The sequence below is a fragment of the Thalassobacillus devorans MSP14 genome, assembly GCF_000496835.1.
GTDB lineage: Bacteria > Bacillota > Bacilli > Bacillales > Halobacillaceae > Thalassobacillus > Thalassobacillus devorans_B.
The window spans coordinates 883,681-941,351 of sequence record NZ_KI543236.1 but is presented as its reverse complement, the minus strand read 5'-3'; the positions used below and the strand labels follow the sequence as shown (position 1 = coordinate 941,351).

Annotated in this window: 55 protein-coding genes (2 of these 55 only partly in view); 15 read left to right on the top strand and 40 right to left on the bottom strand. The window is 43.7% G+C overall.

Going from position 1 to position 57,671, the window contains the following annotated elements:
* From ctaD to glsA, 7 genes are all read right to left on the bottom strand, one after another.
* Positions 1–1,628: the 5' portion of a cytochrome c oxidase subunit I gene (ctaD, locus tag P855_RS0105650; RefSeq protein WP_028782648.1), read on the bottom strand. It extends 232 nt beyond the left edge of the window; only the first 1,628 of its 1,860 coding nucleotides appear in the window; its start codon is at positions 1,626–1,628; its stop codon lies off the left edge, out of view.
* A gap of 52 nt (positions 1,629–1,680) precedes the next feature.
* On the bottom strand, positions 1,681–2,724 hold the full coding sequence (gene coxB / locus P855_RS0105645; RefSeq protein ID WP_028782647.1) for a cytochrome c oxidase subunit II: 1,044 nt from the start codon (positions 2,722–2,724) through the stop codon (positions 1,681–1,683).
* An 81-nt stretch (positions 2,725–2,805) separates the two neighbouring features.
* Positions 2,806–3,738, bottom strand: a complete 933-nt coding sequence (gene cyoE / locus P855_RS0105640) for a heme o synthase (protein ID WP_028782646.1) — start codon at positions 3,736–3,738, stop codon at positions 2,806–2,808.
* 499 nt (positions 3,739–4,237) lie between these two features.
* Positions 4,238–7,681, bottom strand: a complete 3,444-nt coding sequence (pyc, locus tag P855_RS0105635) for a pyruvate carboxylase (RefSeq protein ID WP_028782645.1) — start codon at positions 7,679–7,681, stop codon at positions 4,238–4,240.
* Complete coding sequence (gene ftsW / locus P855_RS0105630; RefSeq protein WP_028782644.1) at positions 7,678–8,877, bottom strand: putative lipid II flippase FtsW; 1,200 nt, start codon at positions 8,875–8,877, stop codon at positions 7,678–7,680. The genes pyc and ftsW overlap by 4 nt, the downstream gene beginning before the upstream one ends.
* 153 nt (positions 8,878–9,030) lie before the next feature.
* Complete coding sequence (locus P855_RS0105625) at positions 9,031–9,312, bottom strand: YlaN family protein (protein ID WP_028782643.1); 282 nt, start codon at positions 9,310–9,312, stop codon at positions 9,031–9,033.
* Positions 9,313–10,081: 769 nt separating this feature from the next.
* On the bottom strand, positions 10,082–11,014 hold the full coding sequence (gene glsA, locus P855_RS0105620; protein ID WP_028782642.1) for a glutaminase A: 933 nt from the start codon (positions 11,012–11,014) through the stop codon (positions 10,082–10,084).
* 86 nt (positions 11,015–11,100) lie between these two features.
* Between glsA and P855_RS0105615 the strand changes: the two genes are divergently transcribed.
* Positions 11,101–11,589, top strand: a complete 489-nt coding sequence (locus P855_RS0105615; protein WP_028782641.1) for a hypothetical protein — start codon at positions 11,101–11,103, stop codon at positions 11,587–11,589.
* Between the two features lie 72 nt (positions 11,590–11,661).
* Here the strand turns inward: P855_RS0105615 and P855_RS0105610 are convergent, their stop codons facing one another.
* On the bottom strand, positions 11,662–12,984 hold the full coding sequence (locus P855_RS0105610) for a PhoH family protein (RefSeq protein WP_028782640.1): 1,323 nt from the start codon (positions 12,982–12,984) through the stop codon (positions 11,662–11,664).
* A gap of 119 nt (positions 12,985–13,103) precedes the next feature.
* Between P855_RS0105610 and P855_RS0105605 the strand changes: the two genes are divergently transcribed.
* Positions 13,104–13,715: a YhcN/YlaJ family sporulation lipoprotein gene (locus tag P855_RS0105605; protein ID WP_028782639.1), complete on the top strand. Its 612-nt coding sequence runs from the start codon at positions 13,104–13,106 to the stop codon at positions 13,713–13,715.
* Between the two features lie 14 nt (positions 13,716–13,729).
* On the opposite strand, the gene P855_RS0105600 is transcribed toward P855_RS0105605, so the two are convergent.
* Together P855_RS0105600 and P855_RS0105595 are read right to left on the bottom strand one after the other, a co-directional pair.
* Positions 13,730–14,011 (bottom strand): hypothetical protein, encoded by a 282-nt coding sequence (locus P855_RS0105600; RefSeq protein ID WP_028782638.1) that lies wholly within the window; start codon positions 14,009–14,011, stop codon positions 13,730–13,732.
* A 74-nt stretch (positions 14,012–14,085) separates the two neighbouring features.
* On the bottom strand, positions 14,086–14,538 hold the full coding sequence (locus P855_RS0105595) for a pyridoxamine 5'-phosphate oxidase family protein (protein WP_028782637.1): 453 nt from the start codon (positions 14,536–14,538) through the stop codon (positions 14,086–14,088).
* 132 nt (positions 14,539–14,670) lie between these two features.
* On the opposite strand from P855_RS0105595, the gene P855_RS21740 reads away from it, so the two are divergent.
* On the top strand, positions 14,671–14,874 hold the full coding sequence (locus P855_RS21740) for a YlaI family protein (protein ID WP_084315629.1): 204 nt from the start codon (positions 14,671–14,673) through the stop codon (positions 14,872–14,874).
* A 152-nt stretch (positions 14,875–15,026) separates the two neighbouring features.
* Here P855_RS21740 and P855_RS0105590 read toward each other — a convergent pair whose 3' ends face one another.
* Both P855_RS0105590 and P855_RS0105585 read right to left on the bottom strand, forming a co-directional pair.
* The gene (locus tag P855_RS0105590) at positions 15,027–15,311 is read right to left on the bottom strand and encodes a hypothetical protein (protein ID WP_028782636.1); all 285 of its coding nucleotides are present in this window, start codon (positions 15,309–15,311) and stop codon (positions 15,027–15,029) included.
* A gap of 18 nt (positions 15,312–15,329) precedes the next feature.
* Complete coding sequence (locus P855_RS0105585) at positions 15,330–15,707, bottom strand: YlaH-like family protein (RefSeq protein ID WP_028782635.1); 378 nt, start codon at positions 15,705–15,707, stop codon at positions 15,330–15,332.
* 153 nt (positions 15,708–15,860) lie between these two features.
* On the opposite strand from P855_RS0105585, the gene P855_RS22245 reads away from it, so the two are divergent.
* Positions 15,861–16,031, top strand: a complete 171-nt coding sequence (locus P855_RS22245) for a DUF5325 family protein (protein WP_161628812.1) — start codon at positions 15,861–15,863, stop codon at positions 16,029–16,031.
* Positions 16,032–16,199: 168 nt separating this feature from the next.
* Here P855_RS22245 and P855_RS0105575 read toward each other — a convergent pair whose 3' ends face one another.
* Entirely contained in the window at positions 16,200–17,006 is an 807-nt protein-coding gene (locus P855_RS0105575) for an inositol monophosphatase family protein (RefSeq protein ID WP_028782634.1), read from the bottom strand.
* A 147-nt stretch (positions 17,007–17,153) separates the two neighbouring features.
* Positions 17,154–17,342: a hypothetical protein gene (locus P855_RS0105570; protein ID WP_028782633.1), complete on the bottom strand. Its 189-nt coding sequence runs from the start codon at positions 17,340–17,342 to the stop codon at positions 17,154–17,156.
* A gap of 191 nt (positions 17,343–17,533) precedes the next feature.
* On the opposite strand from P855_RS0105570, the gene P855_RS0105565 reads away from it, so the two are divergent.
* Positions 17,534–18,166: a YktB family protein gene (locus P855_RS0105565; RefSeq protein ID WP_028782632.1), complete on the top strand. Its 633-nt coding sequence runs from the start codon at positions 17,534–17,536 to the stop codon at positions 18,164–18,166.
* A 91-nt stretch (positions 18,167–18,257) separates the two neighbouring features.
* Here the strand turns inward: P855_RS0105565 and P855_RS0105560 are convergent, their stop codons facing one another.
* Together P855_RS0105560 and P855_RS0105555 are read right to left on the bottom strand one after the other, a co-directional pair.
* On the bottom strand, positions 18,258–18,527 hold the full coding sequence (locus P855_RS0105560) for a UPF0223 family protein (RefSeq protein ID WP_028782631.1): 270 nt from the start codon (positions 18,525–18,527) through the stop codon (positions 18,258–18,260).
* Between the two features lie 18 nt (positions 18,528–18,545).
* Positions 18,546–19,505: an NAD(P)H-dependent flavin oxidoreductase gene (locus P855_RS0105555; RefSeq protein ID WP_028782630.1), complete on the bottom strand. Its 960-nt coding sequence runs from the start codon at positions 19,503–19,505 to the stop codon at positions 18,546–18,548.
* A gap of 144 nt (positions 19,506–19,649) precedes the next feature.
* Between P855_RS0105555 and P855_RS0105550 the strand changes: the two genes are divergently transcribed.
* Positions 19,650–21,119 (top strand): aminotransferase class I/II-fold pyridoxal phosphate-dependent enzyme, encoded by a 1,470-nt coding sequence (locus tag P855_RS0105550; protein ID WP_028782629.1) that lies wholly within the window; start codon positions 19,650–19,652, stop codon positions 21,117–21,119.
* Positions 21,120–21,187: 68 nt separating this feature from the next.
* On the opposite strand, the gene P855_RS21735 is transcribed toward P855_RS0105550, so the two are convergent.
* Together P855_RS21735 and P855_RS0105545 are read right to left on the bottom strand one after the other, a co-directional pair.
* Positions 21,188–21,301, bottom strand: a complete 114-nt coding sequence (locus P855_RS21735; protein ID WP_084315628.1) for a GapA-binding peptide SR1P — start codon at positions 21,299–21,301, stop codon at positions 21,188–21,190.
* Between the two features lie 156 nt (positions 21,302–21,457).
* Positions 21,458–21,757, bottom strand: a complete 300-nt coding sequence (locus P855_RS0105545; RefSeq protein ID WP_028782628.1) for a DUF3055 domain-containing protein — start codon at positions 21,755–21,757, stop codon at positions 21,458–21,460.
* 137 nt (positions 21,758–21,894) lie between these two features.
* On the opposite strand from P855_RS0105545, the gene P855_RS0105540 reads away from it, so the two are divergent.
* On the top strand, positions 21,895–22,326 hold the full coding sequence (locus P855_RS0105540; protein WP_028782627.1) for a DUF1885 family protein: 432 nt from the start codon (positions 21,895–21,897) through the stop codon (positions 22,324–22,326).
* 174 nt (positions 22,327–22,500) lie between these two features.
* On the opposite strand, the gene P855_RS0105535 is transcribed toward P855_RS0105540, so the two are convergent.
* The gene (locus P855_RS0105535) at positions 22,501–23,373 is read right to left on the bottom strand and encodes a polysaccharide deacetylase family protein (RefSeq protein ID WP_028782626.1); all 873 of its coding nucleotides are present in this window, start codon (positions 23,371–23,373) and stop codon (positions 22,501–22,503) included.
* Between the two features lie 149 nt (positions 23,374–23,522).
* On the opposite strand from P855_RS0105535, the gene P855_RS20565 reads away from it, so the two are divergent.
* The 3 genes from P855_RS20565 (at position 23,523) to P855_RS0105520 (ending at position 26,739) form a co-directional block, all read left to right on the top strand.
* Positions 23,523–24,608 carry an FUSC family protein gene (locus P855_RS20565; RefSeq protein ID WP_051353100.1) on the top strand — a complete coding sequence of 362 codons (1,086 nt, stop codon included), beginning with the start codon at positions 23,523–23,525 and terminating at the stop codon, positions 24,606–24,608.
* A gap of 43 nt (positions 24,609–24,651) precedes the next feature.
* Positions 24,652–26,178 (top strand): glycine betaine uptake BCCT transporter, encoded by a 1,527-nt coding sequence (locus tag P855_RS0105525; RefSeq protein ID WP_028782625.1) that lies wholly within the window; start codon positions 24,652–24,654, stop codon positions 26,176–26,178.
* A 198-nt stretch (positions 26,179–26,376) separates the two neighbouring features.
* Positions 26,377–26,739, top strand: a complete 363-nt coding sequence (locus tag P855_RS0105520) for a hypothetical protein (RefSeq protein ID WP_028782624.1) — start codon at positions 26,377–26,379, stop codon at positions 26,737–26,739.
* Between the two features lie 811 nt (positions 26,740–27,550).
* Here the strand turns inward: P855_RS0105520 and lpdA are convergent.
* From lpdA to P855_RS0105495, 5 genes are all read right to left on the bottom strand, one after another.
* Positions 27,551–28,957: a dihydrolipoyl dehydrogenase gene (lpdA, locus tag P855_RS0105515; protein WP_028782623.1), complete on the bottom strand. Its 1,407-nt coding sequence runs from the start codon at positions 28,955–28,957 to the stop codon at positions 27,551–27,553.
* Between the two features lie 3 nt (positions 28,958–28,960).
* A complete protein-coding gene (locus P855_RS0105510; RefSeq protein WP_028782622.1) occupies positions 28,961–30,274 on the bottom strand; it encodes a dihydrolipoamide acetyltransferase family protein in 1,314 nt (437 codons plus the stop codon).
* Between the two features lie 29 nt (positions 30,275–30,303).
* Positions 30,304–31,281 carry an alpha-ketoacid dehydrogenase subunit beta gene (locus tag P855_RS0105505; protein ID WP_028782621.1) on the bottom strand — a complete coding sequence of 326 codons (978 nt, stop codon included), beginning with the start codon at positions 31,279–31,281 and terminating at the stop codon, positions 30,304–30,306.
* 3 nt (positions 31,282–31,284) lie between these two features.
* The gene (pdhA, locus tag P855_RS0105500) at positions 31,285–32,367 is read right to left on the bottom strand and encodes a pyruvate dehydrogenase (acetyl-transferring) E1 component subunit alpha (RefSeq protein WP_028782620.1); all 1,083 of its coding nucleotides are present in this window, start codon (positions 32,365–32,367) and stop codon (positions 31,285–31,287) included.
* Positions 32,368–32,791: 424 nt separating this feature from the next.
* The gene (locus P855_RS0105495; protein WP_028782619.1) at positions 32,792–33,541 is read right to left on the bottom strand and encodes a YkyA family protein; all 750 of its coding nucleotides are present in this window, start codon (positions 33,539–33,541) and stop codon (positions 32,792–32,794) included.
* Between the two features lie 196 nt (positions 33,542–33,737).
* On the opposite strand from P855_RS0105495, the gene def reads away from it, so the two are divergent.
* A complete protein-coding gene (gene def / locus P855_RS0105490; RefSeq protein ID WP_028782618.1) occupies positions 33,738–34,292 on the top strand; it encodes a peptide deformylase in 555 nt (184 codons plus the stop codon).
* Positions 34,293–34,383: 91 nt separating this feature from the next.
* On the opposite strand, the gene P855_RS0105485 is transcribed toward def, so the two are convergent.
* The gene (locus tag P855_RS0105485) at positions 34,384–35,163 is read right to left on the bottom strand and encodes a Cof-type HAD-IIB family hydrolase (protein ID WP_028782617.1); all 780 of its coding nucleotides are present in this window, start codon (positions 35,161–35,163) and stop codon (positions 34,384–34,386) included.
* Between the two features lie 482 nt (positions 35,164–35,645).
* On the opposite strand from P855_RS0105485, the gene P855_RS0105475 reads away from it, so the two are divergent.
* Together P855_RS0105475 and rnjA are read left to right on the top strand one after the other, a co-directional pair.
* Positions 35,646–35,858 (top strand): DNA-dependent RNA polymerase subunit epsilon, encoded by a 213-nt coding sequence (locus P855_RS0105475; RefSeq protein ID WP_028782616.1) that lies wholly within the window; start codon positions 35,646–35,648, stop codon positions 35,856–35,858.
* Between the two features lie 2 nt (positions 35,859–35,860).
* Complete coding sequence (gene rnjA, locus P855_RS0105470) at positions 35,861–37,528, top strand: ribonuclease J1 (protein ID WP_028782615.1); 1,668 nt, start codon at positions 35,861–35,863, stop codon at positions 37,526–37,528.
* 460 nt (positions 37,529–37,988) lie between these two features.
* On the opposite strand, the gene P855_RS0105465 is transcribed toward rnjA, so the two are convergent.
* From P855_RS0105465 to P855_RS0105430, 8 genes are all read right to left on the bottom strand, one after another.
* Positions 37,989–39,710: a pyruvate oxidase gene (locus P855_RS0105465; protein WP_028782614.1), complete on the bottom strand. Its 1,722-nt coding sequence runs from the start codon at positions 39,708–39,710 to the stop codon at positions 37,989–37,991.
* Positions 39,711–39,898: 188 nt separating this feature from the next.
* The gene (locus P855_RS0105460; RefSeq protein WP_028782613.1) at positions 39,899–40,567 is read right to left on the bottom strand and encodes a potassium channel family protein; all 669 of its coding nucleotides are present in this window, start codon (positions 40,565–40,567) and stop codon (positions 39,899–39,901) included.
* Positions 40,568–40,675: 108 nt separating this feature from the next.
* Positions 40,676–41,689 carry a cytochrome d ubiquinol oxidase subunit II gene (locus P855_RS0105455; protein ID WP_028782612.1) on the bottom strand — a complete coding sequence of 338 codons (1,014 nt, stop codon included), beginning with the start codon at positions 41,687–41,689 and terminating at the stop codon, positions 40,676–40,678.
* Complete coding sequence (locus P855_RS0105450) at positions 41,689–43,044, bottom strand: cytochrome ubiquinol oxidase subunit I (RefSeq protein WP_028782611.1); 1,356 nt, start codon at positions 43,042–43,044, stop codon at positions 41,689–41,691. The genes P855_RS0105455 and P855_RS0105450 overlap by 1 nt, the downstream gene beginning before the upstream one ends.
* A gap of 318 nt (positions 43,045–43,362) precedes the next feature.
* The gene (locus tag P855_RS0105445) at positions 43,363–45,207 is read right to left on the bottom strand and encodes an ABC transporter ATP-binding protein (RefSeq protein ID WP_028782610.1); all 1,845 of its coding nucleotides are present in this window, start codon (positions 45,205–45,207) and stop codon (positions 43,363–43,365) included.
* 22 nt (positions 45,208–45,229) lie between these two features.
* The gene (locus P855_RS0105440) at positions 45,230–46,984 is read right to left on the bottom strand and encodes an ABC transporter ATP-binding protein (protein ID WP_028782609.1); all 1,755 of its coding nucleotides are present in this window, start codon (positions 46,982–46,984) and stop codon (positions 45,230–45,232) included.
* Positions 46,985–47,183: 199 nt separating this feature from the next.
* Complete coding sequence (locus P855_RS0105435; RefSeq protein WP_028782608.1) at positions 47,184–47,633, bottom strand: redoxin domain-containing protein; 450 nt, start codon at positions 47,631–47,633, stop codon at positions 47,184–47,186.
* An 85-nt stretch (positions 47,634–47,718) separates the two neighbouring features.
* Complete coding sequence (locus P855_RS0105430) at positions 47,719–48,261, bottom strand: peroxiredoxin (protein WP_028782607.1); 543 nt, start codon at positions 48,259–48,261, stop codon at positions 47,719–47,721.
* A 325-nt stretch (positions 48,262–48,586) separates the two neighbouring features.
* On the opposite strand from P855_RS0105430, the gene P855_RS0105425 reads away from it, so the two are divergent.
* Entirely contained in the window at positions 48,587–49,441 is an 855-nt protein-coding gene (locus P855_RS0105425; RefSeq protein WP_028782606.1) for a mechanosensitive ion channel family protein, read from the top strand.
* Between the two features lie 102 nt (positions 49,442–49,543).
* Here the strand turns inward: P855_RS0105425 and P855_RS0105420 are convergent, their stop codons facing one another.
* From P855_RS0105420 to cbpB, 6 genes are all read right to left on the bottom strand, one after another.
* The gene (locus tag P855_RS0105420) at positions 49,544–50,827 is read right to left on the bottom strand and encodes a hemolysin family protein (RefSeq protein WP_028782605.1); all 1,284 of its coding nucleotides are present in this window, start codon (positions 50,825–50,827) and stop codon (positions 49,544–49,546) included.
* A 49-nt stretch (positions 50,828–50,876) separates the two neighbouring features.
* Positions 50,877–51,119 carry a YkuS family protein gene (locus tag P855_RS0105415; protein WP_028782604.1) on the bottom strand — a complete coding sequence of 81 codons (243 nt, stop codon included), beginning with the start codon at positions 51,117–51,119 and terminating at the stop codon, positions 50,877–50,879.
* Positions 51,120–51,200: 81 nt separating this feature from the next.
* Positions 51,201–52,319, bottom strand: coding sequence for an N-acetyldiaminopimelate deacetylase (locus P855_RS0105410; protein WP_028782603.1), 1,119 nt, complete (start codon positions 52,317–52,319; stop codon positions 51,201–51,203).
* 664 nt (positions 52,320–52,983) lie between these two features.
* Positions 52,984–53,703 (bottom strand): 2,3,4,5-tetrahydropyridine-2,6-dicarboxylate N-acetyltransferase, encoded by a 720-nt coding sequence (dapD, locus tag P855_RS0105405; RefSeq protein ID WP_028782602.1) that lies wholly within the window; start codon positions 53,701–53,703, stop codon positions 52,984–52,986.
* A 93-nt stretch (positions 53,704–53,796) separates the two neighbouring features.
* Positions 53,797–55,299: an MDR family MFS transporter gene (locus P855_RS0105400; protein WP_028782601.1), complete on the bottom strand. Its 1,503-nt coding sequence runs from the start codon at positions 55,297–55,299 to the stop codon at positions 53,797–53,799.
* An 80-nt stretch (positions 55,300–55,379) separates the two neighbouring features.
* Positions 55,380–55,847 (bottom strand): cyclic-di-AMP-binding protein CbpB, encoded by a 468-nt coding sequence (cbpB, locus tag P855_RS0105395; protein WP_028782600.1) that lies wholly within the window; start codon positions 55,845–55,847, stop codon positions 55,380–55,382.
* A 460-nt stretch (positions 55,848–56,307) separates the two neighbouring features.
* Between cbpB and trhA the strand changes: the two genes are divergently transcribed.
* Positions 56,308–56,943, top strand: a complete 636-nt coding sequence (trhA, locus tag P855_RS0105390) for a PAQR family membrane homeostasis protein TrhA (protein ID WP_028782599.1) — start codon at positions 56,308–56,310, stop codon at positions 56,941–56,943.
* Positions 56,944–57,415: 472 nt separating this feature from the next.
* On the opposite strand, the gene fadH is transcribed toward trhA, so the two are convergent.
* Positions 57,416–57,671, bottom strand: the 3' portion of a protein-coding gene (fadH, locus tag P855_RS0105380; protein WP_028782597.1) for a 2,4-dienoyl-CoA reductase. 512 nt of this gene lie beyond the right edge of the window; the window shows 256 of its 768 coding nt (coding positions 513–768); its start codon lies off the right edge, out of view; the stop codon is at positions 57,416–57,418.

The window sequence follows — 57,671 nt, the reverse complement described above, 5'->3', positions numbered from 1 at the left end:
GGCTCAGCTGGAGTCATTCCCTTCTTACCTTCTGATTTTTCGATCCATAGTGCATCTAATCCACGTACCAAAGGTGTCTGCTTAAAGTTATAGAACGGCGGTGGTGATGCAATAGACCATTCAAGCGTACGGCCGTCAAATGGATCGGCAGATGCTTTCGGCTCTTTAACTGCTGTGTAGATGACATTCCAAAGGAAAATGATGACCCCAAGGGCCATGAAGAAAGCACCGATCGTACTGATCAGGTTACCAGTAGCAAGACCCTGACCTTCAAGGAACTTCCAGTAACGTCGAGGCATTCCCATCAGACCAAGGAAGTGCTGAATGAAGAATGTCAAATGGAAACCGATGAAAAATGGCCAGAACGCCCATTTTCCCAGTTTTTCGTTCAACACTTTACCGAACATCTTCGGCCACCAATAATGGAGAGCGGCAAAAATACCGAATACGACACCACCGACAATTACGTAGTGGAAGTGAGCTACAACAAAGTAAGTATCATGATATTGATAGTCGGCTGCTGCTACAGCAAGCATGACACCAGTCATACCGCCGATCGTGAACGTCGGAATGAATGCAACCGACCAAAGCATAGCGGAGGTCATTTTAATCGATCCGCCCCACATCGTGAATAACCAGTTGAATATCTTAATGCCTGTCGGTACAGCAATCGCCATAGTGGTAACTGCGAAAATCGAGTTGGCTACTGGCCCCATACCTGTTGTGAACATGTGGTGCGCCCACACCATGAAACCTAAGAAACCAATCAATACGGTCGCGAAAACCATCGCAGAGTAACCGAAAAGGCGTTTTTTTGAAAAAGTAGCGAAAACTTCACTAAAGACACCAAATACAGGAAGAATCAGAATATATACTTCCGGGTGTCCAAAAATCCAGAATAAGTGCTCCCAGATAATGACGTTACCACCTGCTGCAACATCAAAGAAAACAGAACCGAACATGCGGTCGAACATCATCAGGAACAAACCGACAGTCAATGCCGGAAATGCAAATAAAATCAATGTACTTGTTACAAATATCGTCCAGGTGAACAATGGCATACGCATGTAACTCATACCGGGTGCACGCATATTGACGATCGTTACCAGGAAGTTGATACCACCAATTAAGGTTCCGGCACCAGAAATCTGTAAGCCTATGACGTAGAAGTCTACCCCATGGCCAGGAGATGTAGTGGATAATGGAGCATATGCTGTCCACCCAGCATCAGGTGCGCCACCCATAAACCAGGAAAAGTTAAGAATGACACCCCCGAAAAAGAACAACCAAAAACCTAAAGAGTTAAGAAACGGGAATGCTACGTCACGGGCACCAATTTGTAATGGTACGACGGCATTCATTAAAGCGAATAATAATGGCATGGCTGCCAGAAAGATCATAGTTGTACCATGCATCGTAATCATTTCATTGTAAAGACCGGCACTGATGAATTCGTTGTCCGGTTTCATCAGTTGGATCCGGATAATCATTGCTTCTAAACCGCCCATTAGGAAAAACAAGCCGCCCGAGACCAAGTATAAATGTGCGATTTTCTTATGGTCGACGGTAGTCAGGTAATCCCAGATAAAAGCGCCGAAGCCTTTCTTTTGCGCTACTGCAGTACTCACGCTTTTAACCTCCCTCTAAACTTCTTTCCTATCTCATCATTCATTTATTTATTTATTTTGCGTCTTCAGGTGTTATTTCTGATGGCTTCAATTGCATCAGGTATTCAGCAACCTTGCCAGCTTCTTCTTTGTTGACCAGGTTTGGCGGCATAGAGTTACCAGGTTTATGTTCATTCGGATTCAAAATCCAATCCACGATGTTTTCTTTTGTAGGCTCTAAAATACCGGCAACTTTGGAACGATCACCAAAATTGGTCAAGTTAGGACCTACGCCTTTAGGCTGTGCACCGATTGCATGACAACTCATGCAGTTGTTTTGGAAGATTTTCTGTCCTTCTTGAGCAACTGTTGTTTCCGGCTTAGCCTCTGGGTCCGCATTCTTCATGTCCTTCACCCATTGCTCATACTCTTCCGGGCTTACTACAACGACACGGAAATCCATCAGTGAATGGGATGGACCGCACAATTCAGCACATTGTCCCCAGTAAACGCCTTCTTCATTTGCTTCAAGATACATCGTGTTTTCATTATCTCCTGGGTTGGTATCGATTTTACCTGCAATCGATGGTACCCAGAAGGAATGGATGACGTCAGCAGACTTCATCGTTAAGTATACGCGTTTCCCTTTAGGGATATAAAGATCCTGACTGGTAGAAATCTCCTCACCAGCATAGTCAAACTGCCACCAGAACTGAGCTGAAGTTACATCGATTCTGATATCAGCTTTATCTGAAGATGTTTCAGCCAAATCGAAGACAGCCTGAACTGTTGGTACCGCTAACACTAACAATAGGATAATCGGAATGACTGTCCAGATAATTTCAAGAACTTTGTTACCTTCTGTTTGTTTGGGGATATAATCCTCCTGGCCCTTTTTCCGACGGTAACGAATCAGAACAAAAGTATAAATGGCCATTACGACGATGAATACAAAGATCATGATTGCGATACTAAGAATCATCAAATCGTATAACAGTTCCGCTCCATACCCTGCAGGTTTAAGCGCGCTTAATTTTTCAACTCCGCAGCCTGACAGGATTAAGGAGAGCGATCCGAGCATGAACAGAGCACGGAATTTTCCCATCCATCCTTTCATGAATACTACCTCTCTTTCTCTTTTTAGCTTTACTTTTATTTAATAACCGGATGAAGGCGGTTAAACCTGCATCCGATTATATTAATATGGTAATGTGACGATGACCATCAATGGGAAGATAATTGTCAAATATAACAAGGAATAAAGGAACATCCATGTCGCCCATTTGATATCGTCCTTCATTTTAAAACCTGCGATTGCTAGTACTAACCAGCCTGCAGTCAGCAAACTGCTTACTATCATGAAAATGGAACCTAAAGAAGCTAGATAGATTGGCAAAGGCAATAGACAAGCCACGTAGACAACCATCTGACGCTTGGTGATCCCGAAACCGTGAACTACTGGTAGCATCGGAATATTGGCTGCTTTATATTCTTCCTTTTTCTTCATAGCCAATGCCAGGAAGTGTGGGGGCTGCCATATGAACATGATCAGAAACAGGATAAGAGCTTCTAAGCGAAGACCAGGTTCAATTGCTGCCCAGCCAATGAGCGGAGGAACCGCACCGGAGAAACTGCCGATCACCGTGTTAATTGTATATCTTCTTTTAGACCACATCGTGTAAAGGTACACATATACAAACCATCCGAAGGCACCAAGAAGCGCTGCTTCGATTGTAGTAAATAACAATAGTAGAAAGCCGAGGGCGGAAACTACGATCCCCATATTCCTTATGTGAGACAGGGAGATAGTTCCTGTTACGGTCGGGCGGGTTTTCGTCCTGGTCATAATTGGATCAATATCCCGGTCATACCAGTTGTTGAGGATACAGCCGCCCGCTATGATCGCAGCAGATCCGGCCATCGTAAGCAAAAATGTCGCCCAATGAGCTGTGAAGGATGACCCGGTAAAGTAGATGGCCAGCCAAAAACCAGCGAATGTCGTAATCAAATTGGAATTGATGATCCCGATTTTGATCAGACTCATGATATCAGCCCAAAGTGATGATTTGCTGACAGTCGAATGGTTAATGACTTGAGACGATGAAGCTTCGACTGTTCTTGTATTATTCATCAGTTTATCTTCCTCCTTCTACCTCCCTCATAAAACAATTGTTCGACATTTATGGAAGCTGTGTTTTTTCGGGTGGTATATCAAAAAGGTCTATATAGGCTAATCAGCCTTTACATAGCCCGTGGGGCATCAACGCCATTGTATCATGGAATTTATTTTCAATCTATTTAATCACGCTTTTTTATACGAAATGTGACAAATTTGTGAAAACAGCCTCCATAATAAAATAAAAGGCAGGTAAGCTTTCCCACCTTCTACCTTATTCCGCTGAAAACCCTTATGCAACAGGGGTTTTACGAATTTATCACAATAATTATCCCCTATATATTTCTAGCAAACAACAGCCTCATTTGCAAGTGTTTTTTACATTTCAATGCTGTTAATACTACAAATTGAACAAAATTGTAACAAACATGTTTCCTCTTTTTTACTTTCAGTTTTATTTCCATAGTTGAGGCTGGCCATTGAATATGCAGCGGCCAGCCCTTATTGTTACCAATTATTCAAATTCAATCAATAAATCCCCTACGTGGATAGCACCATTATTTTTGACATAGATATCTTTGATCTGCCCGGCGAATGGTGCCTGGACAGTCGTTTCCATCTTCATTGCCTCGGTTATCATCAAATGGTCGCCTTTTTCAACCTTTTCCCCTTTTTCAGCAAGGACTTTAATGACCGTTCCGGGCATACTTGCTCCGATATGCTTTTCATTGGTTTTATCAGCTTTAGGCCGTTCCTCGACTGCTGCTTTGATGCTGTGATCTTTAACGACCACTTCACGTGGCTGTCCGTTCAGTTCAAAGTAGACAGTCCGTGTCCCATCAGCCTGGGCTTCGCCGATGGAAACCAGCTTCACAATCAATGTCTTACCCTGTTCGATCTCCACCTCGATTTCTTCTCCCAGACGCATACCATAGAAGAATGTTGGTGTATCCAGTACGGACATGTCACCGTATTGCTCATAAAAGCGATGATGATCCATGAATACCTTAGGGTAAAGGGCATAAGTGATCATATCAAAACTGGTCACTTGACGGTCGAGTGAATGGAACAGCGTATCCCGCAGTTCCTTGAAATCTACTGGAGGCAATAATTCACCAGGGCGTACCTCAATCGGTTTTCTGCCTTTCAGCACGATGCGCTGAAGTTCGGAAGGAAAACCTTGATAGGGCTGCCCCAGATATCCTTCGAAGAACTCCACGACTGAGTCAGGAAATGCCAGTGAATCTCCCTGGTCGTAGACATCGTCTTCGGTCAAGTCATTCTGTACCATGAAAAGGGCCATATCTCCGACAACCTTGGAGGAAGGTGTAACTTTGACAATGTCTCCAAACATATCGTTAACTCTCCGATACATCTTCTTGACTTCATCCCAGCGATCGCCAAGGCCCACTGCTTTAGCCTGCTGCTGCAGGTTACTGTATTGGCCGCCTGGCATTTCATGCTCGTACACTTCCGTATGCGGGGACATCATGCCACTTTCAAAATCGAAATAATATTTGCGGATATCTTCCCAGTAATGTCCTAACTCCTCATATGCTTTGATGTCGACATTCGGCTTACGGTCATTGCTCTCCAGTGCATAATAGAGACTGTTTGCGCTCGGCTGAGAGGTTAAGCCTGCCATGGAGCCTGTGGCTACATCAACAACATCCACTCCAGCCTCCACTGCACGGGCATAGGTGAAAATACCATTGCCGCTCGTATCATGGGTATGAAGGTGGATCGGTATATCGATCGAGTCCTTTAAGCTGGAGACAAGTTGATAAGCAGCCTCCGGTTTCAACAGTCCTGCCATATCTTTGATACCAAGGATATGGGCTCCGGCATTTTGTAATTCCTTCGCCATACGAACGTAATAGTCTAAATCATATTTCGGTCTTGAGGAATCCAAAATATCTCCAGTATAACAAAGAGCTGCTTCTGCCACTTTTTCATTTTCACGGACAGAATCGATTGCAAGCTTCATTCCATCGATCCAGTTGAGACTGTCAAAGATCCGGAAGACATCAATACCAGCTGTTGCACTCTTTTCCACAAACTCCCGAATCAGGTTGTCCGGGTAATTTTTATATCCGACTGCATTGCTGGCCCGTAAAAGCATCTGGAACAATACATTCGGCATTTTTTCCCGCAGTTTCAATAAACGCTGCCATGGATCTTCTTTCAGGAATCGGGATGCCACGTCAAAGGTAGCTCCTCCCCACATTTCAACGGAAAACAAGTCAGGCAACAGACGCGCGGTCGGTTCTGCAATCATATCCAAATCCTTGGTGCGGACCCTTGTAGCCAGTAAAGACTGATGGGCATCCCGGAATGTGGTGTCTGTCAGCAATACCTCTTTTTGGTCTTTCAGCCAGTTTGCCAATCCTTCCGGGCCCTGATGATCCAAAACCTGTTTGGTACCCTCAGGTATTGGCTCTGAATATCTGACTTTTGGAATCCTAGGTTTTTCAAATACTGGTTTCTTTTTATTTTCGACTCCTTCAAAACCGTTGACAGTCTTGTCCGCGATATAATTAAGCATTTTCGTACCACGGTCTTTCCGCTTTGGAAACACGAACAATTCAGGGGAACGATCGATGAATGTCGTATTATATTCTCCCGACAGGAATTGGTTATGCTGGATGACATTCTCCAGGAAAGGAATATTCGTTTTGATTCCTCTTATTCTGAACTCTCTCAGATTACGCACCATCTTTTTAGCTGCCTGATCAAAGGTAAGCGCCCAAGTGGAAACCTTAACAAGTAAAGAGTCATAGTATGGAGAAATGACAGCACCCTGGAAGCCGTTTCCTGCATCCAGCCGGACACCGAAACCGCCACCGGAGCGGTATGCCATGATTTTACCTGTATCTGGCATGAAGTTATTCAATGGATCCTCTGTAGTCACTCGGGACTGAATCGCATACCCATGGGTGCGGATTTCTGATTGTTCAGGAATACCTACATAGTCCTCATGCAGCGAATAACCTTCTGCTATTTTGAGCTGGGTCTGTACAATGTCAACCCCGGTAATCAATTCCGTAATGGTATGCTCTACCTGAACCCGTGGATTGACTTCAATAAAGAAATATTCGTTATCTGTGACAAGAAATTCCACAGTCCCGGCGTTGATATAGTCTACGTTCTTCATCAATTTCACTGCAGCGTCACAGATTTCTTCCCGTAACTGGTCCGTCAGAGACACGCTTGGTGCTACTTCGACTACTTTTTGATGGCGACGCTGGACAGAGCAGTCCCGTTCATATAAATGGACGATATTTTTATCGATATCACCCAAAATCTGAACTTCGATATGCTTCGGTTCCTCTATCAACCGTTCAACATAGACATCATCATTTCCAAAAGCGGCCTTTGCTTCTGATTTGGCACGGTCGTAGGCTTCATGGACATTATCAGGATTACGTACGATCCGCATACCGCGGCCGCCTCCTCCTAATGCTGCTTTAATGATGATCGGATAGCCATGTTTCTCGCCGAATTCTTTTACTTCATCAAAGCTTGAAACCGGGCCGTCACTCCCTGGAATGACAGGAATACCGGCTTGTACCGCCTGATCACGTGCTTTGACTTTATCCCCGAACATATTTAAGTGTTCACTGCTTGGCCCAATGAAAATGATGCCTTCTTCTTCACAGCGACGAGCAAAGTCAATGTTTTCTGACAAGAATCCATACCCGGGGTGAATGGCATCTACCCCGACATTTTTGGCTATTTCAATGATGCCCTCAATGTCTAAATACGCATCAATCGGCTTTTTGCCCTCACCGACAAGATATGCTTCATCCGCTTTGTAACGGTGGAACGCACCGGTATCTTCTTTCGAATAAACAGCCACAGTACGAATATTCAATTCGGTACAGGCACGAAAAACCCGGATAGCGATTTCCCCGCGATTAGCTACTAAAACTTTGTTGATTTTCTTGGTTTCAGTCATGACCTCACTCCTTGTCGTTCTAGTTGATTGCTGGTGTTTTGATTACTTTCATTCACTGGTAATGGCTGCCGGGCTGTAGTGTTCTGCTCTTCTTTTACCCTGACTGTAAGTGCGACATTATTCAATATACCGACTGAAATCATCATGATTACCAGCGAGGAACCTCCATAGCTGACAAAAGGCAGGGGGACACCAGTGATGGGGAGCATCCCTGACATGGCCCCCAGGTTGATGAATGCCTGGATGCCAATCATTGCGGAAATACCCAGGGCGAGCAGTGCCCCAAAAGTATCCTTGCACCGTCTGGATATGTACAACCCCCGTAACACCAATCCGCCTATTAATCCCACAACAATGATTACACCGATAAACCCTAATTCCTCTGCGATGACGGCCATAATAAAGTCAGTATGTGGTTCAGGGAGGTAGCCAAGTTTTTGAACTCCCTGCCCCAGCCCTTCCCCGAAAAGGCCTCCTGTGCCGATTGCTACATAGGATTGGATCAGGTGGTAGCCATCTCCATCCGGCGTTTCGAATGGGCTGAAGGCACCCGAAAATCTCGCCAGGCGTTCTTCCGTTACCATCTGAGGGGCAGCCACAAGGATGAATGCAAATGTAACACCGACCAAAAGAGCGATATGTTTCCCTTTGATACCGGAGCTTGCGATAACGAAACTGGCAATCAATCCGATAATCGCCGCTGTCCCAATGTCAGGCTGAAGAAGAATAAGACCGAGGATCAAGCTTGTCAAAATCAACGGGGGAATTACAGCCCTGCCAAACTCACCAATATACTGCTGTTTCTTGGCATAAACGGAAGACAAGTATATGATCAGGCCTATTTTTACAAATTCAGCCGGCTGGAAGCTCATCACTCCCAGGTCATACCAGGAAACAGAATTGTTAACATTTTTCCCGAATAAGAACAGCCCCCCTAACAGGGCAATCATCGCTAAGACAATTATTTTGGTCATTCTTTGCAGATGGCGATATGGAAATATGGTAAAAAACATCATGACCATGAGTCCCATTGTCCCCCACATCAGCTGCTTCTTCAAAAAGTGGTAACTTGAAGTGTCCAGTACTACCGGGGCATAAACCATGCTGGCACTGTAAATCATTACAGCGCCAAAGCCCGTCAGCAGAATAGGAATAATAAATAAGGTAAAGTCGATATTTTTCAATTTTTGTCGCATCATGTTTCATCCCTCTATAATATTTTACTAGATTCGTCGTAAAAATCCTTCTTTACACCATAAGTAATTTTATATTTGTTCTTTCGCAGTGACTGTGAATGATATAAAAAAACCCAAATTACAACATTAGCTGTCGCAATTTGAGCTTATATATCAAGATTTCTGTGCAGCTTCATGTAATACATTCAACTGTTGTTCCAAGTTATCCAGCAAGGCTTTGCCTTCTTCCTCGGTAACCAGGTTAAGGCGTACCGCGAAATCGATTTCACGGGATAACCCGAACATTTGTGTATCTAAAACCTCTTCATATAGCGGACACTGTGGCATGGTCAAATTATCCATTTGAACCTTGATTAACTTTAAGATCTTATCTGCATCAGCCTTGAGAAGGGCATAGGCTTTTTCGCGATGATCCACAGCCAGATCAGATAACATCAACATCCCCTCCAATAACAGACTTCTATTTAATATATTATCGTCTGTCCCGATAAATTGCAACATAAGATATATTTTCACCATTACAACATACAATTACTATTCTGTAATAAATGAGTCAAGGGGAAAATTTACGGGGAGTCTCGTTTTTACCACCTCATGCTTTTAGTTTGATGGCGCTTATAAAAGTGCTGTTGTCTTATACAATGGCTTATTCACCTATTTGGCCGAATTGTGGAAGACTCGATTTCGAGATATTGATGGAGGTAAGGGGCTGCGGGAAACGATTCGCTTTCCGTGGGCGTGTGCTGAGTCTCCTCAGGCTTCGCCTTGCGGGGCCTCATCTATCACTCAGCTCCCACAGGAGTCTCACCGTTTCCCTACGCCCCCTTGCCGTGGGAAGTTCTCAAAATCAGCCGAAGAAAACTGTCCTATGATTGAAGATTTTAATGCCTCTCATCCTTTGTAAAATGCCTCAGGATGAAGATTTCAGCTACATTCTTTCTCTTTGTGAAGGGTCCGTTTAATACAAAACTGGCTGGATGGGGAGGGAAACGGCGAGACTCCCGCGGGAGAAGGGTCTAGGCAAGATCCCGCAGGGCTTTAGCCCGAGGAAGCTTGCCAGGTCCCCCGCAGGAAAGCGAGTTGTTTCCCGGACCATTCCATTCCGCTCATGGTAACGGCCCCAACCATCTCGAAACTGAGTCTTCAGCTATTGGGAGCTATTACTGAAAATCAATAGAACTAAAGGCAATTTGGTCAGCCAAGTTTAAAAAATGGATAAATCATAACGGTTGGCGAGAAGTTCCAGAAGTTTCAGTCCGACAACGCTGTTCCCTTTCTCATCAAGGGCTGCCCCGTAGACGGCAATGCCGCCATAGCCATTAACCGCTCCGACTACAGCTCCTGATACGCCGCTTTTTGCAGGTATACCTACGCGTATGGCAAAGGAACCGGATGCATCATACATGCCACATGTCACCATAAAAGTTTTACATATACGCGCTAAGTGTCTTGGGAGAATCTGTCTCCCCGAGTCGAGATCTTTTCCTTCATTAGCAAATATAGCGCCAATACGTGCCAGGTGCTGGATGTTGACCTCGATAGCACATTGCTTCGTATAAGCGTCCAATGTGTCCTCTACACTGCCTTCGATTACCCCGTGCTGCTTCATGTAATAACTGAGCGACCGGTTCAGGTAAGCGGTTTTGAACTCGGATTCGGCAACTTCTTCGTTGTACCGGATCGACTGATCGTCCGTCATTTCATGAATAAAGCTGAGTAGCCTGCCCACCTTCTCATCCGGGGTAGCTCCATGGATCATATTGGTTACAGCCAGGGCTCCGGCATTGATCATAGGGTTTAATGGCTTAGATGGGGCATGCTGCTCCAGACGATAGATGGAATGGAAAGGGTCTCCTGTCGGTTCCATCCCGACTCGGTCGAAAACAAAGTCTTCCCCATTATCCATCAGTGCCAGTGCAAGCGAGATTACCTTTGAAATACTTTGGAGTGTGAAACAACATTCCAGGTTGCCTGCGCTGATACACTCCCCGTCCAGATCATATACCGCTACAGCTAGCTCCTCTGGATCCTGTTTGGCAAGCGCTGGGATATAATCAGCCACTTTCCCGTCATGCGCGAGCGGCCTTACGTTTTCTAACCAATCTTCCAGTGTTTCTTTCGTCAAGTTTTTTGCCACTTAAATGACCTCCTTCGGGTGCAATGATTGCGATTTTTTGCTATTCTGAATTATGGTGATTATTTTATTGAAAGGTGGCCCTTGCCATGATTGTTCAAATAGCAGGAAATGTAAAATACCCAATTACCCTTGATCCGACCGTGTGGATCTTTGATGACCGCAAAGTAACCTATGATGAAGCTTTCGGGACCGGCGAAAAGGAACAGGAAGAAGAGGATGAACTCCAGAAGGCTTCCATGCGGTGGGACCGGGAGATTTATCAACAAAAGATCGATCCGCCAGTTAATAGAAGTATTTCCCGTTTTGAGAGAGAAAAAATCCTAAAAGAGACATATTTAATGGATTTAAAACCTTTTATCTCTACAAGCGAGCCTGCCAATGACCTAAGCGGCGTGACATTAGAAACGACTCATGGTGATGTGGAAGTGACTGTGGAACAGATGCGTCAGGCACTTGCGTTATTTTCAGTAGAAGGCCGCCCTTTGAAAGAGGATGGTCCGCTTCATCTATATTGGGAAGATGCCAGTAATAAAGATGAACCGATCAAAGGCGTTAAAAAAATCATTTTCCGTTAACTACGTAATGCGAAAAAGCTGGCTGGGCAGGTATGCTGGACATCCTCCCAGTCAGCTTTTTTTTGCAGCACTTTACAAATAGTCGGCTGCAAGTTGGGCCAGCGGCGAACGTTCTCCTTTGATAAGCTTCACATGCCCGCTCAACGTATGGTGTTTGAATTTTTCAACTACGTGCATGAGACCATTGTTATATTCATCCAGATAAGGATGATCGATTTGCTGGGTGTCCCCCAAAAGTACGATCTTGCTGCCTTCCCCAATCCTCGTCAGAATCGTCTTCACTTCATGTCTGGTGAGGTTCTGTGCCTCATCAATCAATATCAGCTGATCCGGTATGCTTCTCCCGCGGATATAAGTAAGGGCTTCGACCTGGATAGAGCCAAGCCCTGACAGGATACCATCCAATTCTCCCGGCTTTTTAACGTTGAACAAATGTTCCAGGTTGTCATAAATCGGTTGAACCCACGGTCTCAGCTTTTCATCTTTCTCTCCCGGCAAATAGCCAAGGTCTTTACCAAGCGGTACAATCGGGCGCGCAACGAGCATCTTTTTATAAAGTCCGAGGTCTTCGATTTGCATCAACCCGGCTGCAAGTGCCAGTAAGGTTTTTCCTGTCCCCGCTTTCCCTGTCAATGTCACCAGTGGGATATCCCTTCTTAACAGCAATTCAAGTGCCATCACCTGCTGGGCATTCCTCGGTTTAATCCCCCATACATGTTCATTTGAAAATTTACAAGGTTTCAACACTCCGTTGTGATCGACAATCCCCATCGCTGACTGGGAAGGGTTCGCTCGGTTTTTGATAATAAAAAATTGGTTAGGATAATAGGAAAGCGTCAATTCCTGAATCGCCAGTTGACTTTCCTTATAAAAACGATCCAGCGTTTCCTTACTTGCATACAGTTCTACGAAACCTGCATAAATTTCATCTTTGTGGATCGCCCGCTCATTCAAATAGTCTTCCGCTGGAATGCCCATAGCGTCCGCTTTCACCCGCATCAGCATATCCTTTGACACTAAGATAACCTGCTTTCCATTTTTCTTTTGTTTTTCTTCTTCGTGGAGGTTGTGGGCAACCGCGAGTATCCGGTTATCATTCGTTTTTTCTACAAATATTTCTTCCATCTTCTGATACGAGCGGTGATTCAGTTCAATTTTTAGTTTACCCCCATTACGAAGCAGAATCCCTTTATGCAATTCGCCTTTTCCGCGCAGCCGGTCGATGATGCGGGACACCTGCCTTGCGTTACGCCCAATTTCTTCCATGATTCTTTTTTTCGTGTCCACTTCTTCTAAAACCACAGCTGGTATGATCACTTCATTATCTTCAAAGGTATAAATCGAGTTTGGATCCTGCAGCAGTACGTTGGTATCCAGGACATAGATTTTTTCCAAAAGGTACGCCTCCTATATTAGGATGAATGGTTCCAAGGGTTCTTACCTCATTTATATGTTTGGATGCATAAGGATAGACGACCTGACAAACCCTAGTAAAAAAAGTAGGTGAACTTACGATGCAAAAACCCATCCTTACTACATTATTATTAACCGCTTTACTGGTGATTTCCGGATGTCAAAGTGAAGATCCAGAGACGCTGCACCAGGAAGGAGAAGGTTCCGAACCATTATTGGTAAAAGATTCCGATCCAATGGAAAAGAAAGAAAAAACAAACCAGCAAGCTGCAGAGCACCTGGCTAAATTGGCAACAGAAGTCCCGAATGTACATGACGCTACGGCAATCGTGCTTGGACCTTATGTGGTTGTCGGTATTGATGTAGATAAAGAACTTGACCGATCACGCGTCGGAACGATCAAATACTCTGTCGGTGAATCCTTGAAACACGATCCATTCGGTAAACGGGCGGTAGTCGTCGCTGATGCTGATGGGGCCGAGAGAATCCGTCAATTGAGCAACAAGCTTCGAGAAGGCCATCCAATCCAGGCAGTCACAGAAGAGTTAAGTGCTATTGTCGGGCGTTACATGCCAGAAATGCCGATCGATGATGACCGCGCGGATGAACCTGATCCAAATAAAGAGTCTGTTCCGGAACAAGAGGAACAAAAACTCAATGAAGTAGAAGAGGAACAATCCAACGAACACCTTAACCGAAAAAAGAACAGCTAAATCCTTTTCAGGATTTAGCTGTTTGCTTTTTCAAGTATTTCCCGTTCTTTTTCCGTCAGTTCATTATAATACTGAACTCCAAACTGGGAGCCTTCAGATACCATTTTAGTATTTTCATGATTGTCTTCCTGCGGATTACCAGCAGCTTCTACCGGTAAATCGCTTCCTTCGGATTTCGAGAAAAGCGACTGTGCTTTTCCTTTCCATTGTCCGCGACGTTCTTCATCTTTCAGCATATAAGCTAAAGTGCCAGCGCCTAGTGCACCAACCGTTGAAAAAATCCATCTTTTCTTCAAAAGAAATCATCCTTTCTTGGTCTTCTGTAGATACCCTTCCCTTATTGAAATCATTTGAAACAGCATTTTTTTGGTTATTGCTGTAAAGCTGTCATCACTTGGCGGTCTAACTTGGCTGCCGCCTCTTTATCATAGGTTTTATCATAATCAGGGCCTTTAGAAATTTTTGCTCCATAAAACATGACATCCCTTACCTCTTCAATGGCCACTTCAATTTTAGCAAGTTTCAACGGAATTTCATCGATTCGTTCAGTAAGAATAAGCGCCCTCCCTTTGATTGAATACGTTGATTCGGCATCAATCAATGTCAGTACGACATTAGGAGAGGTGTTTATGTTCCTGACAATGACTGATCGATTATCAACCGCGAACAATAGTGACTGCCTGTCTTTCGCATATACCCAGCTGATGGCATTCACCATGGGTGATTGATTTTCCTGACTATACGTTGACAACAGCATAAAAGTTTCCTTTTGCAGCAGTTCAAATTGGGTATCATTCAGCAGGTGCTCTACCTGGTTCGCCATACGGACTCCTCCTTTGCAAAATACAAGAACTCTGAACCATAGTGGAATGGAAGCAATAAGAAAAATGCGTCATGTCATAGATTATGTTATACTTTTTCTATTATAGTTATCAAGATTATCTGAGGTGAAACTATGCGTGTCCAATGCGTAATATGTGATGAAATAAACAGCATCGACAGTAATTGTCTGCAAGCGAAGCGGCTGAGAAACCGCCGTCTTACTACCTACATGTGTCCAAGCTGTCATGAACGTATTGGGGAAAAGACGAAAAAAAGACTGGCAACCGGTGATTTCCGCATCTACAAAGAGCGCAAAAGTGAAAAATATTTATCTTGACCCCATACGAAGAACAAAGAGGCTGACCTATTAATCAAGGTCAGCCTTTTGTTATACGTAAAGAAAGTTCACCTTAGTTAATGGGTTAGTATAAGAAAAGACTAAGGCTATCCCCATAAATACTTGGCGACAAGCCAGGTTTTTCTATATTCTCATGAATAGTTTTTGAACTTATGAGGTTCGTCCTTGATTTGAACAAGCATCAATTCAATCAGCTCGGAAGGAAAGCGAAGCTTACGCACTTCTTCTGAGGTGTGGCATGTGACCTGGTATAACTCATCTTCACGATTGATCTCGATTTCTTTCACCTGATGATCACTTTGCAGCATCTCATAAAAGAAATCTGCGGTTTCATTTGCAGAAGTATCATCCGGACGATGATCTGCCACTACCTTGATCGTTAACCAGTTATATACAGCATCTTGCAATGAGCGCATACGCTTCACCTCTCCTTATTATGATGAACTCTCGTTTCTGGACTCCCGTTCCCTGTGGAGACGGATACGATAGATCCCCAATACAATAGCGGATGCCAGCAGACTTTCAGCAATTGGCAAGTTCAATCCTAAAATAAGCGTTAAAAAGAAAGTACCGACTACTAAGACGCCATAGACGATGATATTCTGTAATAATGGCAGTTTTCTGGCGAAACCAAGTTTGAAGGTAATAATAGCAAGAGCGACGACTGTCAAATACAATAAAAAGAAGCCACGGAATAACAAGGCCACTTCATCTTCATTATTCATATTCACTTCTGCACCCAGCCCTTGGAAGAACATATCTGCAATTGGCCAAAGATCATTGGGTACGTTCAACATATTTTCCTCGTTCATGATGTTCCCCCTTGTTCTCTCTTGTCTCCATGATACTAAACAATAAGCAATGGCGCTACAGGAAAATCTCAGGATTTCATTGTTGATTCAACCATTTTCAATAAAGGAAATGTCCGCTATACTGGTTAGGTACATATAAAAGAGGTGATTGGAATGAATAAAATAGACTGGAAAAGGATGTTCGTCGCTTTTTTAGCTATCCTTTGTTTCGTTTTTGTAGGATTTGCATTAGGATTGAGGAACTTTTGGCTGGCAGGATTTTTTCTGCTTCTCGGCTTTGCTATTATGGGATTTGGGATTGCAGGAAAAAGAAAACGATCGTGAAATTTCATGGTGCTGTCGCTTTTTGCGGCAGCTTTTTTATTATTTTCAGAGGAGAGCGAGCAGGAAAAAAACTTTTGTAATGCGAACATTTTCTCACGAAAAACACAAAAAAGCTTGTAGAAACAAAGTCTCTCTACAAGCTTTTTCTAGTTACAAGCACGGATGTCACTATATTTTTAATTCCACATATTCACTGACGATTTCCTGATGGATGTCCCTGTGGGAAGTCAGAATCGAATTTTTCTCCAGCATATTGACCGGCTGACCATCTGCCTGTGTAGTGATACCTCCGACTTCTTCCACTATGACAATCCCCGCTGCGATATCCCACGGCATCAGGCTCATCGTCAAATATCCATCAATGATCCCTTCGGCGACAAAAGCAAATTCCAGAGCAGCGGAACCAAAGGAACGGGTGCCTCTTACTTTTTCCACCAATCGATGGATCCCTTCTTCACCTACTCGTTTATTACGGAGTGCCCAAAAGGAATTGATGGCAAGAATTGATTTTTCCAATTCCTGTGGCTCTTCCAGTCTTTTTAATGGCTTATCATTTTTGTATGCACCTTCACCCTTTATAGCTGTATAAAGCACATCGGCCATGACATCATAAATCAGCCCGATTTCTCCGATGCCATCGTAGTATATTCCAATAGAAATAGCGAAGTTCCTTTTTTGATGAACGAAATTCATCGTTCCATCAATCGGATCGACAATCCATACAGTCCCATCGAGGGTTTTGATATCATCACCGAATCCTTCTTCCCCGAATAACTGGTGTTGCGGATAATGATTGCGTATTTTTTCTACAAAAAACTTTTCTGTCTCCTTATCCAATTCTGTAACCAGATCATTCGGGTTTGATTTCGTTTCAATTTTAAACGGCTGTTCCATCTTCTTTCTGATTTGCTCACCCGCTTCAAGTACCCAGGCTTTTGCCTGTTCGAAAATCTGCTGTCTTGCTTGTTTTTCCATGACGAGAACCCCTTTTACATAAATACGTAGTTGTTGTATAGTTTCAGCCTAACAGAGTTTTTAACAGGTTTCACGCTCTGGAACCAGTTAAAACAATACCTTCATTTCATTATATACAAAAAAAGAGCAACTTATCAGCTGCTCTATTCATGCCATCCATTGGATAAGTTCGGTACGCAACTCATTCAAGCGTTGTTTACTATTGGCTATCTGCTCTTCATCTTCCTCCATCATCGCATCATATAACGTCATCAATTCGTAATCTATTTCCAATCGGATGACGGGGAGTCTCTCTTCAGCCTCACGGCGCCTTAATGCTTCCATTACACGCTTCATCTGCTCTTCCCTCCCTTATATAAACCCTCGTTTGTCTATTTATATGAGCAGTTCGGTGGTTCGGTATGTGTTTTTATTACTTTTATTTAACCAAAATTTCAGCGTTTCAAACCAAAAGAACGTATTATTTAGAAGATGAATCATACTATGGTAAACTTTCTACTAGCAGAACGATTAGGAGTTGATGATAAATGGAACAATTCAATGGTTTCACAGAAAAAGACTTTGACGTTTTCAGCATTCCCGGTCTGGATGAACGTATGGAGGTTTTGAAATCCCAGGTTTCCCCGAAGCTCGAGGCGATAGCTACGGAACTGGCTCCCGACCTTACTGCATTGACCGGAGATGAAATGTTCGTCCATGTCGCGAAACATGCAAGACGTACCAAAAACCCGCCTAATGATACATGGGCCGCCCTCGCCAACAGCAACCGTGGTTACAAAAAACTTCCCCATTTTCAAATCGGATTATGGGAAACGCATGTGTTCGCCTGGTTCGCTGTCATTTATGAGAGTCCAGTGAAACAGGACTTTGCAAAAGCCATCAAGAAAGAAGACAATCAAATCCAAAAAGAAATACCTGAAGACTTCGTCTGGTCGATCGATCATATGAAACCAGAGGCGATTTCTCAAAAAGATCTGACGGAAGAAAAGTTCAGTGAAATGGTTGATCGCCTGGAAAATGTAAAAAAAGCTGAGCTGCTTTGCGGGCTGAACATTGATCGTAATGATCCTGTTTTGAAAAACCCCGATAAATTTCTTGCTCGATGCAAAGGCGCCTTCGAAACTCTGGAGCCCCTTTATCGCATGGCAAAACAGGCCTGAAATTACCACATTAAAGTTAAAGTACAAAAAAGTCTGACCCTGAAACCAGTGTGGATAGGGTCAGACTTTTTTATTAGATAAAGGAGTAGAATTACATACTTACCTTATCACCGTTTGCCATTTCTCTCGCTTTTTTCACGGTCCGGTAACAGGAGTAGCCGGATTCTTTCTCGAACTTGCCGCATAATTGTTTTTCTTCACTTTTGGAAGGGACAATCTGTTTGAACCTGGTATAGGCAAGCATCAACTCATCGCGCTTTACACTTTTCTCATACGCCTGTTCCACTAATGAATAAAAATTGACAACATCGATGATTTCCTGTTTCGACCACGTTTCGTCAATTGGATAGGTATAATTCATGTTCATGACTCCTTTCGTTCACTGGCTCCACTCGTTCCTGATTTCCTCTGCTTCCGTAATCATACCTGTAAATAAAGTTTGCACGGAAGGCACATCCTTTATTCTGCCTGCCACCTGGCCAGCCCAGGCAAAACCATTATCTATTTCGCCTTGATAAATATATCGCTTATTCGCTTCCCCGCTGATATAAGTTTTCAAACCTTCATAGCCTGGGCTGCCTGTTTCTAATTGAAGAATTTCATCGGTCCATTTATTTTTCAGGGCTCTCGCTGGTGCTTTCAAAGATTTTTTTATCACGGTGGTACTCATCTCATCCGCTTCCACCAATGCCTGCTTATACTTTTCGTGGGCATGGATACATTCTTTTGTAGCAATAAATCTCGTGCCCATTTCAATTCCTTCCGCTCCAAGGCTTAAAGCAGCCATCAGGCCGCGGCCGTCGCCAATGCCTCCGGAAGCAATGACAGGAATGTTTACGGCATCCACGACTTGAGGAGTAAGTACAAACGTCCCGATGTCATCCCGGCCGATATGTCCTCCCCCCTCATGACCAACGACCATGACGGCATCTGCGCCGAGCTCTTCTGCTTTCTCTGCCTGTCTTCTGGCAGCGACAAGCACTAATTTTTTTATCGAGGTGCCCTCCACCATTTCGAGTACCGGCTTCGGGTTCCCTCCTGTTACTGAAATAACTGGTACCTCTTCATCGATAGCAACCTGTACCATACGCTCAAATGGCCTGCCGTGCTGGCCGATGGCAAAATTGACCCCAAATGGTTGATCGGTCAGCTTTTTGACGCGCCGGATTTCCTCGGTAAGCTGTCCCGGCCCTTCCATACTCATGGCAGTGATCTGCCCCAGACCACCTGCCTCTGAAACAGCTGCAGCAAGATCAGCGTATGCGAGATGTGCTAATCCGCCCTGGATGATCGGATATGTAATTCCCAGTAAATCTGTGACCCTTGTTTCCCAATTCATTTATTCTCCTCCTTTTTTTACATTCTATCATGACAGCTCTATACAGCTTCAACTAATATCCATATCCGCAAAAACGCTAGCCACATTGCCCCGCATCTGCTATAATTCAAATGTTTTATACGAATTCATGAAGAGGTGTAGCGATTGTCTCAAGACAAAACTCCATTGTTTTCGGGTTTGTTAGCACACACGGAAAAGAACCCGATCCAATTTCATATTCCCGGACATAAAAAAGGAAAAGGAATGGATGAAGCGTTCCGTCAGTTTATCGGTGACAATGCTCTATCCATCGATCTGATCAATATCGAGCCATTGGATGATCTGCATCATCCGCAAGGCATCATCAAAGAAGCACAGGACCTTGCAGCTGAAGCGTTCGGGGCTGATTATACATTTTTCTCTGTTCAAGGAACCAGCGGGGCGATCATGACCATGGTTATGAGCGTCTGCCATCCTGGAGATAAAATCATTGTACCAAGAAACGTTCATAAATCGGTCACCACTGCGATCATTTTTTCAGGTGCGACCCCGATTTTCATTCACCCTGAGCTGGATGAACAGTTAGGTATTTCCCACGGGATCACGCCAGAGGCGGTAAACCGGGCGCTTGAAGCCCACCCTGACGCTAAAGGAGTACTCGTTATCAACCCTACTTATTTCGGCATTGCTGCTGATTTAAGCAAAATTGTAGAGGTAGCACATGCCTATGACGTACCTGTTCTAGTAGATGAGGCACATGGTGTCCATATTCACTTTCATGATGAGCTCCCATTATCGGCCATGCAGGCAGAAGCTGACCTGGCTGCAACAAGTGTCCATAAGCTTGGCGGCTCGATGACACAGAGTTCCGTATTAAATTTAAAAGAAGGCCTGGTGTCCCATGAACGCGTTCAGGCAGTATTGTCCATGTTGACCACTACCTCAACATCCTACCTGCTGCTTGCCTCCCTGGATACTGCACGACGGCAATTAGCTGTAAAAGGAAAAGCGATGATTGACCAGACGATCATCCTGGCAGAACGTACCCGCAAGGCAATCAATCAACTGCCCGGCCTTTATTGCGTGGGAAAAGAAATTCTCGGCAGTGATGCCACCTTCGATTATGACCCTACCAAGCTGATTATTTCTGTAAAAGAGTTGGGATTGACAGGTTATGATGTTGAAGTATGGCTGCGCCGGAATTACAACCTGGAAGTCGAATTATCGGATTTATATAATATTCTCTGCCTAATAACACCAGGAGATTCAATAGAAGAGACCGATGTACTGGTACATGCGTTGAGAGAGTTGGCATCCAGCCGCCCTGTCCTGAAAGCGAATGAGGAGATCAAGGTTAAAGTACCGGAAATCCCATTGCTTTCTTTATCGCCAAGGGAAGCCTTTTATTCGGAGACTGAAGTGGTTGCTCTTGACGAAGGTATCGGACGGATCAGCGCCGAATCACTGATGATCTATCCGCCAGGAATTCCGATCTTTATTCCAGGCGAAATCATTACAAAAGAGAATGTGGCCTATATACAGGAAAACCTGGAAGCAGGGCTGCCTGTACAGGGGCCAGAGGATGAATCGCTTGAAACCATCCGTGTCATAAAAGAGCATCGGGCCTTTAAATAGCTATACCATTTTTAAAAAAAGAACCCCACCGGATCTTCTTCCGGTGGGGTTCATTATGTCACACTAATTTATTTTTTCTCTTTCGGGTTGCATGACGGACAAGTACTATAAAGAGTTGAAACCTTCTCATCCTCATAATGTTCAATAATTCTTTGGCAATCTTGGCATACAATTGTACCCATCTGTACATCCAGCTCCTTTACAAGAATTTTTGTAATCGTTTTCAGGTTATGTTCTTATTTTAATATGACACAATTCAAAAATCAAGCCTAAAAAGTATGTCACATTAATATTTCTTCTCCTAATATATTCATCCTGTAAACGAACTGGGGTCAATATCACTCGTAAGATGCTTCCATCAATTCTGCCGGAGGTACAACTTCGTCGAGAAAGGCCGCTAAATCTACTGCTACACTCTTGTTAGGAAGGCGGAATTTTTTTTGCAGGAAATCCAAATCTTTAACGTCTGCGCTGTCGAACAATGCAGATTGTCCGGTCTGCATGCACACAATCAACGGTTTTCCGAAAAATTGACTGGTATAGATAATACCGAAGTCATACCTTCCTTCCTGAGTAGTGAATCCTACAAACCTGACATTAGACTGTTCCATTTCATCATACAATTTTTCCATATACATAGTTTTCCTCCTTTTATTATTAAGCCTTTTCGGCTTTTTTACATCATAAAGTTACCTCAAACGTGACAAATGTTATTGAGCTGGAGACGATGAAAGTGCTAACATAAAAGCAGAAACTTATGACAGGAGTTGGAAAAATGGGAAAAAGCGCATTTATTCATTTAGTGAAAGAAAGTGTCCAACAGACGATTTCATTGAAAGAAGTACATGAGTTGCTGAATTATTATCAGGAAATAACCTCGAAAACCGGCGAACAACTCGATTGGAGCTACAGCGGTCATGCTTTTCCTTACTTGATTACAGAAAAAAAAGACGACAACGGCAACTACCTGCATTTGAAAGGAAAAGATCCTAATTATCAGCATTTACTAATTGGAGTAGGAAGTACTAAAGGAACAACAGAAGATGATGAACAATACTTCATTCAAATTACATTACCGGAGGCTTCAACACACGGAGATAAAAACAAAGGAAATGAACTGGCTAAATTTTTTGCGAAGAAATTAGAAGGAAAATTACAGTTATTCAACGAACGTATTATGTATTATTATAAACGAAAACTTTCATAAATAGAATAAAAATGCATTGCTTCGTATCCGATTGAATCGAATTACTTAGATGATTTCAATCTGGCACAAGTCTGAAAGGAAAAAATTCTTCCAAAGTCATTATTAACTTTTTCGGATAGTTATCAAAAAAATACCATCGCCCAGAAATTTTAGCTGGCGATGGTATTTTTGATATTAAGGACGCTTGATCAAGGCTGGATCTAAAAGTTCATATCCTTTAGTTTCAAGGCCGGTGACAATGTCTTTCAAGCCTTTTGCTGTCCATTCGCGATCATGCATCAGCAGGTTGGCTCCATCTGTCAGCAGCGGTGTTTCCACCATGATTTCGGCTATGGCAGATGCACTCTGATAATCTTTCTCCCAGTCATAACCATACGTCCAGTTCATCACCAGCATCCCCTCTTCTTCAGCCAGCTGCTTTGTATAATCCGTATTCTGGCCATAAGGTGCCCGGAAAAATTCTGGTCTCTCTCCTATGATTGCTTCTACCCGATCATTCAACTTAATGATTTCTTCATATTGCTGCTCTTTTGTCAAATCAGGCAATGAGGAATGATTAAACGTATGGTTTCCTATCGGGAAGCCCATTTCATGGATGCGTTTTAACTTTTCTTCTTCTTCCGGAGTATTTAAGAAATGGCCATTAACAAAAAATATTGCTGGTGCTCCTAATTGTTTCAATGTTTTTGCCATCTCCACACTGTATTTATCCGGAGCATCATCAATGGTAAGCAAAACTACTTTCTCGTTTGCCTGCCCATTTACAGGTTGAAAAGCCCAGTTACCAGCTAATTCGTACACCGGCTTTGTTTCGGCCTCTTCTTTCTCTTTTTCAGTTGCAGTATCCTCTGAATCTTTTTCTGTTTCCTCCTCTGCACTTTGATTTTCTTTGTCCTTCCACTCACTATCTTCTGGTTGTGGAGCTTCTGTCTCTTTTTTAGCTTCCGCTTTTACCTTCTCGTCCTGGGAAACATTTTCACTCGTATTGCAGGCCCCCAAAACCATAAGCATAACTAATGCCAATAAAAAAACTAACTTTTTCTTCATGTAAAGACCCCCGGATGTTATTTTTTTCTATGTATTTCCAATAATTACATTATATACGATTTATGATAGTTTTTACTATGGTTTACGGTTAATTTATACTATAATTAAAAATCGTGGCTGTAGCCAAAGAAAATGTAGGGTGATTCAAGATGATGGAACGTCTGCTGCAATTCAAATTATTTGGAAGCAGGACACTAAAAACCGGTATTTCTGTCTTTATAACCGCGCTGATCTGCGGTTTTTTTGACTGGCCGGTTATTTTTGCGGTTATTACAGCGATTGTAACGATTGAGCATACTGCTGCAGATTCTATCCGGAAGGCAGCGATAAGGTTTCCCGCCTCTGCCCTGGGTGCATTGATGGCCACTTCTTTTTATGGCATGTTCGGTAAAGGAGCTTTGACTTATGCACTCGTAGCTATGCTGACGATTGCTGTCTGCCATAAACTTAACCTGCAGGATGGGATACTGGTCGCTACGATAACCGCAACTGCAATGATTCCTGATTTCCAGGAAAATTACATTGTTTCGTTCTTGATTAGATTGGGTACTACATCTATTGGTATAGTAGTTTCTTCCCTGGTCAATTTTTTTCTGTTGCCGCCGAATTATTTCAGCAGTATCCAACGCAATATCGATCGGTTATTTTCACAGTCTGCTGATTTACTGGAGTTGATTTTAAAAGACGTCATTGGAGAAAAGCATGAAAAAAGAGGACTCATTAATAGAAGATATCGTGAATTGACACAAAGTATCGAAAGGACTCATCAGCTTTCCCATTACCAGCGGGAGGAATGGTCCTACCACAAGCATACAAACATTGATATGCGTGCCTTTCAATTTACCCAAAAGCGTCTTGATCTATTGCAGCAGATCATCTACCACTTAGGAAACCTGCAGTATATCCAAACGGATAGTGGAGACTTCAATCACAGGGAAAAACATTTACTCGGAAGAATGATTCCTTCATTTGTGGCAATATTAAAAGCACCAAGACATCATATCCCTGAAGAGCATTTCCAGCATATCAGTGAGCTGGATCATGTTTTTTGGGAATGGAAGCATGAACATATCGAACATGAAACACGCTATCGTCACCATTTGCCACCTCAAACGGTATTATTATATGAGCTACTCTGTTTACATGATGTGATTGAAGAGCTTAATCAACTTTCCAGTTCGAAACACGCAGACATTTATTATCGTTATTTAAAACAACAGGAACACGTGAAATGACCGTCAATCAATCGTTACAGAATTCATAGAAAGGATGATGAGATTGAAACAAGTCACAAAAGTTTTTTACATCTCGGTAGTGATTGCCTTTCTCTTTATCGGATGGGGAATCATACCGGAATCAACATTACCGACATGGAACCTGAATAACATCACGACAAATATTCAGGGTTTCCTCACGAACAAATTTGGATGGTTTTACTTACTTTCAGCAACAGGCTTCTTGGTATTTGCGATATTTTTGATTTTTTCCAGGTACGGAAAAATCAAACTGGGTAAACCGGACGATGAACCTGAATATCCTTATATCACCTGGTTTGCGATGCTATTCAGTGCTGGTATGGGTATCGGGTTAGTATTCTGGGGTGCTGCAGAACCACTTTCTCACTTCCATACCCCACCTACGGCGGAACCTGGAACACAGCAGGCTGCCAAAGAAGCGATGCGTTACAGCTTCTTCCACTGGGGATTACACCCATGGGCCATCTATGCTGTAATCGCTCTGGCACTGGCCTATTTCAAATTCAGAAAAAATGCACCTGGTGTCGTTAGTGCGGCATTAGTACCGCTCTTAGGGGAAGAACGGATTAAGGGACCTATTGGGACAACCGTCGATTCCATCGCGGTGTTTGCCACTATTTTCGGGGTAGCGACTTCTCTTGGTCTAGGTGCCCTGCAAATTTCCAGTGGTTTATCTTATTTGATACCTGGTTTAGATGATAACTTCACCCTGCAGTTATCAATCATTGCCATCGTTACGGTGTTATTTATGATTTCTGCTATGACCGGCTTGAACAAAGGGATCAAATATTTAAGTAACACGAACATCGTGCTGGCATTATTATTGATGTTCTTCCTGCTATTTGCAGGACCGACCAACTTTATCATGGACTATTTCACGACAACTTTCGGTTCTTACTTGTCAAATCTGCCACAAATGAGTTTACGTATGACTCCATTCGCTGAGGATAATAACTGGGTGCAGGGATGGACGATTTTCTACTGGGCATGGTGGATTTCCTGGGCGCCGTTCGTTGGAACTTTCATCGCCCGTGTATCACGTGGGCGTACCATCCGTGAATTCATTCTCGGTGTCCTACTGGTACCGACCATTTTCGGAGCCCTGTGGTTCTCCGTATTCGGTGGTACTACAATACATTTGGAATTCTTCCAGGGAATGGACATCCAATCATCCGTTACTGAACTGGGTACAGAAGTAGCATTGTTTGCGATGTTAGAAAATATTCCATTAGGCATGGTCATGTCGATTATCGGGCTGACACTGATCAGTACATTCTTTGTTACATCAGCTGACTCTGCCACTTTCGTACTTGGTATGCAGACAACTGGAGGAAGTCTTAACCCAAGTAACCAGGTCAAGTTTACCTGGGGACTTATCCAGGCAGGCGCAGCAGCAGTTCTCTTATGGCAAGGCGGTTTAGGTGCGCTGCAAACAGCTGCTATCATCGCTGCCTTCCCATTCACCTTTATCATGATTATGCTATGCTTCTCACTCGTCAAATCATTCGCGGAAGAAGACAGAAAAATCGGATTGAAAAAGAAACAATAAGCTGAATGAAACCTGCCCATCACCGGGCAGGTTTTTTCAATGCTTCTTTCCCCGTATCTTACCTCTCTATTTCACACTTTTCATTTAAAATTCGATGGTTTTTCACTTCCGTGACATTTCGATAACATCTGATAATTATCAACTTTCATTTGTTAAAATAAAATCACCTTCTAAGAAAAGAAAGAGAGTGGTCGTCCATTGACTAAAACCGTACTGCCAATCGGTATAATCTTCCTGATGGTTACCGGATGTTTTCCAGAACAGAAAAAAATAGAAATAATAAGTGCCAAGCCGAGTGGCTATGAAATACAGCTGGTTACCGAAGAAAGAGAGCTCGAGACTGAAAAGGCCTATATGGATGCCTTCATCGCGTTTAAAAATCAATACCAGGAACAGCCACTGGATTTTTTTAAAAGCTCTTCATCTTTATATAGAATTGAAGATAAAATAACCCAGCTTCCTACCCTATTGATCAGAAAAGAGGGTAAAACAATAGCTAAAATATCTGGTGAGCGTAACAGTCAGGAAATTGTCGATCATTTAAAAAATACTATTAAATAAACATAGTAATCGTTTCAGAAAAGCCTTCCATACCTCCGCTTTGTTGATCTTACAGTAAAGCTCCCTTTTATGGAAGAATCAGTTTCGAGATACATTGTTTCCGTTACGATAGTAACGGTTTGGAGGTCCGGGAAATCACTCGCTTTCCATGGGCGGCCGGTGAGCTTCCTCAGGCTCCGCCTTGCGGGATCTCACCATGTCCTATCCTCCCATCGGAGTCTCGCAATTTCCCGGCCCTCCTTGCATTTGTAAGACTAACGGAAACATCGATATGCGGAACCACCATCTTAACAGCTGAAAAGAGCTTATTTCCTGAATCATTGAGCTTTTCATGCAGAAAATGTGGAAGATATCTTCTCACAACGTAGGGTTCGTTCGTCAAAATATGGATAAGGTGGCGGGGAAACGGTGAGACTCCCGTGGGAGAAGGGGCTAGGCGAGACCCCACAGGTCGTGAAACGGCCGAGGAGGCTTGCCAGCCTCCCCCACAGGAAAGAAACGAATGCGTAATCGCCTTGGGAGACACGACACGCATAAGCAGAACAGCAAAAGGGAAGTGTTTTTTCTTCCCGTTGATGGACTGCTTATGTCGCGAGTGTCTAGGCGATGCAGCTGGAAAGCGAATCGTTTCCCAGCCACCCTTTCCCCTGTCTCGGTAACGAACCCAAATTACTTTGAAACTGAGTCTTCCACAATTCGGCCATTTTATTGAATAGGCATCTCATGAAGAATCAGCTTCCGATTCATCGCAAATATATATAAGAAATAAAAAATCCTGAACCGCAATGGTTCAGGATTTTTTGAATCATAATTATTTAATGTGGATTGGAGTACCTAGTGCAACTTCAGCAGTTTCCATCGTAATTTCACCTAAAGATGGATGCGCATGAATAGTCAATGCAAGGTCTTCCGCAGTCATGCCAGTTTCAATAGCCAAACCGAGTTCAGCAATCATATCACTCGCATTCGCTCCGGCAACCTGAGCACCGATGACGAGGCCATCATCTTTACGGGTGATCATTTTGACAAAACCGTCCGTATCATTCAAGGAAAGTGCACGGCCATTTGCTGCGAATGGGAATTTAGAAGCTTTGACATCATAGCCGGCTTCTTTTGCTTCTTTTTCGGTGTAACCGACAGAAGCAAGTTCCGGATCAGAGAATACCACCATTGGAATACCAAGGTAATCAATTTCTGATTTTTCACCAGCAATCACTTCTGCTGCAATCTTACCTTCATAAGAAGCTTTATGAGCTAGTGGAGGTCCTTCCACAATGTCACCGATAGCAAAAATGTTATCTACATTCGTACGGCACTGTTTATCGATCTTGATAAGACCTTTATCATCCATCTCAATACCAACTTGCTCCAGGCCAAGTTCTTCGGTATTTGGCTTACGTCCGACAGTGACAAGCAGGTAATCTGCTTCGATGGTCTTTTCTTCACCTTTTACTTCATAAGTGACCTTCACACCATCTTTAGTCTCTTCCACGCCTTGTGCCATGGCGTTCGTTTCGACTTTGACACCTTTTTTCTTGAGGCGCTTTTTAACAAGCTGCGTCATTTGCTTTTCAAAACCGCCAAGAATGTCTTTCGTTCCTTCCAGGATGGTTACTTCTGTATCGAAATCAGCGTAGGCTGTACCAAGCTCAGTGCCGATATAACCGCCGCCGATAACAACCATCTTTTTAGGGATTTCTTTCAGGTTCAATGCCCCTGTAGAATCCAGTACACGCTCAGAATACTTGAAGTTAGGAAGTTCAATCGGGCTTGAACCTGTTGCAATAATGCAGTTATTGAACGTGTAAGTCTGAGAGTTCTTGTCATCCATAACACGGACAGTGTTTTTGTCTACAAAGTAAACTTCACCCTTTACGATGTCTACTTTGTTACCTTTCAACAACCCTTCAACACCGCCAGTCAATTTATCAACGACTTTACCTTTCCATTCCTGGACTTTAGAAAAGTCGACAGTTGTGTTTTCAGATTTGATGCCCATGTCGTCGGCGCCTTTTGCATGCGCAAAACGGTGACCAGCCTGGATCAGGGCTTTAGACGGGATACACCCGACGTTCAGACAAACCCCGCCAAGAACACCTTTGTCTACGATTGTTACCTTTTGACCCGTTTGTGCGGCACGGATGGCAGCGACATAGCCGCCAGGACCCGCACCTACTACTAACGTATCAAGTTCAATTGGAAAATCTCCTACTACCATACTTTACGCCTCCATCATAATTAGTTGTGGATCGTTCAGTAAACGCTTGATGTGGTTCATTGCATGCTGAGCTGTAGCACCATCGATAATACGGTGGTCAAAGCTCAAGGACACTGCAAGAACTGGAGCGACTACGATTTCGCCGTCACGTACGACAGGTTTTTCAGCAATACGGCCAATACCTAAGATAGCTACTTCCGGATGATTGATTACCGGTGTAAACCATTGTCCACCTGCTGAACCGATATTAGTGATCGTAGTGGAACCGCCCTTCATTTCTTCGGATGATAGTTTACCGTCACGAGCTTTCACAGCAAGTTCATTGATCTCGCTTGAGATAGCGAATACGGATTTGCGATCAGCATCTTTTACGACTGGCACAAGCAATCCTTTGTCAGTATCTGCTGCGATACCAATATTATAGTAGTGTTTCTGAATAATTTCATCCGTTTCGTCATCAACTTGCGTATTTAGTACCGGATATTTTCTTAGAGCAGATACTAATGACTTCACTACATATGGCAGATAAGTCAGCTTGATATCCTGCTCAGCAGCTACAGCTTTGAACTTCTTACGATGTGCAACAAGTTCTGTCACGTCAACTTCGTCCATCAAAGTTACGTGAGGAGCAGTATGCTTCGAATTAGTCATCGCTTTGGCGATTGCTTTACGGATGCCGCTCATCTTCTCACGTGTTTCTGGATATTGACCTTCCAGTACTGGCTGTTGTTTTTCACTGGAAGCAGCAGCTTGCTGGTCTTGTGCTTCTTCTTTTGCTTCTCCTGCATCTGCCGCTGGTTTCTGATCACCGCTCAAGTACGCATCAACGTCTTCTTTAGTCACGCGGCCATTTTTACCAGACCCTTGGACTTTACGGATATCTACATCGTTATCACGGGCATGCTTACGCACAGATGGCATAGCGATGACACGCTTGCTTTCATCTACATCTTCATCCTCTGCAGCAGGAGCTTCTTCTTTTGCTGCACCTTTGTCTTCTGCAGCCGGCTCTTCTGATTTCGCTTCTTCTTTTGGAGCTTCTTCCTGCTTATCGTCACCGCTGTCATCAGACTCATAGCCTTCTGCGTCGAATGTAATAATCGTTGTTCCCACTGTAGTAGTGGTACCTTCTTCAACGTGCACCTCTTTAACAGTACCTTCCACAGGTGAAGGAATTTCTACGACAGCTTTATCATTTTGCACTTCGCAAAGAACATCGTCTTCTTTTACTTCGTCACCAGCTTTGACAAACCACTTTACAATTTCACCTTCATGGATGCCTTCACCGATGTCCGGCAGTTTAAATTCGAAAGCCACGAATATTGCCTCCCTTTTCTAGGTTTCAATTAAAAGTTCATTACTTTATTGACTTTCTCTACAACGTCATTATGGTTTGGAAGCCATACAGTTTCCGCCTGAGAGAATGGATAAACAGTATCTGGAGCAGCTACGCGCAGTACGGGGGCTTCCAGATGCAGAATCGCTTTTTCCTGAATTTCAGAAACGACAGCAGCAGCAATACCAGCTTGCTTCTGAGCTTCCTGAAGTACGACAGCGCGATTCGTCTTTTTGACTGATTCCAAAATGGTTTCATAATCTACCGGAGCAACCGTGCGTAAGTCGATGACTTCAGCAGAAACTCCGTTTTCTTCCAGTTCATCGGCTGCTTTCAATGCAGTATGAACCATCGCACCGTAAGCTACTAGTGTTACGTCTTTACCTTCACGCTTCACTTCAGCTTTACCCAGTTCGATTGCGTATTCTTCTTCTGGAACTTCTTCACGGAAAGAACGATACAGTTTCATGTGTTCAAGGAAAATGACTGGATCGTTATCACGGATGGATTGGATCAATAATCCTTTCGCATCGTAAGGGTTAGAAGGAATGACTACCTTCAGACCTGGCTGCTGAGCCATCAACCCTTCCAGGCTGTCCGCATGTAGTTCTGGTGTGTGTACACCGCCGCCGAATGGGGAACGAACAGTGATCGGCATGGTACGGGTACCACCGGAACGATAACGATAACGAGCCATTTGCCCGCTGATTGCATCCATCGTTTCAAAAACGAAACCGAAGAACTGGATTTCAGGTACTGGACGGAATCCTTGAAGAGCAAGTCCGATTGACATGCCGCCAATTCCGGATTCAGCTAGTGGTGTGTCAAATACACGGTCTTCACCGAATTCTTTTTGTAAGCCTTCAGTTGCACGGAAAACACCGCCGTTTTGGCCGACGTCTTCACCGAAGACTAGCACATTTTCATCATTTTTTAATTCTGTGCGCATCGCGTCAGTGATGGCTTGGATCATTGTCATTTGTGCCATGGTTTACTTCGACTCCTTTGCCTCGTATTCTTCCCTTTGCTCTTTCAGGCTGGCAGGAAGTTCTTCATACATGATGTCCATCAGTTCAGTAACTTTCTGTTTTGGCTGCTCGTCCGCTTTCTTGATTGCAGCTTTGACATCTTCTTTCGCCTGTTCAATCACTTCATTTTCTTCTTCTTCAGACCATAGACCTTTAGTTTCAAGGAACGTACGGAAACGGACAATCGGGTCTTTCGCTTCCCATTCGTTGTCAGTTTCTTCTGTACGGTAACGAGTCGGGTCGTCCCCGGCCATTGTATGTGGACCATAGCGGTAAGTAAGTGTCTCGATCAATGTCGGACCTTCACCGTTGATAGCACGTTCACGCGCATCTTTTGTAGCAGCATACACAGCTAATACGTCCATCCCGTCTACCTGGATTCCTTCAATACCAGCAGCAACTGCTTTTTGTGCAATTGTTTGTGCTGCAGATTGCTTTTCGACTGGTACGGAAATCGCATATCGATTGTTTTGGACAACGAATACTGCTTGAGCGTTAAATGCACCAGCAAAGTTGATTCCTTCGTAGAAATCACCCTGAGAGGCACCGCCATCTCCAGTGTAAGTAATAGCAATAGCGTCTTTACCACGTTTCTTCATTCCGATTCCAACACCAGCTGCTTGTGTGATTTGTGCACCAATGATGATTTGCGGGCTGACAGCATTCACACCTTCTGGCATTTGGTTACCATGGAAATGACCACGGGAGAAAAGGAATGCCTGATACAATGGAAGACCATGCCAGATCAATTGTGGTACATCACGATATCCTGGTAAAATGAAGTCTTCTTTTTCAAGAGCATAATGACTTCCAAGCTGGGAAGCTTCCTGTCCTGCTGTCGGAGCATAGAATCCCAAACGGCCTTGACGGTTCAAGGCAATCGAACGTTGGTCTAAAATACGTGTGTAAACCATGCGGCGCATAATTTCTTTCAAATCATCGTCTGAAAGTTCTGGCATCGCATCTTCGTTTACTATTTCGCCTTTTTCATTCAGAATTTGAAACATTTCGAACTGATTTTCAATGTTTTCAAGTGAGCGTTTCAAACTGATTCACCTCTTCCTTCCTATTAAAAAAATGGTTACTTTCCTTAGCTTTCCCAAAAGCTGCAAAAACCTGTACCGATTTGCTCTTATTCTTTTACCCTTTAGCCATTTATATTAATCATAAGCCTTATACAACGTAAACTGTTACAATAAGAACATAAAAACAATTGGTACAATGAAATGTTCTGTTTGTAGTTTAGCTCATATGACTAGGTAACGTCAAACAGTTTGTATCAATTAAAATAAGCATTTTAAAAAAACAGCTTACAAAACATGGGTGAAACAGGTCTGGGAGCTATTGGCACCGCAACCCTGTTTCATCATTTCATATTATCTGTATCATATTAGAAAGTCCAGGCCTGTCGCCAAGTACTTACAGCAGGCCTTCCTAATAAACAAAAAAAGACCGCTCATGGCGGTCTTTCTATTCTTCACTATTTTGGCCTTTGTTCTCCTCATTTTCTTCTTTCTTTGAATCCTTCGATTCTGAATCCGAAACATTACGCTCATCTTCGCTGTATTGAACATTCAAATCTGTCGCTTCATAGAATTCTTTTTTCTGTCGATTATATTTCTCGGTAAACTTGTTGAATGATTCATTCGATTCGATTACCTTATCATAACTATCATTGATCTTTTCAATGTGCTTTTGTAAGGTATCTTCTTCTAAATCTTTTTTCTGCAATAATTGATACAGCTCTTTATCGAGAGCAATAGCTGCCTGATAATTTTCATACAGCTGCTGATAAGCATCATAGCGATTGTTCATCGTGTCTACCAATGCCTTCGCTTTCTTCTTCGCTTCTGCCTGATCTTCATCTAATTCGTCAATCAAAGGTTTGATTTTATCAAACTCCTCTTTAGCAGCATCAATGCTTTCTTTCTCCAATTGGATTTTCTTCTGACGCTCTTCCACTAATTCAGCTGCCTTTTGGGAGTATTTTTTAATCTGTTCAAACTCATCCATGCTGAGGTTGATGATTTTGTTATACAGTTCCTGCTCTTTACGCTCCAACTCTACGATAGGCTGTTGTTGTTTGCGGAACTCTTCCTCCAATGATACGGCTTTTTCCAGGTGTTCATAAATCTTTTCTTCCGGAGCAGGTCCATTGTTACAGGCTGCCAGCATAACTAATATAAGGGTTAATGGTATGAATAGCTTTCTCAACGACACGAAACTTCCTCCTTAAGGAGTATGGATAAATCCATACTTTTCATCATAGTTTCAATAGTATAATAAATGATTTTAAATTGGAAGGATAATTTATCCAATCCCAATACGAACGACTTCTTCATTTAACCTTTCCAATGTTATGTATGTTAAACTATATGGAGATATTCGAAGATAGAGAGAAAGGGTGGACTTTGGAATGATTACCATGAAGGACATTATCCGCGAAGGGGATCCAATCCTGAGAGAGGTTGCGAGCGAAGTGGATCTTCCCCCCTCCGAAGAAGATAAAGAAACACTAGAAGAAATGCTTCAATATTTAAAAAACAGCCAGGATGAACAAATTTGCGACCGTTATAACCTCCGTCCCGGAGTAGGGTTGGCAGCTCCTCAAATCGGATTGTCCAAACGGATGCTTGCCGTCCATTTTAGTGATTTCAATGATAAATTATATAGTTACGGATTATTCAATCCGAGGATCGTCAGCCATTCTGTAGAAAAAGCCTACCTTACTAGTGGAGAAGGCTGCCTTTCTGTGGACAGGGAAGTACCTGGTTATGTGCCGCGCTATGCCCGCGTCACCATCAAGGCAACTGACCTGGAAGGAAATGAAGTGAAATTGCGCCTCCGGGATTTCGCAGCTGTTGTCTTCCAGCATGAAATCGATCACTTGAATGGGGTCATGTTCTATGATCATATCGATCCGGATAATCCATTCAAAGAACCGGAAAATGCCAAGCCACTGGATCATTAAGAAACAGCACCTTCATTTAAAAGGTTAACAACATAATAAGTACCAAAAAAGCTTAGAGTATCTACTGGACTCTAAGCTTTTTTACAGGTGTTTAGTTTTTGAGAAGGCCGACTTCCTGGATGGCTTTGACTAATCCGCCTTCATCAACGTCATCAGTTACGTAATCGGCAAGTGATTTCAGTTCAGGAATGGAGTTCCCCATGGCTACTGCTGTACCGACCACTTGCATCATTTCCTTATCATTCGGACCGTCACCGAAACCATAGGAATCTTCGATGCGCAGCCCTGCAGCTTCTATCATCTTCTTGATGCCTTCTGCTTTAGAGCCGCCGCCTGGTAAGACATCACAGGCTTTCGGATGCCAGCGGATAAAATCAAAAGAATCATGTTGCCCACGATATTCCTCAATTTCATCCCCTTCACAGAATAACAGGGATTGATAAATATTTTTATCCTGATAGAACGCATCATCAATACCCGGATATTCAAAGTGCAGCGACCCTATACTCTCAGAAATATGCCCGTGATCAGGTTCAGTTGCTTTCATCTCTTTATGATTCATGAAGACCATCGGGTGACCTGTACGTTTAGCATGCTCGAACAATGTCGACAACTGTTCAGTCGCAAGCGGGTTTTCATAGATGACTTTCCCCTCAAAGACGACATATTGACCGTTGAAGCTTACGAAAGATTCGATTCCGAGTGTTTTTCTGATATCTTCAAACATAAAGGGAGCCCGGCCTGTGGCAATCGCACAGTATACACCCTCTTCCTGCAGCCGCTTGATAGCCAGCACCGTTTCTTCAGGAAGCTGTTTATTATGATCAAGCAAGGTACCATCGATATCAAAAAATGCAATTTTTTTATTCATGTTTTTCATCCTCCTGCTGCGATCCTATCACTTCTTATTTGTAAAGATTGTCAATGAATACACAATAGCATGACTTAAACAAGATGAGAAGGGAAAAACTATAAGCAACTGAAGCTTTCAAAAGCCTCCAATATTGGGCTGTGATGGATAATAAATCCTTTATATCAATAGTTCTTTGTTTCATTATTCATCAAACCGTATTATACTATTAGTAACGGGATTGGGTCGGTTGAACGTTTTGCTTGTTTTCTTCATCACCTTGAAAGGAGATGAGTGCTATGCTGAAGCGCTTAAAAAGAAAGCTGAAGAAACGTTGGAAAGATTTTTGGAAGCGGAAAACATTAGCCTGAGACGGTCTTCTCCTACGATTTAGGAGCAGAAACTATAATTGATTAAAAATTCCATCCGATAATAAAACATGCTATCATTGTTGCCAGGACAAGAATGTGGAAATTACTACTAGTTAGGAGAGATATTAGAAAATGGTATATAAAGTTTTATACCAGGAACTTCCAGATGAAGTTCCTGTTCGAGAGCGTACCAAAGCAATGTACGTGGAAGCAGAAACAGAAAGAAGAGTACGTGAACAACTGTCCGATCGTGGGATCAATATCGAGTTCATTCAGGAGTTAGATGAGGAGCACCTGAATTACGAACAACAAACCAAAGATAATTTTGAAGTGGAGAACAGCTGATCATGAAATTTGTTAAAAACGATCAAACCGCTGTTTTTGCACTTGGCGGATTAGGTGAAATCGGAAAAAACACATATGGAGTCCAATTCCAGGATGAAATCATCCTGATTGACGCGGGAATCAAATTCCCGGAAGATGAATTGCTTGGAATTGACTATGTCATACCTGATTATACCTATCTGGTGCAAAACCAGGATAAAATAAAAGGTCTTATCATCACCCACGGACATGAAGACCATATTGGCGGCATTCCTTATCTTCTACGTGAAATCAATGTGCCAATTTATGCTGGAAAATTAGCGATCGGACTGATCAAAAATAAATTAGATGAACATGGATTATTGCGTAATGCAAAATTGAACATCATTCAGGAAGACGATGTCATTAAATTCCGCAAAACATCCGTTTCCTTCTTCCGGACAACGCACAGTATCCCGGATTCTTTCGGAGTAGTAGTCAAGACTCCTCCAGGAAATATTGTGCACACAGGGGATTTCAAGTTTGATTTCACCCCCGTTGGAGAGCCGGCCGACCTGGCAAAAATGGCTGAAATCGGAAAAGAAGGCGTTTTAGCATTATTATCGGATAGTACGAATAGCGAAGTCCCAGGTTTTACAAAGTCTGAGAGTGTCGTCGGACAAAGCATCCAGGATATTTTCAGCCGTGTTAACGGACGTGTGATTTTTGCAACATTCGCTTCGAATATCTACCGTTTGCAGCAAGCGGTAGAAGCAGCGGTTAAGCATAACCGAAAAGTTGCCGTTTTTGGGCGCAGCATGGAATCATCCATCCGTATCGGGCAGGAACTTGGCTATATTCAGGCTCCGAAGGATACTTTCATTGATGCGCACCAAATCAACCGTCTTCCAGCACATGAAGTGATGATTCTGTGTACCGGTTCCCAAGGGGAGCCGATGGCAGCTCTATCCCGTATTGCCAATGGTACACACCGTCAAATTCAAATCATGCCTGGAGATACGGTCGTGTTCTCGTCTTCCCCAATCCCTGGGAACACGCTCAGTGTATCTAAAACCATCAACATGCTTTACCGTAACGGAGCAGATGTTATTCACGGCCCATTGAATGATATCCATACCTCCGGACATGGCAGTCAGGAAGAAATGAAATTGATGCTTCGCCTGATCCAGCCGAAATACTTTATGCCGATCCACGGTGAATACCGTATGTTGAAAGAACATACGAAACTTGCTCAGCAATGCAACCTGGATCCAAGCGACTGTTTCGTCATGGATAATGGCGATGTCCTTGCACTCGGCAAAGACAATGCCATGATCGCCGGGAAGATTCCATCCGGCTCCGTCTATGTGGATGGAAGCGGTATTGGTGATATTGGAAATATCGTACTGCGTGACCGTCGGATTCTTTCAGAAGAAGGTCTGGTTATCGTGGTCGTCAGCATTAATATGAAAGAGTTCAAGATTGCTTCCGGTCCTGACATCATTTCACGCGGTTTCGTCTATATGCGTGAATCAGAGGATCTTATCAAAGAAGCACAGAAACTTGTTTCTAATCATGTAGAAAAAGTGATGGAACGTCGTACGACGCAATGGTCCGAGATTAAAAATGAAATCACGGATACCATCGCACCGTTTCTATTCGACAAAACAAAACGCCGCCCGATGATCCTTCCGATCATCATGGAGGTATAATACCAAAAGCGCAAACGCCTTGCTAGTAATGATGTTCGACTAAGAACGGCACGTCCTGTGCCAACGTCGAACTGACCTGCATCCTGCAGGCCTCCGACAAGCTTAAGACAAGCCTCGGCGTGACGTTCTTTGTACTTTTAGACCAATTAGGTTTAAAGTATAAGTAAAACTAAGGCTTTCGCCATAAACCATTGGCGATAAGCCTTAGTTTTCCTAATCACAGAGAGGATTGACTTAAGACCTCGAGGGGGTAGGCGCTGGAGCTGGATGTGAACCACCCCGTAATGTTATTTACGAATAGAAAATTTTATAATTTCACAGATAATGTAAAAGCCCGGACACCTATGTCCGGGCTTTATTTCTTGTTACAGAAAAGGAGCCAGCTTCATGAGCTAAGCTCCTATTTTTCAGATAGATAAATCGGCCAGCTGTACTTCGCCCTGACTTAATCTGTACAGTGTCAGGATAGACGGTCGATGGCTTTTTTCATATCAGGCAGCTCGATTTTCCCACTATCGAAGAATTCTTTAATCAAAAATTTGCTGAAATTGACAGCCTGGGTGTAATTGATATGGCCGGGTAATGGCGCCTGCTCCTCAATGACAACGTCAATGATGGCAGGTTTGTTACTGGCAAACGCTTGTTTCATACTGTTTTCCAGGTCTTCGAATTTTTCCACCCGATAGCCCTCTCCGCCACATGCTTCTGCAAATTTAGCAAAATCCATCTCACCTAAGTCCGTTTGATACGTCTGGTGCCCCATTTGCTGTTGCTCATATTTGATCATGCCGATTGATTTGTTGTTTAACACGATGACTTTGATCGGCAGGTCATATTTTACAGCGGTAACAAAGTCCTGAGATACCATGGTAAAGCCGCCATCCCCGCAAACGGCAATCGCCTGTCTGCCCGGATACGCAAGCTGCGCGGCAATAGCTCCTGGCAGGCCGCTTCCCATGGTCGCCAGCCAGCCGGAAATGATAAAGTCCTGCTGTAATAATGGTAAAAACCTTGTCACCCAAACCGTTACATTACCTACATCGCAGGAAATGACCGCGTCCTTCTCTATTACTTGTTCCAGATGATACATGACTTGAGGGGCGTGAATCGGATTTTGATTCAGCTTTTTTTCTTCCAGAATCTTGGTGTGCCATTCTTTCATTTTTCCCTGATACTCATTTAAAAAGGAATCATCCTTCTTTTCACTCATATGAGAAGTGAGATAAGAAAGTGTTTCTTTAGCATCGCCTGCAAGCCCTACTTCTATCGGGTACATCTTTCCGAGATGCTCAGGCTTGTTATCGATTTGAATCGCTTTTACCCCGTCCGGGAGAAATTCACGGTAAGGGAATTGTGTTCCGATCAAGACAATCAAATCAGCATCCATCATAGCGTGATAAGCCGGCTTAGTTCCTATTTGTCCATGCTGTCCAAGGCAAAGCGGATGCTGGTCCGGAATGACGCCTTTGGCTAACAGGCTGAGAATGATTGGCGCTTTGATATGTTCGGCAAATGCCACTAGTTCGTCGCTCGCATGTTTCACGCCTTTTCCTGCTAAAATGATTGGTTTTTTTGCATCATCCAGCAGTGACCTTGCATTTTTCAATGATTTCTCTGATGGAAATACCTCTGGCATATAATAGCCCTGGGAGGTCAGTCTGCTTTCATTTTTAAACTTTTTTGCAAAAAGATCATCGGGAACAATCAATACGGCAACCCCTTTTTTCACATAAGCTTCCCGGATCGCTTGATTCAACAGGTCAGGAAGCTGGGCTTCTGTTGCTGCACGTTCGTTGAAAACAGCCACATCATCAAACATACGCTCCAAATTAATTTCTTGAAAAGCATCGGTTCCTATATTTTCACTTTGTACCTGGCCCACAATTGCCAGTACAGGGGCCCTGTCTGCCTTGGCGTCGTAAAGCCCATTCATGAGATGAACTGCTCCGGGTCCTGCAATTGACAGACATACCCCAACCTTCCCTGTAAGCTTGGCATAGGAAGCTGCTGCAAGAGCCCCCACTTCTTCATGACGAACCTGTATGAATTTCAACTTCTCTTCCTGTTTCCGCAAATCGTCAATCAATTCATTGATGGAGTCACCTGGCATGCCATAAACATGGTCAATGCCCCAATCGATCATCATTTCTGTCATAACTGTACCAGTTCGTTTATCTAACAACATGATGCACCCTCTCTGCATTCTAGTTCTACCAATGAGTATATCCTTCCCCGCGATAAAGAAAACCTCTCATGAAGAAAGAGTTTAGAGCTTAATCAGCTTAATACAACTTTAAGAAGGACGATTAAAAAAAGACCAGCGGAGTTATTTCTCCACCAGCCTTTTAAGTGACTATTATTTTTCCGTTTTTAATCGTCTTCAACAACCAGATTTTTCTCGAAACGGGAAATGTCTTTATCCGCCCCGATGACGATCAGGATATCGCCCTCCTGGATCATTTCAGTTGCCATTGGTGACACAATGACATCTTTCTGACGCTTGATGGCGACCACGTTACAACCGTATTGCGCACGGATATCGAGATCGACGAGGGATTGGCCGCTCATTTTGTCTCCTGCTTTTACCTCGACGACACTGTGGTCATCGGATAGTTCAATGTAGTCTAATATATTGTTTGACATGATATTATGGGCAATTCGTTTGCCCATGTCGCGTTCCGGATGGATGACATGGTCTGCCCCGATTTTGCTCAATATTTTTTCATGGTAATCATTTTGAGCTTTTACGGTTATTTTTTTTATCCCGAGCTCTTCTAATATGACGGTGGTTAACAGGCTCGCCTGGATATTGTCACCAATGGCGACGATGACATGGTCGATGTTCCGGATTCCAAGCTCCCTTAACACTGTTTCGTCTGTAGAGTCGGCAATTACAGCATGCGAAGCGATTTCTTTGTACTCGTTAACTTTATCTTCATCCAAATCAATCGCTAATACTTCCAGCCCCTCCTGGCTCAGCTCCCGGCAAATACTTCCGCCAAAACGGCCCAAACCTATGACTGCATATTCCTTTTTCATCTTGAATCCTCCATTTTTGCTGACATCAGATAGAAGTAATTCTATCATAATTCCGGCTAAGGTACGACCTAAAAAACACCCCCCGCTTGTACGGGAGGCTGAACGGGTTTATTTTTTCCCTTTTACATAATCGGCATCAAACAGGAACATCCTCATCAGCAATACAAGCGATGGGATAAGCAGAAACAACCCCGCAATGAAAGCAATGACCAGTGCGAGTCCCATTGCATCATTGACCACTCCTTCTGAGAGCGTCACATACGGATAAAGCAGGTAAGGCAAATGGGAAGCACCATATCCGAAAAAGGCAGTCAGGAATTGGAACATTACTGCAATGAATGCCCAGCCATAGTATTTGCCTTGATAGATTAAAAAGACGGCGATCATGAAAAATCCTACGGACAGCCCGAAAACCCACCATAAGTCCATCATGCGTTTGAAGTGCTCCTGGTTATGCTGACTCATAGCAATGAAGGTCGTCAAACTAGCAATGATCGTAGGGGAGCTCCAAAATAAAGCGTACTTACGTACTAAATTTAATGCTCCTTTGTCATCAGCACGGTGGGCATAAAAGCTCAAAAATGCCGAGCTGACATACAGGACGGAAACGATGGCAAGAAAGACAACGCTCCAGGAGTATGGACTGGTTAATAGTGCTCCAGTAAGAAGATGGACTCCCTCTGATGTTTCTTTGATGAATCCACCCTCGGAAATAGTAAGGGCAGTAGACAGCGAAGCAGGAATAAGCAATCCGGTCGCACCGTACAGGAACAAGTAGACACTGCTTTGTTTGGACCCGTAATTTTCAAAAGCGTAGAACGAGCCACGGATAGCAATTAATACAATTGCGATACTTCCCGGCACCAGTAAAGTTTGACCGAAATAGTACGCCGAATCCGGAAAGAAGCCAACCAGACCGACGAAAAAGAAAACGAAAAATACATTGGTCACTTCCCACACGGGTGACAAATAACGGGATATCAATTTGTTGATCAAGTGGTCTTGTCTTGTGATTTTTGCATAGTACGCAAAGAATCCTGCCCCAAAGTCGATGGAGGCTACGATTAAATAACCGTATAAAAAGATCCACAGTACGGTGATTCCTATCAGTTCGTATGTCATCAGCGCTCCTCCCCTTCAGCTTTAAAGTCTGGATAGTGACGCTCCAGTTCCGATTCTGCCGGGTTATTCTTAAATAATTTGCGCAGCACAGTGATGACACCGGTTCCCAATACAGTGTACAAAAGAAGGAATAACAAAAGCATCCAGCCGACATTAGGAGATGTTGTCGCTCCTTCTGCCACTTTCATATACCCCCGCAGAATCCATGGCTGACGGCCGACCTCAGCATAAATCCACCCGAATTCAATTGCCAGCATCGCCAATGGACCATTGAGAAAAATGAGCCACAACAGCCATTTATTGTGCTCGTTCCATTTTTTCACTTTAGCAACGATTAAATACAACAGGGATATCGCAAGGGAATAAAAACCGATCAAAACCATCAGATCGAACATATAGTGGACCCAAAATGGTGCGATTTCATCTTCCGGAAACTGGTCCAACCCGACCACTTTCCCGTTGAAATCACCAGTAGCTAAAAAGCTTAAAGCGTTCGGAAGCCGGAGGGCGTTTTCTACTTCGTTCTCTTCATTTAAACGGCCGAAGAGGATCAGGTCCGCGCCCTTTTCTGTTTCAAAATGCCATTCGGCGACTGCCAGTTTTTCCGGCTGCTCATGCGCCAGGAATTTAGCGGATAAGTCACCTGCTACCGCCGTCAATAGGGCGAAAATAAAAATGGAACCTACAGTCAGCTTCAGTGCCTTTTTGTGATATTCCGTGTTTCTTTTTCTGATGATATAAAAAGCAGTAATCGCAGCCAGAATCGCAGCAGAAGTCATATAGGCCGTTGACAATACATGAAAAACTTTTGTCGGTGTGGCCGGATTGAACATGGCGACTAACGGCTGGACATTGACCAGTGCACCATCTTTTACGTCAAATCCCTGTGGAGTGTTCATAAATGCATTGACCGTGGTTATGAAAAACGCTGACATTCCTGCGCCAAACACGACGGGTATAGATAATAACCAGTGATAAATCGGCTTTTTAAACCGATCCCACGTGTATAAATATGCCCCAAGAAATATCGCTTCAAAAAAGAATGCGAAAGTTTCCAGAAACAATGGTAAACTGATAACATTACCTGCCACTTGCATAAAGCTTGGCCACAATAAAGATAGTTGTAAGCCGATCGCCGTTCCTGTCACAACCCCGACAGCTACGAGGATGATGAATCCCCTCGTCCACCTTCTGGCCAGCAGCGTATAATTCGGATCTTTCTTTTTTATACCCATGAACTCCGCAATGGAAATCAATAACGGTACCCCGACACCGATGGTTGCAAAAATAATATGGAAGCCAAGCGTTAGTGAGGTTAATAATCTGCTCAGCAGGACGTTATCTAATTCAAACAAACAAACTCCCTCCCCATGTCACAAAAATACCTTCTTATTTACTCTACCCTAAAAATACTATGACTAGTATAATACTTGAAATCGTTTTATTCCTACTTAAATAACGACTATTTTGTGACAAACTTCACATATTCTTTCTGGTTATTATTGTATAATATTTGCTGCCTTATTGTCCAAATGAAAACCACTGCGAAATAAATGAGGGACAATGCTGTACTTTCACATATGAAATCGCTAAAGCATACTTAAATTAAGGGGGCTATGTTTTAACAGAACGCAAAAAAGAACGCTTGATATCAAGCGTTCTTCCAGCTATTCCTAAATGGCGTCCAGCATTTGGAATTGTGTTTTGACCAGGTCGTAGTATTCTCCTTTTTGTTTCATCAGTTCATCGTGGCTGCCTTGTTCCAGAATCTTACCATGTTCGAGAACGATGATATTATCCGCTTCCCTGATCGTTGATAGACGGTGTGCGATGATAATCGCTGTCCTGCCCTTTAACAGTCTGCGTAACGCAGATTGGATCTTCATTTCGGTTTCTGTATCGATACTTGCTGTCGCTTCATCCAGGATAAGGATGCGAGGGTCAGCAAGCAAGGCCCGAGCGAAAGATAATAACTGTCGCTCCCCTGCCGATAGAACATTGCCTCTCTCTTCCACTTCTGTCTGATAACCATCGGAAAGCCGTTGAATAAATTCATCAGCGCCGACAACTTTAGCCGCTTCGATCACTTCCTCATCTGTGGCATTCGGACGGCCAAACCGGATATTTTCCATAATGGTACCGGAAAAAATGAATGTATCCTGAAGGACGACACTGATTTGCTGACGGACACTGTCAATGGTGACATCGCGCAAATCGGTGCCATCAATCTTCACAGCACCTTTGGTAGGATCGTAGAAACGACTGATCAAATTGGCGATCGTTGATTTGCCTGATCCAGTATGGCCCACCAGTGCGACTGTCTGACCTTGTTTCATCTCCAGAGATATCTCGTGGAGGGCGATCCTTTTTTCATCATAAGAAAACTGGACGTGATCGAATTCGATATGGCCCTGGATTTGTTCTAAGCGTTTCGCATCAGGCTTCTCCGCTACATTCGGCTGTTCATCGAGAAACTCAAAAATCCTTTCTGATGCTGCCATGGCCATCAGTAGCTGATTATACATCTGTCCAAGCCGGGAAATAGGCTCCCAGAACATACCCAGAAAAAATGCAAAGGAGACAAACGTACCGACTTCAATTCCCCCGTTGGCAGGTCCCTGGATAATCATCCACGCCCCGTAAGAGATAAGGATGACTGTGCCAATCGCGTTACTCATTTCCACAAAGGGACGGAACATGGCGCTTTTTTTCGTAGCATTCCGCCAGGCTTCAAAACTGTCCGTATTGACGCCATCAAAGAATTCAGCATTTTCTTTTTCCTGAGAGAACGACTGGGTGATCCGGATTCCCTGAATGCTTTCATTCAAATGGGAATTCAACCGGGATTGCTGGATCCTTACCCGCTGCCATGAGCGGCGGATATTCCGGCGCAATTTCGTTGAGATATAGAACATGATCGGAAGAATCACCATGATTGCCAATGCCAGTTTCGGGCTAAGTACAAACAAGATGACGATGATTCCAAGCAATGTCACGATGTCCATCAACAGATTGATGATTCCATTTGTGAACAGCTCCTGCAACGAATTGATGTCATTCATGATCCGGACAAGAATCGAGCCGGCAGACCGCGAATCGAAGAACCGGTGGGACAGTCGCTGCACATGGGAAAACAAGTGCTGACGCAAATCATAAATGACGTTTTGACCCAGAATATTCACCCATTTGATCCGGAACACGTTGCCGAGATAACTGAACAAGTACAGGATGCCAATTCCGACAACCAGTTGGATCAGCATATTGACGTCCTGATTAGCAATAGCAATGTCAATCGCTACTTTCCCTATCAAAATCGGTACCACCAAACGGATGATTGTCGATACCAGCATGGCGATGATCGCTGCCGGCAATAATGTTTTTGCGTAAGGTTTCAGATATTTCAATAACCGGACCATCTGTTCCCAGTTGAATGGCTTCTCGATCGCCTGATCGATAGTGTAATGGAACCGGTTCAAGTGCTTATTTTCTTGTGGTTTCGTTTTTTGCCTGCGTGCCAAGGTAACTCCCCCCTTTTCTATTTCAAATATTGGATGCGTTCATAATTTGTTCTTTATCCTGGTATTGGATATCATAAATCCGCTGATATGGCCCGCCATTAGATAGCAGAAAGTCATGTGTACCACGTTCTTTCACTTCCCCGTCTTCCAGTACCAGAATTTCATCGGCATGTTTCAAGGAAGAGATGCGGTGAGCGATGATGAACGTCGTTCTCCCTTCCATTACTTCTTTCAATGCTTTCTGGATTTTGAATTCTGTTTCCATATCAACAGCAGAAGTAGCATCATCCAATACGAGAATACCAGGGTCAATCAGGATCGCACGTGCGATAGCAATCCGCTGCTTCTGTCCACCTGACAGTCCCATACCCCGCTCTCCGAGCAATGTATCATAACCGTCAGGCATATCCATGATGAAGTCATGAGCCTGTGCCCGTTTGGCAGCTTCAATAACCTCTTCTAATGTAGCATCCGGGTTTCCATAAGCGATATTTTCTTTGATGGTCGTGGAAAAAAGGAAAGATTCCTGAAGGACAAAACCGATATTGCGGCGTAACGTTTTCAATGAATAATGATCGACGGGTTTGCCATCTACGAGGACTTTTCCTTGTTCCGGTTCATAAAAACGGGTAATTAATTGAGTGATACTCGTTTTTCCTGAACCAGTCGCCCCGATCAAACCGATCACCTTACCTGGAGGGGCGTCAAAACTGATATGTTTCAATGCCGAATCATCATCTTCCGTGTAGGTGAGTGTGACATCCTCGAAAGTAACGTGCCCATTCAAACGCTTCAGAGTTATTGGGGCTTCTTTTTCCTGAATATCTTCTTTTGCTTCTAATATTTCAAGGAGACGTTCACCGGAAGCCTTCGATTGAGAAAACAGGTTGATGACAAAGCCGAGGTTCATCAATGGCCCGAGAATATACCATACCAGACTGAAAAATGCGACCAGTTCACCGAGACCCAGATTGCCGTTTACGACCATTCTGCCTCCGTATGCCAGCAATGCGACTACCGATACGTTTCCGATGAACTCCATCAATGGAAAATACTTTGCCCAGATGTTGGCGGTCGTCAGGTAATTCTGCCGGTAGTCCTGGTTTCGGTCCGAGAATCTTCCAATCTCGAATCCTTCTCTTGATAGGGATTTAACTGTCGTCATCCCGCTGATATTTTCCTGCACGCGTGTATTCAGTTTCCCGAACGATTTACGGATGCCCCGGAAGGCAGGATGGACACGCTTATCGAATTGGAAAACGACAACAGCAAGAAATGGCATAGCCGCCATCGTCACAAGCGCTAATGGTACAGAAAAGTAGAACATGACACTAAGACTGATGACAATCAATAAAGTGATACGGATGAGCTCTGCAATGCCGAAAGAAAGGAAAAAACGGAACCCCTCCACATCTGCTGTCAGACGGGACATCAAATCCCCGGTTTTTGCATTGTCATAATACTTGAACGGCAGACGCTGTAATTTCTTATAAAGCTCATCTCTCAATTTATAAACAGAGGTAATTCCGAATAAATCACCTAAGTATTGGTGTAAGTAGGTGGCGATCCCCTTGATCGCCATCAGGATGATGAAAGCTCCTGACAGGTAAGGGATCAGGTTATAACGTTCATCTGCCACCACATCGTCGATGGTAATCTTCAAAATGATTGGGTATACCACGGTAATCGCTGTTACAAAGAATAGAAACAACAGCGACCAGAAGAAAAACTTTTTATAAGGCCAATAGAACTCTTTCAGCTTTTTGAAGGTATCCATTTGTCTCCCTCCTCTTTCTGTAAAATTTTAACGTAATTATAAATATATCGGGTTACGAAATAAATATCCACCTTTTTGAGTTAATTTTTTAAAAATTCCCCACACTTGTATGTAATGTAAAATTGGACGGTACGAATGTACGCCAGACGTGGATATCCCCACAAAAAACCACCAGTTTTAAAACTGGTGGTTTCCATGTTTATTTATCTTTGACGCCAAGGACACGGTTGACACGCTTACGAAGCATTTTCATACCGCCGCCTCCTGCCTGGAAATGGCGAAGGTTTCCTTCTTCATCAAATACATAATAAGCAGGTACGTATTGGTTTTCAAAGGCATCTGTCAATGCGTGTTTATTATCTACGAAAATCGGCTGCGTGATATCATGCTCGGCAGCGACTTCTTTGATTTTATCTAAATCCAGGTCTTTTTCAGAGCGTGGCATATGGACAGCAACCACGTTCAAATCATCTTTATATTCATCACGGAATTCATTGACGTTTGGCATTGCTTCTTTACACAAACCACAGCTTACGGACCAGAAATGAATCAAGGTAGGTTTATCTCCTAACAGATCACTTTTGGAGACTTGACCGTTCAACCATTCAGTTGCGCCTTCCAATTCAGGCATTGGTGCTCTTAAACGCATGCTAATTCCTCCTTATCGCTTAGATATAAAAGGGTCTAACGTGAAGTTAGACCCTTTTAAATAGCTTGTCCTGTTTATAACCCTATTATAGAGTCTCCTGACCTGGCTTCCAGTTTGCCGGGCAAAGTCCGCCAGTTTGAAGTGCTTGAAGTACACGTAGTGTTTCATCCACGTCACGGCCGATGTTGTTGTGGTTAACTACCTGATACATCAATTCGCCTTCCGGGCTGATGATGAATAGACCGCGTAGTGCAACACCTTCATCTTCGATCAGTACACCATAGTCCTGAGCGACTTTATGGTTTGTGTCAGCAGCCAATGGATATTCAAGGTCGCCAAGACCATTGTCATCGCGGGAAGTATTGATCCATGCCAGGTGTGTGTGGATGGTATCTGTTGATACGCCAACTACTTCTGCATCAAGATCTTCGAATTCATCGTAACGATCGGAAAGTGCAGTGATTTCTGTAGGACATACGAAAGTGAAGTCCATTGGATAGAAGAAAAGCACTGTCCACTTATCGTTTTTCATATTTTCTTCCAAAGATACTTTTCCGAATTCTTTGTTCGGAAGTACCGCGTCCATTTCAAAGCGCGGTGCTTGTTTTGCTACCATACGTTCTGCCATGAAAATCCCTCCAAAATTAATTAAATTGACTAGTTTAATCACTCACAAGTTATATTATAACGAGCAGCTTGTTTAAAGTCAATGTTAAATTATAATAAATTTAATCTGGCTTTTTGACTTTCATAATCAAGCATGCCCCAATAATATAACCCTTACACATTCTCATTAAACAATATTGAATGATGAATGTAAAATGATATGGATTACAATCCGGTTTTGCCTGTTTTTAATGGATGGATTGTTACGTAACCCATTTGATTTGATAAATTATTACAAATTCCGCTATTCTATTAGATAGCATTGTATAAATAGAGGAGTGGGTTACATGAATTTGTTTGAGGAAGGTTTCCAATTTAATTTTGCGGAAATCTCTGAGCTATTGATTACGGTCGGGTTAAAAATACTGTTACTGATTATCGCTTTCGCTATTATAGCGCCGATTGGCCGGAAAGCCATCAGCAGTGCGATCATCCGTATCAGTAAACACAGGAAAATTCCTGAACCTCGTACCAAAACACTGGAACGGCTGATGATCAATGTCTTTTCCTATATCCTGATGTTCGTTTTCGTTGTCATGCTGCTGGAAATGATAGGAATTCCAATCGGTCCATTACTTGCCGGTGCCGGTATTGTCGGCCTGGCTATCGGCTTTGGTGCCCAGGGACTTGTCAGTGACATCGTTACAGGGTTCTTCATTTTGATCGAGCGGCAGGTGGATGTCGATGATTATGTTACTGCAGCAGGTTACGATGGAGTTGTCGAAGAAGTAGGGTTGCGAACCACCAAATTGAGAGGGTTTGATGGCACCCTGCATTATATCCCTAACCGGGAAATTTCAGGTGTCAGCAACCACTCCCGCGGTAATATGCGTGCGATGATTGATATTGGCATTGCCTATGATGAAAATATCGAGGAAGCACATACTGTGCTGCAGCGTGTCTGTGATGAATTTGCGCTAACAGACGAACGGATTAAAGAAGGTCCCGACGTATTAGGAGTGCAAAGTCTCGGTTCTTCAGATGTCGTCCTGCGTGTACTTGGTAAGACAGTTAACATGGAGCAATGGGCTGTAGAAAGGGATTTACGCCGTGCAATGAAAGAAGCGCTTGATGAAGCGGGCATTGAAATTCCATTTCCTCATCAGGTCAATATTGAGAAAAAAATTGGTACGGAAGCTTAGTAACCGTAACATCCGCTTTGTTCCAGTACTGACCACCTATGTTCCGTAAAATATCACTTTTTCTTAACAAATGATGCCCTGGCGTTTGCCCGGGCATTTTTGTTAACTTTGCCATACTTCCACTTTTCTGATTTGGCCGTCCACCATATCGACAATTTTGAAATGGTAGCTGCCGTGGGTAACCTCTGTACCTTCGGATGCGTCAATATCATTCGTATATATGAATCCGGCAATCGTGTCATAGTCTTCATTATCCAGATCAAGATCGAAATATTCATTCATATCCTGGATGGATACTTTTCCTTCCACAAGGAAGTGTCCATTTTTCAGTCGTTTGATCGCCCGCTCTTCTTCATGGTCGAATTCATCACGAATTTCCCCGACAATTTCTTCAATGATATCCTCGATCGTCACAATCCCGGAAGTCCCGCCATATTCATCAATCAGAACAGCAAGATGGGTCCGTTCTTTTTGCATCCGTACCAATAAATCATGGATAGGGATATTTTCAAACACTTTGAATGCAGGACGGATAAAGGGTTCTAACGAATCCAAATCTTCATAATCATGATAAAATAATTCCTTCAAGTGTATAACACCTAACACATGATCTTTATCGCCATCAATGACTGGATATCGTGTGAACCGTTCCTGATGGATATACCTGCTGATCGCTTTGATGGAATCATTGATATCCAGGACAGCAACCTCGGTCCGGGGAATCATGATTTCTTTTGCCGTGCGGTTGTCGAATTCGAAGATACGATCTACATAGGTGAATTCAGAACGGTTGATTTCCCCTTTCTGATAGCTTTCTGAGAGAATATGCCGGAGCTCTTCTTCGGAATGAACCTCTTCGGATTCTTTTGCTGCATGGAAACCGAACATACGGACCAGCACATTGGCCGAGCCATTCAGGAGCCAGATTAAAGGATACATCATTTTACTATAGAGTATCAGCGGTTTTGCTAAGGCGAGCGTAATCCCTTCCGCTTTTTGAATCGCCACCGTTTTCGGTGCCAATTCTCCTAAAACCACATGTAAAAAGGTAATGACAAAAAAAGCGATTCCAAAAGAAATGGCATGAGTGATTCCGGCCGGGAGCTCAAATCCTTCTATCAGCGGATCAACGAGCACAACCAGGGTGGGTTCCCCAAGCCAGCCTAATCCTAATGCTGTAATTGTGATACCAAGCTGACACGCCGATAGGTAATAGTCTAAGTTGTTTGTCAGCCGCAATACACTTTCCGCTTTTTTATCCCCTGCAGATGCCCTTGCTTCCATCTTTGTTTTTCTGACCTTGACGATCGCAAACTCACTTGCTACAAAAAAAGCCGTCAGAATGATGAGCAGGGCTACTGCCAAAAGCTTTATAGTGGTTTCCATCCAATCTCTCCTCTAACAACTATGTAACGGGGCGTAACAGCCCCACCTGTCAGCGCAAACGCTGTTCCACCTGCTGGCAGACTTGTTCTGCTGTAGACCCATCAGCGTTGATTACTGCCTGCTGTGTTGAAACATCTGCCATCCCCATGACATTTTTGTCCTGACCGGAAATGACACAGCAGTCACACCCTTGAACGTCCTGTTCATTCTTCAGGGTTATTACTTCATACCCTTTTTGCTGTAATGCAGAACTGATATCTGACAAGCTCTCTTCCACTGCAATTTTACTCATGATCATTTTCCTCCTTGATTAGGTAATGTCTACTTCCCTATTGTTACCAACGACCAAAGAGGTATGCAGAAGGAAGGTCGCTTACCAGTGTCTTACTACAGCTTCCACAGTATTCACTCCGACAGCGAGGGCTTGCTCATCCGGTGTCAGTCTGGCATGATGGAGTCCATATTCTGATTCCACTCCCAGCCAGAACATAAACCCGGGAATCTCCTTCAGCATATAGCCGAAGTCCTCTCCAGTCATAGCTGAGGGAGCTTCCTTAAATTCCACCTCTTCCAGTGCTGCGACTATTTCACGGAAAGAGTCGACATGGATGCCGTGATTATAGACCTGATGATAATTCGCCCCATAATCGATCGATACTTCACAATCGTGACCAACTTCCAGGCCTTTTGCCAGCCGTTCGATGTTATCCTTAACTTCTTCCATTGCCTTCGGGGACATTGTCCGGATTGTACCTTCTAACCTGGCGTGCTCAGCAATTATATTCTGTACGGTTCCACCGGTTATTTTGCCGATTGTCACCACCGCACTGTCCAGCGGATCGACTCTTCGTGCCACAATTTGCTGAAGCTGTGTAACAAAATAACTGGCTGCCACGACCATATCATGGGTTTGGTGTGGATATGCTGCATGCCCTCCCTTCCCTTTCAGGTCGATGAACAATTCACTCGTGTTGGCGAACAACAGACCTTCCCTTGAAGAGACAGTACCGACCGGCAAATCAGGTGCGATGTGCAATGCAAATATGACATCGGGGCGCCAGGCTTGAAACTCTTCGCTTTCCAGTAATGGTGCTGCGCCACCTGGACCTTCTTCTGCGGGCTGGAAAATGAAAAGACAGTCATCTTCTGCCGGGTTTTCAGCTAACCGGGACAAAGCACCAAGCGCGATTGTCATATGAAAATCATGACCACAGGCATGCATTTTTCCTTTATGGCGAGAGTCGAAATCAAAACCTGTTTCCTCTGTAATCGGCAGCCCATCAATATCCGCACGATAGCCAATGGTTTTAGACGGATTCTTACCTTTGACGAAAACCAAAATACCTGTCCGCCATGTTTTGATTTCGATGTGCTCCTGTGGCATTCTCTTTATTTCATTTAAAAGATATTGTTGGGTTTTGTATTCTTCAAACCCCAACTCAGGGATCTGATGCAACTCTCTTCTTATTGTTTGGAGCTGTTTTCTATCCAAACTTCCTCACCTCTTTTTTATGGGTCTATATAAACGTAGTTGATGATTTCACAAGATCCATATTCAACAATATGGCCGAATTGTGGAAGACTCAGTTTCAAAGTAATTTGGGTTCGTTACCGAGACAGGCGAAAGGGTGGCTGGAAAACGATTCGCTTTCCTGTGGGGGAGGCTGGCAAGCCTCCTCGGCCGTTTCACGACCTGTGGGGTCTCGCCTAGCCCCTTCTCCCACGGGAGTCTCACCGTTTCCCCGCCACCTTATCCATATTTTGACGAACGAACCCTACGTTGTGAGAAGATATCTTCCACATTTTCTGCATGAAAAGCTCAATGATTCAGGACATAAGCTCTTTTCAGCTGTTAAGATGGTGGTTCCGCATATCGATGTTTCCGTTAGTCTTACAAACGCAAGGAGGGCCGGGAAATTGCGAGACTCCTATGGGAGTAGAGTACATGGTGAGATCCCGCAGGGCATTAGCCCGAGGAAGCTCACCGTACCCCCATGGAAAGCGAGTGATTTCCCGGCCCTCCAAACGCTTATCACCATAACGGAAACAGTTTCTCTCGAAACTGAGTCTTCCATAAAAGGGAGCTTTACTGTAAGATCAACACGGATTTTTCTTATAGAAAAGGCCCTGCAAAAAGCAAGGCCTCCGATGATCGATCAGTTATCCAGTTTACGCAGTTCCTGTTTGATTTCTGTTTTTGATTTCGTCTGATCGTCGATGTCTTTGATTTTTTTCGCTGGTGTACCGGCAACAAGCGTATTCGGTGGTACATCTTCTGTTACGATCGAACCTGCTGCTACGACAGATCCTTCGCCAACAGTAACACCTTCCAAGACAACGGCGTTGGCACCGATGACAACCCCATCTTCAATGACTACCGGGCTTGCAGATGGTGGCTCAATGACACCGGCTAGTACAGCGCCTGCACCGATGTGGCAGTTTTTGCCGACTGTAGCACGGCCGCCAAGTACGACATTCATATCAATCATCGTTCCCTCACCGACAACGGATCCGATATTGATCATGGAACCCATCATGATGACACAGCCATCACCGATTTCTACCTGATCACGGATCACGGCACCCGGTTCGATTCGAGCATTAATATTTTTTAAGTCAAGCAACGGAATAGCAGAGTTTCTGCGGTCATTTTCCACAACATAATCCGCAATGGCATCTTTGTTATTTTCAAGCAGCTGTTCGATGTCTTTCCATTCACCGAATAGTACGCCGCTTTTTTCTTCAACGAAATCCTGTACGTTTTCACCGAAATCGATGCTCTTCAGGTTTTCCCCTTTTAAGTAAACCTTAACTGGAGTTGACTTGGTACTATTAGAAATGAACGAAATAATTTCGTTGGCATCCATTTGTTTCATAATGACTATTCCTCCTTTATTATATGTAGCATACTGCTTCATTTACTTTATCAAAGTGAAATCCTTGTGACAAGAATTTCACGCCTAACTCTATCATTTCTTCAGCCTGCTTTTTTCTCCTTTAGGCAACAGGGTAATCAGTAAGAAACTGATGATTGCCAGTATCAGAAGACCAAGATAGACAAGGTGCAGCCCGGAAGTCAGAGCGTCCTGCAATACCTCCAGTGCTTTTGGGGAAAGGGCGTCACGCTTTTCTGCATCCAGCAGCAGGTTGGTGGAATCGACTGTCAACTCCTTACCGAGATCTGCTTCTTTAATGGCACTTTGAATTCTGCTGTTAAGCATTCCTCCGAGTAATGCTGCTCCAACGGCACTCCCCAGCGAACGCATGAACATGTTGGAAGCTGTCGCAATCCCCCTTGTTTTCCAATCGACCGTACTTTGGATCGAGACGATGAACGATGTCGTCGACAACCCCATCCCGACACCGACGAAAAACGAACCTGTGGCTGCCCATACCGGTCCTTTTTCCGGTGATAATAAGAAGAAAAAGATCCCTCCAACAATCAATGAGATTCCGCCAATCAAAGAAGTTGTCCGAAATCCGATCCGCAGCAGCAGTTTACCCGCTAATGCAGAAGAGATCGGCCAGCCGATTGACATGGTTGTCAAGGTAAAACCGGCTACGATGGCAGGCTTTTCCATTACCCCCTGGACAAATGCCGGCAGATAACTGGATACACCGATTAAAATCATTCCTGTCGTTAAGGAGGTGATGTTTGCGACAGATATCGAACGATGTTTCCAGATTTCAAATGGCATCATCGGAGCACTTACCCTTGTTTCCTGGATGAAAAACAGGGTGAACCCAATGAGCGACAGACCGGCGAGCAACAGCATCAAGTGGGAATCCCAGGCGATCCTCACCCCTCCTTCTACGAGAATCAGCATTAATGCACTGACAGCGATGAACATAAACACGGCACCGCCATAGTCGATTTTCCTATCTGTCTTGTCCAGGTCTTCATGAAAGAAAATGATGATGCCGGTCATCGCCAGCAATCCTAAAGGAATATTCATCCAGAACACATATGGCCAGCTCAATACGTCTACGAAAAAGCCGCCGAGGGCCGGTCCGGTAACGGCAGAAATCCCCCAGACACTAGCCAGGTAGCCCTGGATGTTAGCCCGTTCTTCCTTCGTATAGATATCACCGACAATCGTGGTCGCAATCGGCATCAATGCACCAGCTCCAAGACCCTGGATCAACCGCGTGAAAATCAGCATTTCCATCGAGACCGCAAACCCGCTAAGTGTAGAACCCAGCAGGAAAACGGAAATTCCAATCAAAAAAATCGGCTTCCTGCCGAAAATATCAGACAGCTTACCGAAAATCAGCACCGTAGCAGCATTGGTCAAAAGGTAAGCTGAAAATACCCAACTGTATAAACTGAACCCGCCTAAATCAGCTACGATACTCGGCATAGCTGTGGACACAATGGTCGCTTCGATCGCTGCCAGAAACATGGCGAGCATGATCGATGCTAATACCAGTGGTCGCTTAAGTGTTTTTTTATGTATAACCGACTCCTCCATAAAACCCCTTCTCTTTTTGTGATATAAAAGAGGGGCTGACTCATCGGAGAGTCGAGCCCCACTAATTGCTATACATTTGATTACCTCTCTACTTTGTCCCGAAAAATGTGGGTTTGTGTGTGCAAATATCGATTCAACTGCTTTAAAATAGCCCGACGCGTCAAAATGCCATCAAAAGACCCTTCGTCATCAGCGACGCATACAAATGGGTGATCGATGACAGACTTTAACGCTTTCTCGAACGAATCATCCCGGTGAAGTGTGGGGATATCGGTTTTCATCACGGTGTTGACACACATCTCTGAGAGTTTGTTAAATTCGAATTGTTCGATTCCTAATGTTTGTTCAATAATTGCCGCCTTACTGATCGTCCCTTTAAGCGTGTAGGCAGGATCCAGTACAGGCACCGCTGAATAACCTGTTTTTACTAACACTAATAAAGCGTGCTCTAACGGATTGCCCACCTGGACATGTGCGACTTTATCGGCAGGTATCATAAGTTCATTTACTGTCGTTTGAATCAACTGATTTTCTGGTACATTAATCATTTTTCAACACTCCCTTATCATTCAGCAGTTGAAGGAGTATACAGTATTAGCACATCACAAAGCAAATAAGCTTTCCTTACCAAAAAAACTGCATTTCATGTATGGACTTTTAAGCAGAAAATATGCCGCCTCCATCATTTTAACATAATCCAGGAAAGCAATAACTATTTTATCGCAGAAAGATTTAATTTTACACGTTCTGACATTTCTCCAGAATTACTGGAGATTTTCTTTTTCTACATTAATCACAATTTCCACTAATGTTATTTTATTACATTTCATACAATACCCCGGCTTCCTATAAAGCAAACAGCATTTAGGACATTTATAAAACATACGAACACCCTTTTTCATAGCTTATGATAAATGGAGAAACGTGGTGAGTATCTAGCCATGATAGTAAAAAGATGAGATAATGGATGGATAAATGAACTTTCATGAAGGAGATGTCCTTTAAAAAATGACCACGCATACGTTTACGAAACCGGAAGAAATCGCCAATACGATCACCCATGGGATTGGTGCGATACTGAGTGTAGCTGCCCTCGTTCTGCTGCTCGTGTTTGCAGGTATGGAGGGGAATCCATGGCATATTGTCTCGGTCGCCATTTATGGAGCTACCATGGTGCTCATGTATGTGTCTTCCACCCTTTGCCACGGGTTCCCTGAGGGTAAAATGAAAGACCTGTTTGAAATATTCGACCATTCCGCGATCTATCTTTTCATTGCCGGCACCTATACCCCTATCATGCTGGTTCCTTTACGTGGAACATTAGGATGGACGTTGTTCGGAATCGTCTGGGGGATAGCTATTCTCGGAATAGTTTTCAAAGTATTTTTTGTCAAACGATTCGTAATGCTATCGACCTTATTTTATATTCTGATGGGATGGCTGATTATATTAGCCTGGGGTCCTTTGACAGCAGAACTGCCAGCTAAAGGGATTACCTACCTTGTGGTCGGCGGGGTATTATATTCGATCGGAAGTATTTTCTATGTATGGCGCAGCTTCCCGTTCCACCACATGGTATGGCACCTGTTCGTCCTGGGCGGCTCGATTTTCCACTTCTTCACGATTTTCTTTTACATTCAATAAAAAAAGAAAACAGGTAACTTACTGCTCAGCTTGTAGAAATTTATTTTTCTGCAAGCTTTTTTCATGCCTCGCAGGGGCGAATACCACTCGCTTTCCGCGGACGAACGACCGAGCTTCCTCGCAAAAACCATGCTGAGGGCCTCGGTTCGCTCGTATTTCTGCAGGAGTCTCGCAGTATTCGCTCCTACGGGATGACATTGTTTTCAAAAAGAAAATTCTCCTTCATTTAGCTTACAGCACCAGATGAAGAAGAATTTTTAATAAGAATTATATAAACTTCAGTTACTTATAAAGGCTTGTTTCATTATTCTTCTTAAAAGAAAGGGGAAGGGAAACGGGGAGACTCCTGTGGGAGAAGCAAGGCTGTCAAGACCCCGCAGGGCGAAAGCCTGAGGAGGCTTGACGTCTTCCCCACGGAAAGCGAACCGTTTCCCTTTCCCGCTGCTCCAATGGTCATAATGGAGCCTGGCAATTAAAAAGGGAATTGGTTGAGCCATTGGCCGCCGTCGAGTGTGACGACTTCGCCATTCATATAAGACGCTTTGTCCGAAAGTATAAAATGGGCGAGGTCTGCGATTTCTTCGGGAGTTCCAAGTCTTCGTAATGGAACCGATTGAACCGTACGCTTTGCAGCCTCTTCCGATTCAAACAATTTGTCAGCTCCTCCGGTCCGTTCGATTGGCCCAGGAGCGATCGCATTGACCCTTATCCCATATTTACTACCCCAT

What these genes read in the sequence shown, in the direction of transcription:
- P855_RS0105545 (WP_028782628.1), bottom strand. Translation starts at nt 21,757, where the DNA reads ATGTATATGGAAAAATTGTATGATGAAATGGAACAGTCTAATGTCAGG.
- P855_RS0105400 (WP_028782601.1), bottom strand. Translation starts at nt 55,299, where the DNA reads ATGGAGGAGTCGGTTATACATAAAAAAACACTTAAGCGACCACTGGTA.
- P855_RS0105540 (WP_028782627.1), top strand. Translation starts at nt 21,895, where the DNA reads ATGGGAAAAAGCGCATTTATTCATTTAGTGAAAGAAAGTGTCCAACAG.
- P855_RS0105475 (WP_028782616.1), top strand. Translation starts at nt 35,646, where the DNA reads ATGGTATATAAAGTTTTATACCAGGAACTTCCAGATGAAGTTCCTGTT.
- P855_RS0105425 (WP_028782606.1), top strand. Translation starts at nt 48,587, where the DNA reads ATGAATTTGTTTGAGGAAGGTTTCCAATTTAATTTTGCGGAAATCTCT.
- P855_RS0105440 (WP_028782609.1), bottom strand. Translation starts at nt 46,984, where the DNA reads ATGGATACCTTCAAAAAGCTGAAAGAGTTCTATTGGCCTTATAAAAAG.
- trhA (WP_028782599.1), top strand. Translation starts at nt 56,308, where the DNA reads ATGACCACGCATACGTTTACGAAACCGGAAGAAATCGCCAATACGATC.
- P855_RS0105555 (WP_028782630.1), bottom strand. Translation starts at nt 19,505, where the DNA reads ATGAATTGGGAAACAAGGGTCACAGATTTACTGGGAATTACATATCCG.
- P855_RS22245 (WP_161628812.1), top strand. Translation starts at nt 15,861, where the DNA reads ATGAATAAAATAGACTGGAAAAGGATGTTCGTCGCTTTTTTAGCTATC.
- P855_RS21735 (WP_084315628.1), bottom strand. Translation starts at nt 21,301, where the DNA reads ATGGGTACAATTGTATGCCAAGATTGCCAAAGAATTATTGAACATTAT.
- P855_RS0105585 (WP_028782635.1), bottom strand. Translation starts at nt 15,707, where the DNA reads ATGAACGAGGAAAATATGTTGAACGTACCCAATGATCTTTGGCCAATT.
- P855_RS0105570 (WP_028782633.1), bottom strand. Translation starts at nt 17,342, where the DNA reads ATGAAGCGTGTAATGGAAGCATTAAGGCGCCGTGAGGCTGAAGAGAGA.
- rnjA (WP_028782615.1), top strand. Translation starts at nt 35,861, where the DNA reads ATGAAATTTGTTAAAAACGATCAAACCGCTGTTTTTGCACTTGGCGGA.
- def (WP_028782618.1), top strand. Translation starts at nt 33,738, where the DNA reads ATGATTACCATGAAGGACATTATCCGCGAAGGGGATCCAATCCTGAGA.
- P855_RS0105605 (WP_028782639.1), top strand. Translation starts at nt 13,104, where the DNA reads ATGCAAAAACCCATCCTTACTACATTATTATTAACCGCTTTACTGGTG.
- cbpB (WP_028782600.1), bottom strand. Translation starts at nt 55,847, where the DNA reads ATGATTAATGTACCAGAAAATCAGTTGATTCAAACGACAGTAAATGAA.
- dapD (WP_028782602.1), bottom strand. Translation starts at nt 53,703, where the DNA reads ATGAAACAAATGGATGCCAACGAAATTATTTCGTTCATTTCTAATAGT.
- P855_RS0105415 (WP_028782604.1), bottom strand. Translation starts at nt 51,119, where the DNA reads ATGAGTAAAATTGCAGTGGAAGAGAGCTTGTCAGATATCAGTTCTGCA.
- coxB (WP_028782647.1), bottom strand. Translation starts at nt 2,724, where the DNA reads ATGAAAGGATGGATGGGAAAATTCCGTGCTCTGTTCATGCTCGGATCG.
- P855_RS0105560 (WP_028782631.1), bottom strand. Translation starts at nt 18,527, where the DNA reads ATGAATTATACCTATCCAATTGACGAAACGTGGTCGAAACAGGAAATC.
- P855_RS21740 (WP_084315629.1), top strand. Translation starts at nt 14,671, where the DNA reads ATGCGTGTCCAATGCGTAATATGTGATGAAATAAACAGCATCGACAGT.
- P855_RS0105435 (WP_028782608.1), bottom strand. Translation starts at nt 47,633, where the DNA reads ATGCGTTTAAGAGCACCAATGCCTGAATTGGAAGGCGCAACTGAATGG.
- P855_RS0105455 (WP_028782612.1), bottom strand. Translation starts at nt 41,689, where the DNA reads ATGACATACGAACTGATAGGAATCACCGTACTGTGGATCTTTTTATAC.
- P855_RS0105430 (WP_028782607.1), bottom strand. Translation starts at nt 48,261, where the DNA reads ATGGCAGAACGTATGGTAGCAAAACAAGCACCGCGCTTTGAAATGGAC.
- ftsW (WP_028782644.1), bottom strand. Translation starts at nt 8,877, where the DNA reads ATGCGACAAAAATTGAAAAATATCGACTTTACCTTATTTATTATTCCT.
- P855_RS0105535 (WP_028782626.1), bottom strand. Translation starts at nt 23,373, where the DNA reads ATGAAGAAAAAGTTAGTTTTTTTATTGGCATTAGTTATGCTTATGGTT.
- pyc (WP_028782645.1), bottom strand. Translation starts at nt 7,681, where the DNA reads ATGACTGAAACCAAGAAAATCAACAAAGTTTTAGTAGCTAATCGCGGG.
- P855_RS0105625 (WP_028782643.1), bottom strand. Translation starts at nt 9,312, where the DNA reads ATGTTATCTGATCTGGCTGTGGATCATCGCGAAAAAGCCTATGCCCTT.
- P855_RS0105485 (WP_028782617.1), bottom strand. Translation starts at nt 35,163, where the DNA reads ATGAATAAAAAAATTGCATTTTTTGATATCGATGGTACCTTGCTTGAT.
- P855_RS0105565 (WP_028782632.1), top strand. Translation starts at nt 17,534, where the DNA reads ATGGAACAATTCAATGGTTTCACAGAAAAAGACTTTGACGTTTTCAGC.
- P855_RS0105590 (WP_028782636.1), bottom strand. Translation starts at nt 15,311, where the DNA reads ATGCGCTCATTGCAAGATGCTGTATATAACTGGTTAACGATCAAGGTA.
- P855_RS0105575 (WP_028782634.1), bottom strand. Translation starts at nt 17,006, where the DNA reads ATGGAAAAACAAGCAAGACAGCAGATTTTCGAACAGGCAAAAGCCTGG.
- P855_RS0105420 (WP_028782605.1), bottom strand. Translation starts at nt 50,827, where the DNA reads ATGGAAACCACTATAAAGCTTTTGGCAGTAGCCCTGCTCATCATTCTG.
- P855_RS0105460 (WP_028782613.1), bottom strand. Translation starts at nt 40,567, where the DNA reads ATGAAAAAGGAATATGCAGTCATAGGTTTGGGCCGTTTTGGCGGAAGT.
- P855_RS0105615 (WP_028782641.1), top strand. Translation starts at nt 11,101, where the DNA reads ATGATTGTTCAAATAGCAGGAAATGTAAAATACCCAATTACCCTTGAT.
- lpdA (WP_028782623.1), bottom strand. Translation starts at nt 28,957, where the DNA reads ATGGTAGTAGGAGATTTTCCAATTGAACTTGATACGTTAGTAGTAGGT.
- P855_RS20565 (WP_051353100.1), top strand. Translation starts at nt 23,523, where the DNA reads ATGATGGAACGTCTGCTGCAATTCAAATTATTTGGAAGCAGGACACTA.
- cyoE (WP_028782646.1), bottom strand. Translation starts at nt 3,738, where the DNA reads ATGAATAATACAAGAACAGTCGAAGCTTCATCGTCTCAAGTCATTAAC.
- P855_RS0105505 (WP_028782621.1), bottom strand. Translation starts at nt 31,281, where the DNA reads ATGGCACAAATGACAATGATCCAAGCCATCACTGACGCGATGCGCACA.
- P855_RS0105595 (WP_028782637.1), bottom strand. Translation starts at nt 14,538, where the DNA reads ATGGCGAACCAGGTAGAGCACCTGCTGAATGATACCCAATTTGAACTG.